Source organism: Caballeronia sp. LZ029, from assembly GCF_031451275.1.
In the GTDB taxonomy this organism is placed as follows: domain Bacteria; phylum Pseudomonadota; class Gammaproteobacteria; order Burkholderiales; family Burkholderiaceae; genus Caballeronia; species Caballeronia jiangsuensis.
The window spans coordinates 2505637-2562318 of sequence record NZ_JARUXO010000001.1 but is presented as its reverse complement, the minus strand read 5'-3'; the positions used below and the strand labels follow the sequence as shown (position 1 = coordinate 2562318).

Annotated in this window: 51 protein-coding genes, 1 tRNA gene, 2 pseudogenes and 1 riboswitch (2 of these 55 cut by a window edge); of the genes and pseudogenes, 33 read left to right on the top strand and 21 right to left on the bottom strand. The window is 62.9% G+C overall.

What is annotated here, in order from left to right:
- Both tkt and gap read left to right on the top strand, forming a co-directional pair.
- A protein-coding gene (gene tkt / locus QCE73_RS12105; protein ID WP_309881381.1) for a transketolase crosses the window boundary here: on the top strand, nt 1–629 show its end. The gene continues 1417 nt to the left of window position 1, outside the view; 629 of the gene's 2046 nt are visible here — the last part of the coding sequence; its start codon lies off the left edge, out of view; it ends in the stop codon at nt 627–629.
- A 49-nt stretch (nt 630–678) separates the two neighbouring features.
- Complete coding sequence (gap, locus tag QCE73_RS12100; protein WP_035507658.1) at nt 679–1689, top strand: type I glyceraldehyde-3-phosphate dehydrogenase; 1011 nt, start codon at nt 679–681, stop codon at nt 1687–1689.
- An 85-nt stretch (nt 1690–1774) separates the two neighbouring features.
- Here the strand turns inward: gap and QCE73_RS12095 are convergent, their stop codons facing one another.
- Together QCE73_RS12095 and QCE73_RS12090 are read right to left on the bottom strand one after the other, a co-directional pair.
- On the bottom strand, nt 1775–2164 hold the full coding sequence (locus tag QCE73_RS12095) for a hypothetical protein (RefSeq protein ID WP_035507656.1): 390 nt from the start codon (nt 2162–2164) through the stop codon (nt 1775–1777).
- Between the two features lie 111 nt (nt 2165–2275).
- Entirely contained in the window at nt 2276–2968 is a 693-nt protein-coding gene (locus QCE73_RS12090) for a FadR/GntR family transcriptional regulator (RefSeq protein ID WP_035507653.1), read from the bottom strand.
- A gap of 228 nt (nt 2969–3196) precedes the next feature.
- Between QCE73_RS12090 and QCE73_RS12085 the strand changes: the two genes are divergently transcribed.
- The 3 genes from QCE73_RS12085 to QCE73_RS12075 are packed head-to-tail and all read left to right on the top strand — an operon-like array spanning nt 3197 to nt 6064.
- A complete protein-coding gene (locus tag QCE73_RS12085; RefSeq protein WP_309881376.1) occupies nt 3197–4522 on the top strand; it encodes a C4-dicarboxylate transporter DctA in 1326 nt (441 codons plus the stop codon).
- Between the two features lie 25 nt (nt 4523–4547).
- Nucleotides 4548–5558, top strand: a complete 1011-nt coding sequence (gene alc / locus QCE73_RS12080) for an allantoicase (protein ID WP_238288306.1) — start codon at nt 4548–4550, stop codon at nt 5556–5558.
- On the top strand, nt 5555–6064 hold the full coding sequence (locus QCE73_RS12075; RefSeq protein WP_309881375.1) for an ureidoglycolate lyase: 510 nt from the start codon (nt 5555–5557) through the stop codon (nt 6062–6064). The genes alc and QCE73_RS12075 overlap by 4 nt, the downstream gene beginning before the upstream one ends.
- Before the next feature lie 143 nt (nt 6065–6207).
- Here the strand turns inward: QCE73_RS12075 and fur are convergent, their stop codons facing one another.
- Nucleotides 6208–6636 carry a ferric iron uptake transcriptional regulator gene (gene fur / locus QCE73_RS12070; RefSeq protein ID WP_035507641.1) on the bottom strand — a complete coding sequence of 143 codons (429 nt, stop codon included), beginning with the start codon at nt 6634–6636 and terminating at the stop codon, nt 6208–6210.
- Nucleotides 6637–6811: 175 nt separating this feature from the next.
- Here fur and QCE73_RS12065 point away from each other — a divergent pair, with 175 nt between their 5' ends.
- The 9 genes from QCE73_RS12065 to QCE73_RS12025 all read left to right on the top strand — a co-directional run bounded on the left by QCE73_RS12065 (nt 6812) and on the right by QCE73_RS12025 (nt 15981).
- Complete coding sequence (locus QCE73_RS12065; RefSeq protein WP_035507639.1) at nt 6812–7612, top strand: outer membrane protein assembly factor BamE; 801 nt, start codon at nt 6812–6814, stop codon at nt 7610–7612.
- Nucleotides 7613–7732: 120 nt separating this feature from the next.
- Complete coding sequence (gene dapB, locus QCE73_RS12060; protein WP_309881374.1) at nt 7733–8530, top strand: 4-hydroxy-tetrahydrodipicolinate reductase; 798 nt, start codon at nt 7733–7735, stop codon at nt 8528–8530.
- Between the two features lie 15 nt (nt 8531–8545).
- Nucleotides 8546–9211: a MotA/TolQ/ExbB proton channel family protein gene (locus QCE73_RS12055; protein ID WP_035507633.1), complete on the top strand. Its 666-nt coding sequence runs from the start codon at nt 8546–8548 to the stop codon at nt 9209–9211.
- Nucleotides 9212–9221: 10 nt separating this feature from the next.
- Complete coding sequence (locus tag QCE73_RS12050) at nt 9222–9662, top strand: biopolymer transporter ExbD (protein WP_035507629.1); 441 nt, start codon at nt 9222–9224, stop codon at nt 9660–9662.
- 191 nt (nt 9663–9853) lie between these two features.
- Nucleotides 9854–12448 carry a leucine--tRNA ligase gene (gene leuS / locus QCE73_RS12045; RefSeq protein WP_309881372.1) on the top strand — a complete coding sequence of 865 codons (2595 nt, stop codon included), beginning with the start codon at nt 9854–9856 and terminating at the stop codon, nt 12446–12448.
- Nucleotides 12448–13050: an LPS assembly lipoprotein LptE gene (gene lptE, locus QCE73_RS12040; protein WP_309881371.1), complete on the top strand. Its 603-nt coding sequence runs from the start codon at nt 12448–12450 to the stop codon at nt 13048–13050. The genes leuS and lptE overlap by 1 nt, the downstream gene beginning before the upstream one ends.
- 19 nt (nt 13051–13069) lie before the next feature.
- Nucleotides 13070–14161, top strand: a complete 1092-nt coding sequence (gene holA, locus QCE73_RS12035) for a DNA polymerase III subunit delta (protein WP_309881370.1) — start codon at nt 13070–13072, stop codon at nt 14159–14161.
- A 109-nt stretch (nt 14162–14270) separates the two neighbouring features.
- Entirely contained in the window at nt 14271–15542 is a 1272-nt protein-coding gene (locus QCE73_RS12030) for a glutamate-5-semialdehyde dehydrogenase (RefSeq protein WP_309881369.1), read from the top strand.
- A gap of 22 nt (nt 15543–15564) precedes the next feature.
- The gene (locus QCE73_RS12025) at nt 15565–15981 is read left to right on the top strand and encodes a CopD family protein (protein ID WP_035507618.1); all 417 of its coding nucleotides are present in this window, start codon (nt 15565–15567) and stop codon (nt 15979–15981) included.
- Here the strand turns inward: QCE73_RS12025 and QCE73_RS12020 are convergent.
- The 3 genes and pseudogenes from QCE73_RS12020 to QCE73_RS12015 all read right to left on the bottom strand — a co-directional run bounded on the left by QCE73_RS12020 (nt 15968) and on the right by QCE73_RS12015 (nt 18755).
- Nucleotides 15968–17371, bottom strand: a complete 1404-nt coding sequence (locus tag QCE73_RS12020; protein ID WP_309881367.1) for a hypothetical protein — start codon at nt 17369–17371, stop codon at nt 15968–15970. The genes QCE73_RS12025 and QCE73_RS12020 overlap by 14 nt on opposite strands.
- Before the next feature lie 45 nt (nt 17372–17416).
- Nucleotides 17417–17701, bottom strand: a pseudogene (locus QCE73_RS39415) (hypothetical protein); the annotation flags it as partial.
- Nucleotides 17702–17915: 214 nt separating this feature from the next.
- A complete protein-coding gene (locus QCE73_RS12015) occupies nt 17916–18755 on the bottom strand; it encodes a MurR/RpiR family transcriptional regulator (protein WP_035507616.1) in 840 nt (279 codons plus the stop codon).
- A gap of 298 nt (nt 18756–19053) precedes the next feature.
- Between QCE73_RS12015 and edd the strand changes: the two genes are divergently transcribed.
- The 7 genes and pseudogenes from edd to QCE73_RS39405 form a co-directional block, all read left to right on the top strand.
- Nucleotides 19054–21003 (top strand): phosphogluconate dehydratase, encoded by a 1950-nt coding sequence (edd, locus tag QCE73_RS12010; protein WP_238288318.1) that lies wholly within the window; start codon nt 19054–19056, stop codon nt 21001–21003.
- A gap of 67 nt (nt 21004–21070) precedes the next feature.
- Complete coding sequence (eda, locus tag QCE73_RS12005; protein WP_309881365.1) at nt 21071–21700, top strand: bifunctional 4-hydroxy-2-oxoglutarate aldolase/2-dehydro-3-deoxy-phosphogluconate aldolase; 630 nt, start codon at nt 21071–21073, stop codon at nt 21698–21700.
- Nucleotides 21701–22189: 489 nt separating this feature from the next.
- The gene (locus tag QCE73_RS12000) at nt 22190–23350 is read left to right on the top strand and encodes a DUF2827 domain-containing protein (protein WP_404989749.1); all 1161 of its coding nucleotides are present in this window, start codon (nt 22190–22192) and stop codon (nt 23348–23350) included.
- Nucleotides 23347–24498 (top strand): DUF2827 domain-containing protein, encoded by a 1152-nt coding sequence (locus tag QCE73_RS11995; RefSeq protein WP_035507609.1) that lies wholly within the window; start codon nt 23347–23349, stop codon nt 24496–24498. Before QCE73_RS12000 ends, QCE73_RS11995 begins: the two co-directional genes overlap by 4 nt.
- Before the next feature lie 46 nt (nt 24499–24544).
- Nucleotides 24545–25672: a DUF2827 domain-containing protein gene (locus QCE73_RS11990; protein ID WP_309881362.1), complete on the top strand. Its 1128-nt coding sequence runs from the start codon at nt 24545–24547 to the stop codon at nt 25670–25672.
- A gap of 405 nt (nt 25673–26077) precedes the next feature.
- A complete protein-coding gene (locus tag QCE73_RS39410) occupies nt 26078–26578 on the top strand; it encodes an ESPR domain-containing protein (protein WP_404989748.1) in 501 nt (166 codons plus the stop codon).
- Nucleotides 26505–27659, top strand: a pseudogene (locus QCE73_RS39405) (hemagglutinin); the annotation flags it as partial. The gene QCE73_RS39410 and the pseudogene QCE73_RS39405, both read left to right, overlap by 74 nt.
- Here QCE73_RS39405 and QCE73_RS11980 read toward each other — a convergent pair.
- Nucleotides 27650–28624 carry a hypothetical protein gene (locus QCE73_RS11980; protein WP_309881360.1) on the bottom strand — a complete coding sequence of 325 codons (975 nt, stop codon included), beginning with the start codon at nt 28622–28624 and terminating at the stop codon, nt 27650–27652. The pseudogene QCE73_RS39405 and the gene QCE73_RS11980 overlap by 10 nt on opposite strands.
- Here QCE73_RS11980 and QCE73_RS11975 point away from each other — a divergent pair.
- From QCE73_RS11975 to QCE73_RS11960, 4 genes are all read left to right on the top strand, one after another.
- Nucleotides 28584–29708 (top strand): YadA-like family protein, encoded by a 1125-nt coding sequence (locus QCE73_RS11975; RefSeq protein ID WP_309881358.1) that lies wholly within the window; start codon nt 28584–28586, stop codon nt 29706–29708. The two genes, QCE73_RS11980 and QCE73_RS11975, sit on opposite strands and share 41 nt — an antisense overlap.
- 103 nt (nt 29709–29811) lie before the next feature.
- The gene (locus QCE73_RS11970) at nt 29812–30120 is read left to right on the top strand and encodes a hypothetical protein (protein ID WP_309881357.1); all 309 of its coding nucleotides are present in this window, start codon (nt 29812–29814) and stop codon (nt 30118–30120) included.
- Between the two features lie 288 nt (nt 30121–30408).
- A complete protein-coding gene (locus QCE73_RS11965; protein WP_035500689.1) occupies nt 30409–31773 on the top strand; it encodes a GntP family permease in 1365 nt (454 codons plus the stop codon).
- 10 nt (nt 31774–31783) lie between these two features.
- The gene (locus QCE73_RS11960) at nt 31784–32278 is read left to right on the top strand and encodes a gluconokinase (protein ID WP_309881356.1); all 495 of its coding nucleotides are present in this window, start codon (nt 31784–31786) and stop codon (nt 32276–32278) included.
- 76 nt (nt 32279–32354) lie between these two features.
- On the opposite strand, the gene purB is transcribed toward QCE73_RS11960, so the two are convergent.
- The 3 genes from purB to QCE73_RS11945 all read right to left on the bottom strand — a co-directional run bounded on the left by purB (nt 32355) and on the right by QCE73_RS11945 (nt 35564).
- Nucleotides 32355–33743 (bottom strand): adenylosuccinate lyase, encoded by a 1389-nt coding sequence (gene purB, locus QCE73_RS11955; RefSeq protein ID WP_309881355.1) that lies wholly within the window; start codon nt 33741–33743, stop codon nt 32355–32357.
- An 86-nt stretch (nt 33744–33829) separates the two neighbouring features.
- Nucleotides 33830–34531: an N-acetylmuramate alpha-1-phosphate uridylyltransferase MurU gene (murU, locus tag QCE73_RS11950; protein WP_309881354.1), complete on the bottom strand. Its 702-nt coding sequence runs from the start codon at nt 34529–34531 to the stop codon at nt 33830–33832.
- Nucleotides 34532–34538: 7 nt separating this feature from the next.
- Nucleotides 34539–35564, bottom strand: coding sequence for a phosphotransferase (locus QCE73_RS11945; RefSeq protein ID WP_309881353.1), 1026 nt, complete (start codon nt 35562–35564; stop codon nt 34539–34541).
- A gap of 227 nt (nt 35565–35791) precedes the next feature.
- On the opposite strand from QCE73_RS11945, the gene QCE73_RS11940 reads away from it, so the two are divergent.
- The 4 genes from QCE73_RS11940 to rsmA all read left to right on the top strand — a co-directional run bounded on the left by QCE73_RS11940 (nt 35792) and on the right by rsmA (nt 41511).
- The gene (locus tag QCE73_RS11940) at nt 35792–38182 is read left to right on the top strand and encodes an LPS-assembly protein LptD (protein WP_309881352.1); all 2391 of its coding nucleotides are present in this window, start codon (nt 35792–35794) and stop codon (nt 38180–38182) included.
- A gap of 138 nt (nt 38183–38320) precedes the next feature.
- Nucleotides 38321–39664 (top strand): peptidylprolyl isomerase, encoded by a 1344-nt coding sequence (locus QCE73_RS11935; protein ID WP_035500699.1) that lies wholly within the window; start codon nt 38321–38323, stop codon nt 39662–39664.
- A gap of 4 nt (nt 39665–39668) precedes the next feature.
- Entirely contained in the window at nt 39669–40652 is a 984-nt protein-coding gene (gene pdxA / locus QCE73_RS11930) for a 4-hydroxythreonine-4-phosphate dehydrogenase PdxA (RefSeq protein ID WP_309881351.1), read from the top strand.
- 34 nt (nt 40653–40686) lie between these two features.
- Nucleotides 40687–41511 carry a 16S rRNA (adenine(1518)-N(6)/adenine(1519)-N(6))-dimethyltransferase RsmA gene (rsmA, locus tag QCE73_RS11925; RefSeq protein WP_309881350.1) on the top strand — a complete coding sequence of 275 codons (825 nt, stop codon included), beginning with the start codon at nt 40687–40689 and terminating at the stop codon, nt 41509–41511.
- Here rsmA and QCE73_RS11920 read toward each other — a convergent pair.
- The gene (locus QCE73_RS11920) at nt 41474–41746 is read right to left on the bottom strand and encodes a hypothetical protein (protein WP_309881348.1); all 273 of its coding nucleotides are present in this window, start codon (nt 41744–41746) and stop codon (nt 41474–41476) included. The genes rsmA and QCE73_RS11920 overlap by 38 nt on opposite strands.
- Nucleotides 41747–41912: 166 nt before the next feature.
- On the opposite strand from QCE73_RS11920, the gene QCE73_RS11915 reads away from it, so the two are divergent.
- A complete protein-coding gene (locus QCE73_RS11915) occupies nt 41913–43169 on the top strand; it encodes a DNA repair exonuclease (RefSeq protein WP_309881345.1) in 1257 nt (418 codons plus the stop codon).
- Between the two features lie 3 nt (nt 43170–43172).
- A complete protein-coding gene (locus QCE73_RS11910; protein WP_309881344.1) occupies nt 43173–46631 on the top strand; it encodes an AAA family ATPase in 3459 nt (1152 codons plus the stop codon).
- Nucleotides 46632–46776: 145 nt separating this feature from the next.
- Here QCE73_RS11910 and QCE73_RS11905 read toward each other — a convergent pair whose 3' ends face one another.
- From QCE73_RS11905 to QCE73_RS11860, 10 genes are all read right to left on the bottom strand, one after another.
- Nucleotides 46777–47859, bottom strand: a complete 1083-nt coding sequence (locus QCE73_RS11905) for a WYL domain-containing protein (protein ID WP_309881342.1) — start codon at nt 47857–47859, stop codon at nt 46777–46779.
- Between the two features lie 147 nt (nt 47860–48006).
- Nucleotides 48007–48082 (bottom strand) — tRNA-Lys (locus QCE73_RS11900).
- 144 nt (nt 48083–48226) lie between these two features.
- The gene (gene ybgF, locus QCE73_RS11895; RefSeq protein WP_035500710.1) at nt 48227–48976 is read right to left on the bottom strand and encodes a tol-pal system protein YbgF; all 750 of its coding nucleotides are present in this window, start codon (nt 48974–48976) and stop codon (nt 48227–48229) included.
- 36 nt (nt 48977–49012) lie between these two features.
- The gene (gene pal, locus QCE73_RS11890; RefSeq protein ID WP_035500712.1) at nt 49013–49519 is read right to left on the bottom strand and encodes a peptidoglycan-associated lipoprotein Pal; all 507 of its coding nucleotides are present in this window, start codon (nt 49517–49519) and stop codon (nt 49013–49015) included.
- A 55-nt stretch (nt 49520–49574) separates the two neighbouring features.
- The gene (gene tolB, locus QCE73_RS11885; protein WP_061121287.1) at nt 49575–50867 is read right to left on the bottom strand and encodes a Tol-Pal system beta propeller repeat protein TolB; all 1293 of its coding nucleotides are present in this window, start codon (nt 50865–50867) and stop codon (nt 49575–49577) included.
- A gap of 120 nt (nt 50868–50987) precedes the next feature.
- The gene (gene tolA / locus QCE73_RS11880; RefSeq protein WP_309881341.1) at nt 50988–52082 is read right to left on the bottom strand and encodes a cell envelope integrity protein TolA; all 1095 of its coding nucleotides are present in this window, start codon (nt 52080–52082) and stop codon (nt 50988–50990) included.
- On the bottom strand, nt 52079–52522 hold the full coding sequence (tolR, locus tag QCE73_RS11875; protein ID WP_035500719.1) for a protein TolR: 444 nt from the start codon (nt 52520–52522) through the stop codon (nt 52079–52081). Before tolR ends, tolA begins: the two co-directional genes overlap by 4 nt.
- 14 nt (nt 52523–52536) lie before the next feature.
- Nucleotides 52537–53214, bottom strand: coding sequence for a protein TolQ (tolQ, locus tag QCE73_RS11870; protein WP_008342801.1), 678 nt, complete (start codon nt 53212–53214; stop codon nt 52537–52539).
- A 165-nt stretch (nt 53215–53379) separates the two neighbouring features.
- Nucleotides 53380–53841 (bottom strand): tol-pal system-associated acyl-CoA thioesterase, encoded by a 462-nt coding sequence (gene ybgC / locus QCE73_RS11865; RefSeq protein ID WP_309881339.1) that lies wholly within the window; start codon nt 53839–53841, stop codon nt 53380–53382.
- Between the two features lie 127 nt (nt 53842–53968).
- Complete coding sequence (locus QCE73_RS11860) at nt 53969–54715, bottom strand: SDR family NAD(P)-dependent oxidoreductase (RefSeq protein WP_035500724.1); 747 nt, start codon at nt 54713–54715, stop codon at nt 53969–53971.
- 194 nt (nt 54716–54909) lie between these two features.
- Nucleotides 54910–55008: riboswitch (ZMP/ZTP riboswitch) on the top strand.
- Between the two features lie 166 nt (nt 55009–55174).
- Here QCE73_RS11860 and glyA point away from each other — a divergent pair.
- Together glyA and nrdR are read left to right on the top strand one after the other, a co-directional pair.
- Nucleotides 55175–56422: a serine hydroxymethyltransferase gene (gene glyA / locus QCE73_RS11855; RefSeq protein ID WP_238212744.1), complete on the top strand. Its 1248-nt coding sequence runs from the start codon at nt 55175–55177 to the stop codon at nt 56420–56422.
- An 18-nt stretch (nt 56423–56440) separates the two neighbouring features.
- A protein-coding gene (gene nrdR, locus QCE73_RS11850; RefSeq protein WP_035500727.1) for a transcriptional regulator NrdR crosses the window boundary here: on the top strand, nt 56441–56682 show its 5' portion. The gene runs 241 nt beyond the window's last position; 242 of the gene's 483 nt are visible here — the first part of the coding sequence; its start codon is at nt 56441–56443; the stop codon falls past the right edge of the window.

Below are 56682 nucleotides of genomic sequence, written 5' to 3'. Positions count from 1 at the left end.
TGTACACGCACGATTCCATCGGCCTCGGTGAAGACGGTCCGACGCATCAGTCGATTGAGCACGTGTCCAGCCTGCGCCTGATCCCGAATCTGCAGACGTGGCGCCCGGCGGATACCGTCGAAACGGCTGTCGCGTGGACGCATGCAATCGCGCATCACGGTCCGTCGACGCTGATCTTCAGCCGCCAGAACCTGCAATTCTCGCCGCGCAACGACATTCAGATCGCCAACATCGCGAAGGGCGGCTACGTGCTGCGCGACTGGAACGACGACATCCCCGCGCGCAAGATCATCCTCATCGCGACCGGCTCGGAAGTGCAGCTCGCGATGGAAGCGGTCGAGGCGCTGGCGAAGGACGGCATCGGCGCGCGTATCGTGTCGATGCCCTGCACGAACGTCTTCGACAAGCAGGACGCCGAATACCGCGAGCGCGTGCTGCCGAAGGGCGTGGCGCGCGTGGCGATCGAGGCGGGCGTGACGGATTTCTGGCGCAAGTACGTGGGCCTCGAGGGCGGCGTGGTCGGCATCGACACGTTCGGCGAGTCGGCCCCGGCGGGTGCGCTGTTCAAGCATTTCGGCTTCACGGTGGAGAACGTGGTCAAGACGGCAAAGGCCGTTCTCGCCGCGTAAGCATTGATCTCAGCGAAGCAAGGTTTTTTTTAAGCCAAGGAGATAGACCATGACGATTCGCGTTGCAATCAACGGCTACGGCCGGATCGGCCGCAACACGCTGCGCGCCCTCTATGAGAACGGCAAGAAGCATGACATCGAGATCGTCGCCATCAATGACTTGGGCGATGCCAAGACCAACGCGCACCTGACGCAATACGACACGGCGCACGGCAAGTTCCCGGGCGAAGTGTCGGTGGACGGCGATTACCTCGTCGTCAACGGCGACAAGATTCGCGTGCTGGCGAACCGCAACCCGGCGGAACTGCCGTGGGGCGAGCTGAAGGTCGACGTGGTGATGGAGTGCACGGGCTTCTTCACGACGAAGGAAAAGGCGAGCGCGCACATCAAGGGCGGCGCGAAGAAGGTCATCATCTCGGCGCCGGGCGGCAAGGATGTGGACGCGACCATCGTGTACGGCGTGAACCACAACGTGCTGAAGGCTTCCGACACGGTCATCTCGAACGCATCGTGCACGACGAACTGCCTGGCTCCCTTGGTCAAGCCGCTGAACGACAAGATCGGTCTGGTGAACGGTCTGATGACCACGATCCACGCCTACACGAACGATCAGGTTCTGACCGACGTGTATCACGAAGACCTGCGCCGCGCGCGCTCGGCCACGCACAGCCAGATTCCGACGAAGACGGGCGCGGCTTCGGCTGTCGGCCTCGTGCTGCCGGAACTGAACGGCAAGCTGGATGGCTACGCGATCCGTGTTCCGACGATCAACGTGTCGGTGGTCGATCTGTCGTTCATCGCCGCGCGCGACACGACGGTCGAGGAAGTCAACAAGATCATGAAGGAAGCGTCGGAAGGCGCGCTGAAGGGCGTGCTCGGCTACAACGATGCGCCGCTCGTATCGATCGACTACAACCACAACCCGGCTTCGTCGACGTTCGATTCCACGCTCACGAAGGTGTCGGGTCGTCTCGTGAAGGTGTCGAGCTGGTACGACAACGAGTGGGGCTTCTCGAACCGCATGCTGGATACGGCTGTCGCGCTTGCCAACGCCAAGTAAGGCGACGCAGGTTTCAGCCCGCTGAAACGACAAAGCCGCTCTTCGGAGCGGCTTTGTTTTTGGTGCTTCGGTCTGCGTTACTGCTTTACGCCAGCTTCTCCCGCAGGAACGACACGACGTACGGCGTCGCCGCTGCCGCAACCGTGGCTGCCGTGCCAGGATCGATTCCCATGCGCGCCGCGATCGATTCGGCGATGCGCCCCGTGAGTACGCCTTCGCCACCTTCTTCCATCGATTTCAGAAAGCCGTCGCCCCGCACGAGCCCTGCGGCGAACGCGGCGAAAAAGCTTTTGCCGGGATGATCGCCGAGCAAGCCCTGACTCTGCTCTTCGGCGTGCGCGTGCGCGGTTTCCGCTGCGGTGCCGAGCATTTGCTGGCTGTCTTCGGGGCTGAAGCCCTGGTCGGTCAGCGCTTGTGTGGCCTGCGCGCCGTGCTCCGAGGATAGAAATTCCGAAACGAGTTGTTGCATGTCCATCGACGCTGCTCCTCTTGATGTTCGCCAATTGCAGGGCAGCGCAAGCGGATAGAAACCTCCATCACGCACGGCCCTTGCTGAGACCGCGAACCCATCGGGAAGTGCCGTGCTTTATCTGTTCGGCACAGGAAAATGCACGCCCGCGCGCTGCGCCGCATTGACGATGTGCCCTTCGATTGCGCGGCCGGCTTTCTCTCCGTCGCGCGCCTTCAACGCTTCGATGATGATCGCGTGCTCGTGATACGTCGACAGCACCAGTTCGCGCCGATAAAACGGCAGACGCTGGCTCTCCTTCATGATGTCGGCGCTGCCGCGCAGGATCGATTCGATCGCCGCGTTTCCCGCGAGACTCACGATGCGCATGTGGAACGCGAAGTCCAGCTGCGCGGCTTCCTCGAGCGCCGATTCCGTTAGCGCCCCGTGCAGCGAATCGAGATTGTCGTCGAGCCAGTCGATGTCCGAATCGCCGATCGAATGCGCCGCGAGCCGCGCGACGAATCCTTCCAGCGCGAAGCGCATCTGATACGTGTCGGGCAGCGATGCCTGATCCGCGAAGCGCCACGGATGCGCGGTGCTCGCCTGCGCATTGTTGACGTAGACACCCTTGCCCGGACGGATATGCAGCATGCCGAGCGCTTCGAGCGTCGAGAGCGCCTCGCGCAGCGATGCCCTGCTGATCGACAGTTCCTCGGATAGTTGCCTTTGCGCCGGCAGCAAGCTCCCGACCGGGTACATGCTCGATTCGATGCGCTCGCGGATGGTCGCGATCGCGGCGTCGGTCACGGTATGCGGGACGTTTTTCATAGGAAGAAAACAGTATTGGCCGGTCTGACCGCCATTGTATGCGCGTGCCGCGCGCACGTGTGAACGACCGTTTCGCGTGCATTTTCGTGCCCGGTCCGAACAGGGTATACCGCTACGAATGCTTCCTTGACGGGGTTATATCGGCTTTCTAATATTCCACATCACAGCACTGGTCCGACCAGTCGGAACAGTTGCTCGGGTCCTGAGACATTACACGAGGAGACGGTCGTGTCGAGATTTCTAAATTCGCTGTTCGGCAGGGTAATGATTGCGTTGGTTATCGGCATCGTGGTGGGCGCGCTGTTTCCGCAGTTCGGCCAATCGTTGCGGCCCTTGGGCGACGGCTTTCTGAAGCTCATCAAGATGGTGATCGGGCCGATCGTGTTCTGCGTCGTCGTGAGCGGCATGGCGAGCGCGGGCGATCTGAAGAAGGTCGGGCGCGTCGGGCTGAAGGCGGTCGTCTACTTCGAGATCATGACGACGCTCGCGCTCATCATCGGCGCGATACTCGCGTGGATCACGCGCCCCGGCGTCGGCATGAACATCGATTTGCATACGCTCAATGCCGCGTCGCTCGCCACGTACACCGAGCATGCGAAGAGCCTGAAGGACACCGCGGGCTTCCTGCTCAAGATCATCCCCGACACCGCCGTCGATGCCTTCGCCAAGGGCGACATCCTGCAAGTGCTCGTGTTCGCGATCCTCTTCGGCTCGGCGCTCTCGATGCTCGGCGACAAGGCGCAACGCGTGACGGTTTTCATCGACGAACTGTCGAACGTGTTCTTCCGCATCATGGCGTTCATCATCAAGCTGGCGCCGCTCGGCGTGCTGGGCGCGATCGCGTTCACGACCGGCCAGTACGGCGTCGCGTCGCTCAAGCAACTGGGTCTGCTCGTGATCGTGTTCTACGCGAGCTGCTTCCTGTTCGTCTTCGTCGTGCTGGGTGTGGTGATGCGCCTCGCGGGCTTCTCGATCTTCAAGCTCATTCGCTATCTGCGTGAAGAACTGTCGATCGTGCTCGGCACGGCTTCATCGGATGCCGTGCTCCCGCAGATCATGCGCAAGCTCGAATGGATGGGCGTGAAGGATTCGACCGTCGGTCTCGTGATCCCGACCGGCTACTCGTTCAACCTCGACGGCTTCTCGATCTATCTCACGCTCGCGGTGATCTTCATCGCGCAGGCGACCAACACGCCGCTGTCGCTGCATGACCTGATCGTCGTCGTGCTCGTGTCGCTGGTGACGTCGAAGGGCGCGCACGGCATTCCCGGCTCGGCCATCGTGATTCTCGCCGCGACGCTCTCCGCGATTCCCGCGATTCCCGTGCTCGGCCTCGTGCTGATTCTGCCGGTCGACTGGTTCGTCGGAATCGCGCGTGCCGTGACCAACCTGATCGGCAACTGCGTGGCGACCGTGGTCGTCGCCGTGTGGGAGAAAGACATCGACCGGGCGCGCGCCAAGCGCGTGCTCGACCAGGACGCCGAATACCGCTTCGTGCCCGCCGCGCCGGAACCCGCGCACGGTCACGGTCATGAAAACGCACACGCAGTCTGATTCACCGCAACCGAAGGAAACTGAAATGGCCAACCCGATTCTCGACGCAGACGCTCCCGCTTTCGCCCGCCGCTACATGAACCTCGCGGACCCGCGGCTCGGCGCGCAGGCGCTCTTCGCCACCGACGAATTCTTCGCGCCGAAGGAGCGCATGCTGGAGCCGCAGCCCGCGGTGTTCATTCCCGGCAAGTACGACGAGCACGGCAAGTGGATGGACGGCTGGGAGACGCGCCGCAAGCGCACGACGGGCTACGACTACTGCATCGTCAAGCTCGCGCGCGCGGGCGTGATTCACGGCATCGATATCGACACGAGCCACTTCACCGGCAATTTCCCGCCGGCTGCGTCGATCGAAGCGTGCTACAGCGAACGCGGCAATCCGCAGGAAGACGGCGACTGGCGCGAGATCGTGCCGGCGACGACGCTGCAGGGCAATCATCATCACTATGTCGAGATCGGCGATACGCGCGCCTACACGCATCTGCGCGTGAACATCTATCCCGATGGCGGCATCGCGCGGCTGCGCGTCTACGGACAGCCGAAGACGGATTTCTCGCGCGTCGAACGCGGCACGCTGCTCGATCTCGCGGCGATCGAGAACGGCGCGTATCTCGTTGCGGCGAACAATCAGCACTTCGGTCCCGCGTCGCAAATGCTGATGCCGGGACGCGGCGTGAACATGGGCGACGGCTGGGAAACGCGCCGGCGTCGCGAGCCGGGCAATGACTGGGCGATCGTCGCACTGGCGAATCCCGGCGTGATCCGCGCGATCGAAGTCGATACGGCGCACTTCAAGGGCAACTATCCGGATCGCTGTTCGCTGCAGGCGGCGCGCGTGGAAGGCGGCACGGATGAGTCGCTCGTCACGCAGGCGATGTTCTGGCCCGTGCTGCTCGGCGAACAAAAGCTCTCGATGGACAACGTGCATCGCTTCGAGAACGAGATCGCCGCGCTCGGGCCGGTGACGCACGTGCGCTTCAATATCTATCCTGATGGCGGGGTGTCGCGGCTGCGCATCTTCGGAGAGATCGAATGAGAACGCTGACGCTGGAACCGCTGACGCGCGAAGCCTTCGCCCCGTTCGGCGATGTCATCGAACTCGAAGGCGCGCGCCATTTTCCGATCAACGCGGGCACGACGGAGCGCTTTCACGATCTTGCCAACGTGGAGGTCGGTTTCGAGAGCGGTGGGCGGCCGCTCATCAACGTGTTTCGCGGCCAACCGCGCCCGCAGCCCGTCGTGATCTCGATGATGGAGCGGCATCCGCTCGGCAGTCAGGCGTTCGTGCCGCTCGCGGACGTGCGCTATCTCGTGGTCGTCGCGCCCGCTGGCGAATTCGATCCCGCCGCGATGCGCGCGTTTTACGCATGCGGCTGGCAAGGCGTGAACTATGCGCGCGGCGTGTGGCATCACCCGCTGATCGTGCTCGACAAGGCGGCGGATTTCATCGTCGTGGATCGCGGCGGCGATCTTCCGAATTGCGACGAGATCGATCTGCCCGAGCGATACACGTTGATCGAACACGAAGTGCACGCCGCCTGAGGCACATCGCGCGAATCGTAATGCAACTGCGAATCGATCGCAGACGCAAGACTCGAAACGTATAGACGAAACGAAACCGCCGTCCATCGAACCGATGGACGGCGGTTTTCACATTCACGTGCCTTAAGCGCGGCGCGCGAAGCTCAATGCTTGCGGTGCGGGCAGTTTTCCTTCGTGCATGCGCCGTACAGCGCGAGCGCATGCTCGTGGAGCTTGAAGCCGCGATCCTTCGCGATCGATTGCTGACGGCGTTCGATCTCGGCATCGAAGAACTCTTCCACGCGGCCGCAGTCGATGCACACGAGGTGATCGTGGTGCGATCCCTCGTTGAGCTCGAACACGGCCTTGCCCGATTCGAAATTGCTTCGCGACAACAAGCCGGCTTGCTCGAACTGCGTGAGCACGCGATAAACCGTCGCGAGACCGATATCGAGCTCTTCGTTGAGCAGACTTCGGTACACGTCTTCGGCGGTCAGATGGCGCACCGGGCTATGCTGAAAAATTTCGAGAATCTTGAGGCGGGGCAGGGTCGCCTTGAGCCCGATATTTTTGAGATCGGCGGGATTGGTCATGGCTAGGCATCCCTAGAGTACAATTCAAGGTTCTCATAGTAATGCGTTTTTCCAATTCCCGACATCCCGTGAGGACGCAAGGCGAATTGGACGAAAAGAGCGCGACCTCGGAGCGCCTCGCGTGAAAGGTGAAATGTTTTCCAAATCTTTATCGAATTGCAGGGAGAGCCGTCGCATGCGGGGAACCGTGATCGCAGCAACCTTGGCCGCATTGCTCGCCGGCTGCTCGGCGTACGACAGCGCCACGCAGAAGATCGCGCAAAGCATCACACCGTATCGGATCACGGTTGTGCAAGGCAATTTCGTTTCGCAGGAAGCGGCAAGCCAGATGCAGGTCGGCATGTCGCGTGATCAGGTGAAGCAGCTCCTGGGCACGCCGCTTCTGACCGACATGTTCCACGCCGATCGCTGGGACTATGTGTTCTATTTCAAACGCGGATCGACGTCCATCGTCCAGCAGCGTGATTTCGTCGTGAACTTCGCGAGCGATCGCGTCGTGAGCTGGTCGGGCGGCGAGAATCTGCCGTCCAACCTCGAACTGCTCGCGGAGATCGACGGCGACAAGGGCGTCAAGGTCGCGAAGGCGGCCGCGCCCGCGGCGGCATCGGCGGCGGTGGCGTCGACGGCGGCTGTGACCGCGCCGTCCGGCGAGCCGTCCACGCAGCCGAACGCCGCAGCCGCATTCTCGGGCGACGCCAATCAGCAAGCCGCGCAGGCAGCCAATCGCGCAACGGCGCAGGTGGACATGCCGACGGGCCGCACGCAGTCGTCGGTGCGGCCGAACGTGCCGCAGACCGCGGGTGGCGCGCCCGGATCGAGCGGCCAGAGCGGCAGCAACTCGCAGATCCAATTGCAGCGCCGGCCGCAGACGATCAACATTCCGGACAGCAGCGCGGTCGGTCCGGCGGCCACATCGCCGGCGCCGGCCAACGCGGGCGGCCAGGCGCAGTTCTATCTGCCGCAGCAAAGCCAGTAAGCAGTTCAGCCGTTTGAAGCTGAAGCCGCGCTGCGCGTTTTCACGCAGCGCCGCTTCAGTCGCATCGCCAATCCGCATCATCCATCGCGCCTGTTGCGCGCGGTTCAACACGAGACTGCCATGAAGATCGCCATCGCCGGGGCATCGGGCCGCATGGGCCGGATGCTGATCGAAACCGTTCTCAACGATTCCGAAGCGCAACTCGCCGGCGCGCTCGACCGGCCCGGCGTGCCGCAACTCGGGCAGGACGCGGGCGCATTCCTCGGCAAAACCACCGGCGTTCTGCTGACCGACGACATCGAGCGCGTGTTCGCCGACGCCGATTGTCTGATCGACTTCACGCGCCCCGAAGGCACGATGGCGCATCTCGAAGCCGCGCTGCGTCACAACGTGAAGATGATCATCGGCACGACGGGTTTCTCGGACGAGCAGAAGGCGCAGTTGAAGCAGGCGGGCGAGAAGATCGGCGTCGTGTTCGCGCCGAACATGAGCGTCGGCGTGAACGTCACGCTGAAGCTGCTCGAATTCGCCGCGAAACATTTCGCGCAGGGCTACGACATCGAAGTCATCGAGGCGCATCACCGGCACAAGGTGGACGCGCCGTCCGGCACCGCGCTCGCGATGGGCGAGGTGATCGCTCATGCGCTCGGCCGCGATCTGAAGGACTGCGCCGTGTACGCGCGCGAAGGCGTGACGGGCGAGCGTGATCCGTCGACTATCGGCTTCTCGGCGATTCGCGGCGGCGATATCGTCGGCGATCACACGGTGCTCTTCGCGGGCATCGGCGAGCGTATCGAGATCACGCACAAGTCGGCGAGCCGTCTGTCCTACGCGCAAGGCGCGCTGCGCGCCGCGCGCTTCCTGCAAGGGCACGACAAGGGCTTCTTCGACATGCAGGACGTCCTCGGCCTGCGCTGATTCATCTTCGCGACGATGGCCGCAACGGGCGTTATCCACTATCTGCAATCCGGCGATGCCGTGACGCACGCGGTCGCGGGCTTGCTGCTCGCGATGTCGCTCGCGAGCTGGTGCTTCCTGCTCGTGAAGGCGTGGATTCTCGCGCGTGCGAAATGGCAAGGCCCGCGTGCGCTGCAGCGTTTCTGGCAGGCGCCCAGTCTGAAAGACGGGATCGGCGCATTGCAGCGCGCCGATCGCGAGCGTGTGTTTCTGCCGCTCGCCGAAGCCGCGTGGCGCGCATCGGAAGCTGAAATGCCGGGCGCGCTGCTCGCTCGCGTGGAGCGCAGCGAACGCGTCCTGCGCGCGCTGCGTCATGCGTTGCTCCGCTCGCAACGCAGACTCGAATTCGGCCAGGTTCTGCTCGCATCGGTGGGCAGCACGGCGCCGTTCGTCGGCCTGCTCGGCACCGTGTGGGGCATTTATCACGCGCTGGTCAGCATCGCGTCGAGCGGACAGGCGATGATCGAAAACGTCGCCGGGCCGGTCGGCGAGGCGCTCATCATGACGGCGTTCGGGCTGGTCGTCGCGATTCCCGCCGTGCTCGCGTACAACGTGCTCGGCCGCTACGTGCGGCAGATTTCCGAGGAGCTCGACGGCTTCGCGCACGATCTGCACGCGTTCGTCTGCGGTCCGGCCGAATAGGCGCGCGGCGATGGCCTTCGGCGGACTCGACAAGAAATCCAACGGCCAGCCGATGGCCGACATCAACATGACGCCGCTCATCGACGTCATGCTCGTTCTGCTCGTCATCTTCATCATCACGGCGCCGCTTTTCACGCACGCGATCCGGCTGGATCTGCCGAAAGTCGCGTCGCAGCCCGCGCGCGAGACGCCGCAAACCATCACGCTTTCCATCGACGACGCCGGCAAGCTCTTCTGGAACGACACGCCGGTCAGCTTCGATCAGATGCGCGCGCGTTTCGCCGATGCGGGCAAGACGGCGCAAAAGCCCGAGCTGCATTTGCGGGCGTCGAGCGCGACGCGCTACGAAATCATCGCGCAGGTAATGGGCGCGGCGCAGCAGGCGGGGCTGGAGCGCATCGGCTTCGTCACGCAGCCCGCGCGGTCGCAGGCACAGGCGCCCGCGCGATAAGCGCGCGAGTTGCCGCGCATCGAACGGTATAATCGCGATTTCCCCGTTCGGCGGGCCTTGCAGAAGCCAGCAGACCCGAATTCCGACGCCGCGCCGTGTCAGCAATGCCGCAGCGCCTGGACTCGTCGCTCATATCGATGCGGCTGGTTCCAATGTCCGTTCCCAGCATTTGCCGAAAGCCAAACCACACCATGCACGATAAATACGTACCCGCCGACGTCGAATCCGCCGCGCAGAGCAACTGGCGCGCGAACGATGTCTACCGGACGACCGAGACGTCGGCCAAGCCCAAGTTCTATTGCGTCTCGATGCTGCCGTATCCGTCGGGCAAGCTGCACATGGGTCACGTGCGCAACTACACCATCAACGACGTGATGTACCGTTATCTGCGCATGAACGGTCACAACACGCTGATGCCGATGGGCTGGGACGCGTTCGGCATGCCCGCCGAGAACGCGGCGATGGCGAACAACGTGCCGCCGGCGAAGTGGACGTACGAGAACATCGCGTACATGAAGAAGCAGATGCAGTCGATGGGCCTCGCCATCGACTGGTCGCGCGAAGTCGCCACGTGCTCGCCGGATTACTACAAGTGGAACCAGTGGCTGTTCCTGAAGATGCTGGAAAAGGGCATCGCGTACAAGAAGACCGGCACGGTGAACTGGGACCCGGTCGATCAGACCGTGCTCGCGAACGAGCAGGTCATCGATGGGCGCGGCTGGCGCTCGGGCGCGCTCGTCGAAAAGCGCGAAATCCCGATGTACTACCTGCGCATCACCGATTACGCGGACCAGTTGCTCGACGATCTCGAAGGCCTTGGCTGGCCCGAGCGCGTCAAGATCATGCAGCAGAACTGGATCGGCAAGAGCTTCGGCGTGAACTTCGGTTTTCCGTATGAAATCGACGGCGAAGCGAAACTGCTGCGCGTCTTCACCACGCGCGCCGACACCATCATGGGCGTCACGTTCGCGGCAGTCGCGGCGGAACATCCGCTCGCCACGCGCCTCGCGCGCGACAATGCGGAGTTGCAGGCGTTCATCGACGAATGCAAGCGCGGCGGCGTGGCGGAAGCCGATGTCGCCACGATGGAAAAGAAGGGCGTGCCCACGGGCTTTTTCGTCACGCATCCGCTGACGGGCGCGCAGGTCGAAGTCTGGATCGGCAATTACGTGCTGATGTCCTACGGCGAAGGCGCGGTGATGGGCGTGCCGTCGCACGACGAGCGCGATTTCGCCTTCGCGAAGAAGTACGGCCTGGCCATCAATCAGGTGATCGACATCGAAGGCAAGCCCTATTCGACCGATGCCTGGGAAGAGTGGTACGGCGACAAGACCGCGGGCCGTCTCATCAACAGCGGCAAGTACGACGGCATGACCACCGAGGAAGCGATCGACGCGATCGCCGCCGACCTCAAGGCGAAGGACTTCGGCGACAAGCAGATCACCTGGCGTCTGCGCGACTGGGGCATCTCGCGCCAGCGTTACTGGGGCACGCCGATTCCGATCATCCATTGCCCGAGCTGCGGCGACGTGCCGGTGCCGGAAAAGGATCTGCCCGTTGTGCTGCCGGAAGACCTCGTGCCGGACGGATCGGGCAATCCGCTCGCGAAGTCCGAAGCGTTCCTGAATTGCGCGTGCCCGAAATGCGGCGCGGCGGCGAAGCGCGAAACCGACACGATGGACACTTTCGTCGATTCGTCCTGGTACTTCTCGCGCTACAGCGCGCCGGACGCGCAGACGATGGTCGACGAGCGCACCGATTACTGGATGCCGATGGATCAGTACATCGGCGGCATCGAGCACGCGATTCTTCACCTGTTGTATTCGCGTTTCTGGACGAAGGTCATGCGCGACATGGGCCTCATCAAGTTCGGCGAGCCCGCGAAGAATCTGCTCACGCAGGGCATGGTGCTGAACGAAACGTTCTATCGCGAAGACGCGGCTGGCAAGAAGACCTGGTACAACCCGCTCGACGTCACCGTCGCGCACGATGACAAGGGCCGTCCGACCGGCGCGACGCTCAACGCCGACGGTCAGCCGGTCGTGCTCGGCGGCGTCGAGAAGATGTCGAAGTCGAAGAACAACGGCGTCGATCCGCAAACGCTGATCGATCAGTACGGTGCGGATACCGCGCGCCTCTTCGTGATGTTCGCAGCGCCGCCGGAGCAGTCGCTCGAATGGTCGGGCGCGGGCGTGGAAGGCGCGAGCCGCTTCCTGCGCCGCGTGTGGCATTTCGCGCACGACAACGCCGATGCGCTGCGCCAGCACGCGAAGCTCGATGTATCGGCCCTCAGCGATACGGACAAAACGCTGCGCCGCGAAATCTACACCGTGCTCAAGCAGGCCGATTTCGACTACGGCCGCCTGCAGTACAACACGGTGGTGTCCGCGGCGATGAAGATGCTCAACGCGGTCGATGGCGCGAAGAACGCGGGCGTCGGCGTGTTGAATGAAACCTTCGGCGTGCTGCTGCGCGTGCTGTATCCGGTCGTGCCTCACGTGACGTTCCAGTTGTGGTCGGAGCTCGGCTACGAGAAGGAATTCGGCCCGCTGCTCGACGCGCCCTGGCCGAAGGTCGACGAGGCCGCGCTCGAGCAATCGGAGATCGAGCTCGTGTTGCAGGTGAACGGCAAGGTACGCGGCGCGCTGACGGTTGCGAAGGATGCATCGCGGGAAACCATCGAAAAGGCCGCGATCGCGCACGAAATGTTTGCAAAGTTTTCGGAGGGCCGCGCGCCGAAGAAGGTGATCGTGGTGCCGGGGCGTCTCGTCAACGTGGTCGTCTGATGCGCAAAACCAGGGGAGTCGATGTGACCGGGAAAGCCGTCGAGAAAGGCGTAAGCAGGCGCTCGTTCCTTGCGCTCGTGGGCGGCGCGGCCGCGCTGTCGGCATGCGGCTTCCAACTGCGTGGGCAGCAGGACTATGCGTTCAAGCGGCTCGCGATCACAGGCGGCGCGCCGCAGATGGTCGCGCGCCTCGAACGCATGGTTCAGGGCGGCAGCGACACGGTTATCGTCAAGCCTTTCGAGAAGCCGGACGCGACGCTCAATTTGTCCGAAGGGACGGGCCTGCGCACGCTGAGCCTGAACGCGCAGGGCGTCGTGCAGGAATACGAGCTCGTGTACAGCGTGAATTACTCGCTGATGGGCGCGGACGGCACGCTGCTGATTCCGCCGAGCGCCATCGTATTGAATCGTTCGATGACCTACAGCGATCAATACACGCTTGCAAAGGGCCAGGAATCCGTGCTGCTTTACAACGACATGCGCATCGACGCCGTCGACCAGTTGACCCGCCGTCTCGCGACAGTGCGTTCGCTGCATCCGGCGCCGGGCGAGCAGACGCCGGGCGTCGCGCCGCGCGCGCCGCTGCCGGTGCCGCCGCTCTGATCGCGCGCTCGCCAGCATCATGCAACTGAAGCTCGACGCGCTCGAAGCGCACCTCGCGAAAGGCCTGAAGGGGCTGTACGTCGTCTACGGCGACGAGCATCTGCTCGCGCAGGAAGCGTGCGATCGCATCCGGGCTACCGCGCGCGCGGGCGGCTTCACGGATCGCACGGTGTTCACTGTCGAGCGCGGTTTCGACTGGAGCGCGCTCATCGGCGCGACGCAGTCGATGTCGCTGTTCGGCGACCGTCAGCTGATCGAACTGCGCATTCCGACCGGCAAGCCCGGCAAGGAAGGCGCGGAAGCGCTCAAGACGCTCGCCGGCGCCGATAATCCGGACGCCGTGACGCTCGTCACGCTGCCGCGTCTCGACGGCGCGACGCAGAAATCGGCGTGGTTCACGGCGCTGCTCGGCGCGGGCGTCGCACTGAAGATCGATCCGGTCGAACGCGCGCAATTGCCGATGTGGGTCGGCCAGCGGCTCGCGCAGCAAGGGCAGCGCGTCGCGCCCGGCGAGGAAGGGCGGCGCGCGCTGTCGTTCATCGCGGAACGGGTGGAAGGCAATCTGCTCGCCGCGCATCAGGAAATCCAGAAGCTCGGTCTGCTGTATCCCGAGGGCGTGCTCACGTTCGAGCAGATCCACGACGCCGTGCTGAACGTCGCGCGCTACGACGTGTTCAAGCTCAACGAAGCGATGCTGACAGGCGATGTCGGTCGCCTCGCGCGCATGCTCGACGGCCTGAAGGGCGAGGGCGAAGCCGCCGTGCTCGTGCTGTGGGCGCTCGTCGAGGAAGTGCGCACGCTATTGCGCATCAAGCGCGGCGTCGCGGCGGGCAAGCCGCTCGCCACGCTCATGCGCGAGAACCGCGTGTGGGGCCCGCGCGAACGGCTGATCGGCCCGGCGCTCTCGCGCGTGACGGACGAAGCGCTGGAAAAGGCGCTGTCGCTCGCGGCGCGGCTGGATCGTCAGGTGAAAGGGCTCTCCGGAAGCAGCGGAAAGCGCGGCAGCGAGCCACCGCCGGACCCGTGGGCTGGCATGTTCGAACTCGCGATGGCGGTCGCGCACGGCGGCAAGCCGGGGCAGGCCGCGCCAGCACCACGACCGCGTCGCTAGAACGCTTCTGTCACAGGCTGTTGCAATCCACGCAACAGCTTAGAATGAATGCACTGACGCTTCGGCCCTGAAAGCGGCTCAAGAAAGCGGATCACGGAAGAGACTCACGATGAACATCGATCAATACATGACCGACCTCGGCCGACGCGCGCGCACGGCGTCGCGCGCGATGGCGCGGGCGTCGACGGCGGCGAAAAATGCGGCGCTCAACGCGGTGGCGGACGCCATCGAACGCGAGCGTGAAGCGCTCAAGGAAGCGAACGGCCGCGACCTCGCACGCGCGCGCGAGAAGGGCCACGATGCTGCGTTCATCGACCGCCTGACGCTCTCGGATAAAGCAATCGATACGATGGTCGAAGGCTTGCGACAAGTGGCTGCGCTGGCCGATCCGATCGGCGAAATCAGCGGGCTCAAATTCCGTCCGAGCGGCATTCAGGTCGGTCAGATGCGCGTGCCGCTCGGCGTGATCGGCATCATCTACGAATCGCGGCCGAACGTGACCATCGACGCAGCCGCGCTGTGCCTCAAATCCGGCAACGCGACCATTCTGCGCGGCGGCTCCGAGGCGCTCGAATGCAACACGGCGCTCGCGAAGCTGATCGGCGTCGGGCTGGAAGCCGCGGGCTTGCCGCAGGACGCGGTGCAGGTCGTCGGGACGGCGGATCGCGCGGCGGTCGGCAAGCTCATCACGATGACCGAATTCGTCGACGTGATCGTGCCGCGCGGCGGCAAGAGCCTGATCGCGCGACTGATGGAAGAATCGCGCGTGCCGATGATCAAGCACCTCGACGGCATCTGTCACGTGTACGTGGACGATCGCGCGGATCTCGACAAGGCAGCGGTCATCTGCGACAACGCGAAGACGCATCGTTATGGCACCTGCAACACGATGGAAACGCTGCTCGTCGCGCGCGGCATCGCGCAACAGGCGCTGCCGCAACTCGCCCGCGCGTATCAGGCGAAAGAAGTCGAACTGCGCGTGGACGGGCAAGCGCGCGCCGTGCTCGAAGCGGCGAAGATCGGCGGGCTCGTCGATGCGACCGAAGAAGACTGGAGCACGGAATATCTCGCGCCGGTGCTGGCGATCAAGATCGTCGGCGGCCTCGATGAAGCCATCGACCATATCAACGCCTACGGCTCGCATCACACCGACGCGATCGTCACCGAAGATCACGACCGCGCCATGCGCTTCCTGCGCGAAGTGGATTCGGCGAGCGTGATGGTGAACGCATCGACGCGCTTCGCCGACGGCTTCGAATTCGGTCTCGGCGCGGAGATCGGCATTTCGAACGACAAGCTGCACGCGCGCGGCCCGGTCGGTCTGGAAGGGCTGACATCGCTCAAGTACGTGGTGCTGGGGCGCGGCGAAGTCCGTCAATAAGCAGGCTCGAACAAGAAGAACGATGCTCTGGATCAAATCGCTGCATATCGTGCTGGTGGCCTCGTGGTTCGCGGGGCTTTTCTATCTGCCGCGCATTTTCGTGAATCTCGCGATGGAAACCGATTCCGCCGCCACCGCGCGCCTGTTACTAATGGCGCGCAAGCTGTTTCGGTTCATGACGTTCATCGCGGTGCCCGCGCTCGCGTGCGGGCTGTGGCTGTGGCTCGTCGTCGGAATCGGCGCGGGGCAGGGCTGGTTGCACGCGAAGCTGACGATCGTCGTTCTGCTGATCGTCTATCACGCGTATTGCGGGCGCTTGCTGCACACGTTTCAACGTGGCGAAAACAAGCGCTCGGACAAGTGGTATCGGATGTTCAATGAACTCCCGGTGCTCGGGCTGCTCGGCGCGACCTTGCTCGTGGTGATCAAGCCGTTTTGAGGCGCTGCTGTTCGACGAGATCGAGCACCATTTCGCCGAAGACTTCCGGACGGCCTTCGAAGAATCGCTGCACTATGTTCTTTTCGAGCATGTATCGGCGCAGCGATTCGCGCTCTTCGTGATTGTTCGCGAGTCGCACTGCGGCTTCGATATACTCCTCGACGGTTTCCGCGACCATCCAGCCGGGCATATAGGCGCGCATGAACATCGCGCCGTCGATGCGCTCGAACACTTCACGGCCGGTCTTGCAGACGCCCGGCAACCCGACCGTGAACGCGTCCACGATGCCGTTCGTGTTGCCGAAGGGGAACGGGCTCAGGAACATGTCCATGTCGTTGAGATAGCTCACGTAGCTCATATAGGGCTGCGAGGGCATGACCGTTCCATGGGCTTTGGTTATCGTCTGCGTGGCCACTCTCGACAGATACAGGAGCGCGACGGCGTTTCCGCCGGTCGTCAAAAAATGAAAGTGGACCGGAACCTTGCTGCGCACGGAAATCTGCCGGCACGCATCCAGAAAGCTTGGCGAGAGTTTCATCAGGCTTGCAGCGACGCCGATATTGACGGTTTCCGCCGTATTCTTCCTCCGGGGCGGGAGTGCTTCCATGAGCCCCGAAGGCCGGTAGGGTTGGCCGTCTTTGGGAAGCCTCAAAAGCGCTTCGCTAAAGCACGCCGGGTCGCCGACGTAGTCGTCCTCCACGCTGACATAGTCGATGCACCCGGAGTGCGTGGTGGCGGGATGGCCCAGTCCTGCAATCTGTAGCGGCGCGAGGCGCATGTTCGACACACTGATCGTCAACACGGACATGCCAACGCTGGGCATGTAGAGGACGTCGGGGCATTCCGCCTCCGCAAAGTTGCGAATCGCGGCGAGTTTGTTGACGAAGCCCTGGTCGTCGGGCAAGTCGATTACTCGCGTAAAGACCTCGCGTCCGAGATCGCCGATTGCGCTGGCTTCACACATCGCCACGATGTCGAAGCGGGCCCGCGCGGCCTGCAATGTGCGGGAATGCGTGCGCATGATCGAATGACCGTCCGTGAAAGCTTCCAGCACGACGAGCATCAGCGGTTTCGCTCGCGCGGCGCGTCGGACAGCGGTGAGGTCCGGATTCAGATCGGTCAGTCCGGTGCTCGCGAGCGCGTGGCGAATGAGCTTGTTGATGCTTCGTTTGATCGCGTGCCTGTGCTCGATTTCGGTGTACGTGCACAACATGTAGAGCGCTGACAATCTGTTTATCTCGATGTTCCAGAGATCGCTCTGATCGGCGAGAGCCTTGTCGAGCCATTCGAGCAGCGCTTCGCGATTGCGGCGCGCATCGGCGCTGCCGGGAAGCAATTCGCTGGCTGTCGCGAGGGCCAGATTGAGCGTGGCGATCGGATCCGCGCGCATGCACGCGGCATAGTCGAGTGACAGGCGCGATTCGGAATTGCAGAGAATGTTGAGTCGTTTTATCGCATCCGGAAACGGCAGGTGAACCGTGCCATCTTCAGCGAGAGAAGGAAGGAACCGGCGTGCGACATGATCCGCATTCTTGAGTGGAGCAGCGCTGAGCAAGTTCTGGATGAGGGCGCGAGAGCCCGAGAGGTTCTCGAATTGCGCCTCTGTAAGCGTAAATTCGGTATTCCCGAGCAGGACGGTGATGGCAGCCGCCATGCGAGCCGCGAAACGTTCGAGCGAGGACCATCTGCTGGGACGTGGCCATAGCTCAGACGGCGCCATCAGAGTCAGCAGATCAGTGGACGATTGCTCGCGAAGCAGTGCAGTGAGTTCGGAAAGCAGCGCGATCGCTTCATCCGGCTTCCCGCCATAAACGCAGGATTCGAAACGTTCAACGGAGAAGATGCTGCTCATGGTGATCCTGGTGCGCGAGTGGGTGATAAACAGCATAGGCGAACGCTCGCCTCTCACTTGAAGGCGCTGCGGCCTTCGCTGCCTACGCTCCCACCCGCCGTCCTTCCAGCACGTCCTTCGCTTCGGCGAGCTTGTCCGCCAGCGCGGGGCCGCGAGCCAGCGCCAGCCCGACCGCCAGAATGTCGCCGATCGCGAGATGCGACACGCGCGATGTCATCGGCGAAAAAATGTCGGTGTCTTCATCGACGTTTGCGAACAATCCGACCGTGGCCATGCGCGCGAGCGGCGAGTGGCCGTGCGTGATCGCGATGACCCTTGCGCCGCCGTTCAACGCCGATCTGCATGCATCGAGAATGTCGCGCGTGCGCCCGGTATTGGAAATCGCGACGACGACATCGCCCGCGCCGAGCAGTGCGGCGGAAGTGGTGTACGTATGCGGATCGGAGTATGCGACAGACGGTACGCCCAATCGGAAAAATTTGTGCTGCATATCCAGCGCGGCAATGCCCGATCCGCCCGCGCCGTAGAACTCGATGCGGCGCGCATCGGCCAGGATCGCGATGGCCGCCGCGACGCTATCCGACGACAGTGAATTGCGCACGGCGATCAGCGCGCCGATGGTCCGGTCGAGCACTTTCGCGGCGACGCCCGCGGGCGGCTCGTCCGTGCGCACATCGCGATAAACAGTGGGAACGTCCGCTGCTATGTTCTGAGCAAGGCGAATCTTGAATTCCCGGAAGCCCGAAAAGCCGAGCGCCTGGCAGAACCGCGCGATGGTCGGCTGACTGACGCCGGCACGCGCGGCGAAATCGGTCATCGACAGGTCGAGTACCTCGCGCGGTGCTTCGAGCACGTAGTCGGCCAGCTTGCGCTCCGACGGCCGCATTTGCTCGCGCTTCGCTTCGACTTGAGACAGCAACATCGGAAATCTCGCCTATGCTGAAAATTGCTTGGGACTATATCTGAAGATCGATCATGTACAAATACTACAGAACGTGTCGGCACAAACTAAGGGAATTCCCGTAGATCGTTTCTCCATAAGTGATTCGATCCATGCAGATGCTTAATATGTAGGTGCGAAACTTCGTTGTCACGATGTAGTTTTTCTACTAATATCGTGAAACACGGCGGTATCGCACGACGACGATTCGAACGCCGGTCCCCAACATCCCACCCAACCTCGACGGAAGGCGCGCCGGGCGTTAGACGAAGGAGCTTCGATGGTTTCCCCGCATTCGCAACTCAAGAAAGTCACCGACCGCATCATCGAACGCAGCAAGCCGACGCGTTCCGCATATCTGGCGCGCATCGATGCCGCGCACGGCAAGTTTCCGGCGCGCGGTGCGCTTTCGTGCGCGAATCTGGCGCACGGCTTCGCCGGGCTCGAAGGCGAGGAAAAGATAGCGATCAAGACGATTCGCGAGCCGAACATCGGCATCGTGTCGTCCTATAACGAGATGCTGTCCGCGCACGCGCCGTACAAGAGCTTCCCCGACATCATCAAGCAGGCGGCGCGCGAGCACGGCGGCGTCGCGCAATTCGCGGGTGGCGTGCCCGCCATGTGCGACGGCATCACGCAGGGCAACGCCGGCATGGAACTGTCGCTTTTTTCGCGCGAAGTCATCGCGATGAGCACGGCGGTCGCGCTCACGCACAACATGTTCGATGCGGCGCTGTGCCTCGGCATCTGCGACAAGATCGTGCCGGGACTTGCCATCGGCGCGCTGCAGTTCGGTCATCTGCCGACCATTTTCGTGCCCGCCGGCCCGATGACGAGCGGCCTCACCAATGACGACAAGGCCAAGGTGCGTCAGGAATTCGCGACCGGAAAATGCGATCGCGCTGCGTTGCTCGAAGCCGAATCGGCGGCGTATCACGGCCACGGCACGTGCACGTTCTACGGCACGGCCAACAGCAATCAGATGCTCATGGAAGTGATGGGGCTGCATCTGCCGAGCGCGGCGTTCGTGCATCCGCACACGCCTCTGCGCGACGCACTCACGGCCGAGGCCGCGCGGCGCGTGCTCGATATCACGCTGGAACGCGGCAACTACACGCCGATCGGCCATGTCGTCGATGAAAAGGCGATCGTGAACGGCATCGTCGCGCTGCTGGCGACGGGCGGCTCGACCAACCACACGCTGCATCTCGTGGCGATCGCACGGGCGGCGGGCATCATGATCGACTGGAACGATTTCGACGAGCTTTCGCAAGTGGTGCCGCTGCTCGCGAAGATCTACCCGAACGGCAAGGCCGACGTGAATCATTTCCACGCGGCGGGCGGCGTCGCATTCCTCGTGCGCAATCTGCTCGAGGGCGGTTTGCTGCACGAAGACGTGCAGACGGTCGCGGGCAAGGGACTTTCGCACTATACGAAGGAGCCGAAGCTCATCGACGGCAAGCTGCAATGGGTCGACGGCGCGCCTGAAAGCCACGACACCAAGGTGCTGCGCGGCATCGGCGAGCCGTTCCAGCCGGACGGCGGACTGCGTCTGATGCAGGGCAAGCTCGGGCGCGGCGTCATCAAGATTTCGGCGGTCGCGCCGGAGCATCGCGTGGTGAAGGCGCCGGCCATCGTGTTCAATTCGCAAGAGGAAGTGCAGGAAGCGTTCGACAAGGGCGAGCTGAAGCGCGATTTCGTCGCCGTGGTGCGCTTCCAGGGCGCGCGGGCGAACGGAATGCCTGAGCTGCATCGTTTGACGCCGTTGCTCGGCGTGCTGCAGGATCAGGGCTTCCATGTCGCGCTGGTCACGGACGGGCGCATGTCGGGCGCGTCGGGCAAGGTGCCGGCGGTCATTCACGTGTCGCCCGAGGCGCTTCTGCAAGGGCCGCTCGGCAAGGTCCGCACCGGCGACATGCTCGTGATCGACGCACCCGCCGGCGTGTTGGACATCGAGATCGATGCGAACGAGTGGGCATCGCGCGAAGTGCAGGCGCCGCTCCATCAGGCGGACAACGAAGCAGGATTCGGACGCGAGCTGTTCGGCGTGTTCCGTAGCGCAGCGCTGCCGGCGGAAGAGGGCGCATCGGTGTTCGGCGCGCTGATCGGCGCAACGTCCGCGCACGACGGGGCGAACGGCGCGGCGGCCCCGCAGGAGAGGAATCCGCTTCGCGATAACGCGCGCGCGGCGGCATCGGCGCTGAACAAGGCGCACGCCACGCATCATTGAACATCGCAATGTCGAGAACCCGCGGATAGACCGCAAGGCGCCGCACCAAAAACAGGAGTCGCATCAAATGAAATCGGTAAGCGAAATCGTGCGTCTGGGCCCGGTGATTCCGGTGCTGGCGTTCGAAACGGTCGAGCAAGGTGAACATGTATCGCGCGCGCTGCACGCGGGCGGTGTGAAAGTGCTGGAAATCACGCTGCGCACGCCAGCGGGCATCGGCGCGATCGAGCGCGCGAGCCAGTTGGCGGACGATATCGTCGTCGGCGTCGGCACCATCACGAAGCCCGAGCATTGCGCACAGGCGAAGAAGGCGGGCGCGCAGTTCGGGGTGTCGCCCGGTCTCACGAAGGACATGCACAAGGCCGCGCAGGATGCAGGCTTGCCGCTGCTGCCGGGCGTGATGACGCCGAGCGATATCATCGCCGCGATGGAGCTGGGCTACGAGATCGTCAAGTTCTTCCCGGCGCAACAGGCGGGTGGCATTCCGATGCTACAGGCGTTCTACGGACCGTTCCCGAATCTGAAATTCTGTCCGACCGGCGGCATCACGGCTGAAACCGCGTCCAACTTTCTTGCGCAGCCGAATGTGGTGTGTGTGGGCGGTTCCTGGCTGACGCCGAAGGCCGCGCTCGCCGCGCAGAACTGGGAGGAAGTCACGCGTCTTGCACGCGCAGCCAGCGAGTTGGCGCCGCACTAGTAAGCTCTTTGCATCAGAAGGCGCGTCGCGACCGTGTAAGCGGTCCGACGCGTTTTTTTTCGCCTTGGGTTCGTATTCCGACTCTATTCCGTTGCTCGTTCTGACTGTAGCTTCGGAGTTCATTCACCATTTTTTCGCTTTGTGAATCAGATTAATTCGAAATGCAAAAGTCACAGCGATTAAGACGGTTTGAGTTTCTTTAAGACTCGGATAAGAGGGTTCTCAATTATCCCGGATGTGCTGGGAATTTCAACGCTTCTTCTATATATTTAGGTTTCAGAAGTTCCCCGATATATCAAGACGCGGAAGCGTTTCAATTAGGAAATTTCAGCGCACGTTGCGCGAAAATCCTTACTTCCGCCGCTGCTGCATGTGTCCAGCAACGCCACGCCGCCCGCTGCCTTTGTCCTTGCGGGTCGCCGCGATCAAGTTACCGCGGAACCTCTTTTTCTAAAGCGTAGTCTCGTCTTTTTTCAGGATGCCAATCCGATGACCATTCGAGTCGGAATTTCAGTCGTCACGCATCAAGGCCAAAACATCTGGCAGAACGGCCTGGGCCAGAACGTGATCTTTTTGTCGGAAGCGCTTCAAAAGCTTCCATTCGTCGAGAGCGTTTCGCTGATCGATGTGGGCGATCAGAACGCATTGCCGCCGCAAGTCGACGCCGCGTCGAAAGGTCTGCGCATCATGCGCACCCCGGATGCGACCGATGCCGTCGACGTCATCTTCGAAATGGGCGGCGCGCTCGACACGCAATGGCTCGATCTGATGCGGGCGCGTGGCAAGAAAGTCGCGTATTACTGCTGCGGCCAGCCGTACGTCGGACTTGTCGAGGCACCGGTGTTCGACAAGCCCGTCCATGTGATGCGTCCCGACCGTTACGACCAGGTCTGGCTGATGTCGAAGGACCGGCTGTCCGTCCCGATGATGCGCACGCTGCATCGTTGCCCTGTGCATCTCATTCCGTTCATCTGGCATCCGCAGTTCCTCGAAAAGCGCATCGCGGAAGTGGAAGAGCACGGTCTGCGCTATGGCTATGAGCGCCGCGCAGACGAGTCGGCGCAGCCGGCCATTCAGCCGCAGGGTTTCCGCGTTGCAATGTTCGAACCGAATATTTCGGTGGTGAAAACGTCGAGCATTCCGATGCTCGTCTGCGAGGAAGCCTATCGCGCGGATCGTTCGAGCGTGTCCGCCATGCATGTGCTCAATTCGATGCACATGAAGGATCACCCGACGCTTATGTACATGGCCAACTCGCTGGATCTGGTGAAGGATTCCAAGGCGACGTTCCATGGCCGCAACGACATCGCCGGCTTCATGGCGCAATACGCCGATGCAGTGGTGTCGCATCAGTGGGGCAACGATCAGAACTATCTGTATCTCGACGTGCTCTACGGCGGCTATCCGCTGATCCACAACTCGCCGTGGCTCAAGGACGCGGGTTATTACTTCCCGGGATTCGACGCGCAAGAGGGCGGCCGCCAACTTCAGCGCGCCTTCCGCGAACACGACAGCAATCTGGATGCATATCGCGTGAACGCGCAGCGCGTCATCGATGCGGTGAATCCGTTCAATCAGGCAAACCTGGATGCGTTCGCAGACCGGTTGATCAATCTTTGCCAGGGAAGCAAGCTCGAGGTAGGTGTATGAACGTGAAAAGCAAATCTCGCATGCCGGAGCGGATCAATGTCGGCGTTTCCATTTACATCCGCAAGGGCGAGCAATCGCTGTGGGAAAACGGCATCTTTCAAAATTGTCTTTATCTCGTGATGTTGTTGATGCGCTCGCCGCGCGTGAAGTCGACCTACCTGGTGACGGGCGGCGGTGACGGCGGCCCTGAAGACGCCAAGCGCTTTCTTTCGGATTCGCCGGTGCCGCTCATCGACATGGAAACGGCCCAGACGAAGCTCGACGTCATGATCGAAATGAGCGCGCAACTCAACAAGGAATGGTCGGTGAAGTTCCGCGAGCGCGGCGGCAAGATCATCACGATGCGCGTGGGCAACGACTACGTCATCGATATCGAGCGCATGGTGTTCAACCTTCAGCACGCGCTGCTCGTTTCGGGCGCGCCTTACGATGAAGTCTGGACGCTGCCGGAATACGAAGTCAGTTGCAAGCCGTACTTCGAAACGCTGTTCCGTGCGCCCGTCAAGCTCATGCCGCATCTGTGGAGTCCGGTCGTCCTCGAACGCGAAGCCGCGAAGCTGCAGAATGGTCTGAAATTCGGCTATCAGCCGGGCCGCCGCCGCTGGCGCGTGGGCATTTTCGAGCCGAACGTCTGCATGGTGAAAACGAGCTACATCCCGATGCTCGCTTGCGATGCCGCGCATCGCGAGAATCCCGACATGCTCGAACGCGTGTGGGCGTACAACACGTTCAAGCTGAAAGATCACGCGGCGTTCGCAGGCTTCGCGCAGAGTCTCGATTACGTGAAGCACGGCCTCGGCAACTTCGAAGGGCGCTTCCCGTTCGCGCAGATCGTGCCGGCTGCCGTCGATGCGGTGGTCAGTCATCAGTGGGAAAACCCGCAGAACTACGTGTATTACGAGGCGCTCCACGGGGGCTATCCGCTGATCCATAACTCGCATTTGATCGGCGATTGCGGCTACCGCTATCACGACTTCGATTGCGAAGAAGGTGGACGCGCGTTGCTTCGTGCCTTCGCCGAGCATGACGCCAATCTCGAGAGCTATCGCGCGACCGCAAAAAAGTTTCTGCACACGCTCGATCCGGAAAACGAAGAGAACGTGCGGACGTATACAGAGGCGATCGAGGCGGTCTACGCGAAGGCGTGAGCACGGGATTCAGGCATTCTGCCGTAGGGCAGTGGAGTCAATTGGAATGAAGAAGTTGCGAATTGGTATCACGATCGGTCTGTTTCACGAGGCCGAAACGCTGTGGAACAACGGTATCAAGCAGAACGCGGTGTTTCTCGCTGAAGCACTTAAGAACTGTCCGAATGTCGAAAGCGTCGTGCTCGTCAATACGACGCATGTGGCGATCACGAAACAACTGCCTTGGGATCTGGAGCGCTGGCCCACAGTGACTTTCGATGGCGCGAAAGACAACATCGACGTGCTGATCGAGCTCGGCGGGCAGATCGACCCGAACGCGACGGAATATCTTAAGCAGCGCGGCGCGCGCCTCGTTTCGTATTGTTGCGGTTTCGAATACGTCCACGCGATGGAGTCGATTCTGTTCAACAAGCCGAGCTTCGGCGACAACCTGTTCGTGAACCAGCGCTACGACGACATCTGGATGATTCCGCAGGTAGCGAACATCAGCGCGCCGTACTTTGAGGTGATGCGTCGTCAGACGGCGCAGGTCGTGCCGTTCATCTGGAGCCCGATGTTCCTCAACGCGCGTACCGCGTCGTTGCCGCATTCGGGTGAGTATCAGCCGAAGGCGGGACCGCGTCGCCTGAGCGTGATGGAGCCGAATATCAATGTCGTGAAATTCTGTCTTTATCCGGCGATGATCGCGGAGATGGCGTACCGTGAGCGCCCGAACGATATCCAGTTGCTCCAGGTCACGAACGCACAGCAATTGGCCACGCAGTGTAAAGAGTTCATCGCGCTGATGAACCAACTCGACATCGTGCGGAATCAAAAGGCGGTCTTTCTTGGCCGCTTCGACACGCCGACGTTTCTGGCTGAGAACACGGACATCATCGTGTCGCACCAGTGGGAAAATCCGCTGAACTATTTCTATCTGGAAGTGTGCTGGCAGGGATATCCGTTGGTTCACAATGCCACGCTTTGCACGGATCTCGGCTACTACTATCGGGACAATAACGTGAACGAAGGTGCGCGACGGGTCGTCGAAGCCATCGATCAGCACGATTCGCAGCTTTCGCAATATCGCGACAAGCAGCGTTCGCTGATTGCGCGTTACCTGCCGGATAACGCGGGACTGGTCAACGACTACACCGGGTTACTCGACGCGCTCATCAAGAAGCCTCTGCGTTAAGCAGAACTCGGTCGACAGATCGAATCAAAATTGTCAACGCGCTCCGTCTGATCCGATGATCAGACGGAGCGCGTTGTCGTTCGAGCGACTACGTCTAGTCGAAGCCATCCTTCCGCTGTGAAAGTAAGTTGTTTGAGTAGGTCAATGCTGTCGGCATACAGGTATGTCGTGATCTATCAATATTTTCCACAAAATCATAAGCATAACTAATTAAATATTATCAATGAGATTTATCCGAAAAATATAGATTTGCGTGTATTTATGCGCACGTTCTGCAGTTTGGTTGAATTTAGGACATGTCCGCTTCATGCAAGCGGTGCTCCTCAATATTCTGTGCCGTGGTCAAAAGGTGTTTCCTTTTTTATTTTGTAAAAGACGCTCGTTATTTGTGGGTCAATTCGGTTTATGAATAAGTCATACCGCAGTATCTGGAATGAGAAAGTAGGGACGTTCGTCGCGGTCGCCGAGACTGCGATGTCCCGTGGCAAGAAGAGCTCTGGTGGCGCGGTATGCGACCCGGAAGGTGATCAGGAGGCTCTTGACTCGCGCGATCGTGAGCATATAGACGCCTCCCCGAAGGTTGCCCGGCGCGCGGCAGGCGTTGGCGCTTCGGTTGCGTTGCTTTTCAGCGGCGCGAATGCTTTGGCGGCCACCCCCGTCAACCCCGCCGTTACGGTGTGTAACAGCTCTACGCAAGGGTATAGCTATACATCGGCATCGAATACCCCAATACAAGCCGGTTGCGACACGACAGTTACTGGCGCGAATTTTACGGGCGTCGTAATGCAGGCGGGCTCGTCCAATCCCAACACGTACCTGACTGTTGGAGCGGATGAGCTCGCTGTCGAGCTCGACCTCGACGAGCTTCAACTCGATGTCGACGGCCATCTCGAGCTCGAGCGGTAACTTCGAGTCGCTGTCCTCCAGCTTCACCTCGATGTCCACGGGCATCAACTCGCTGTCCACGGGCATGAGCTCGCTGTCGGCTTCGACTTCGACGGTCATGAGCTCGCTGTCGAGCGGCGTGAGCTCGCTCTCCGCAGGCGTGAGCTCGCTGTCCACGGGCATGAGCTCGCTGTCGGCTTCGACCTCCACGGGCATCAGCTCGCTGTCGAGCGGTGTGAGTTCGCTCTCCGCAGGCGTGAGCTCGCTGTCCACGGGCATGAGCTCGCTGTCGGCTTCGACCTCGACGAGCATCAGCTCGCTGTCCACGGGCATGAGCTCGCTGTCGGCCTCGACTTCGACGGGCATCAGCTCGCTGTCGAGCGGCGTGAGTTCGCTGTCGGCGGGCGTGAGTTCGCTCTCCGCTGGTGTGAGCTCGCTGTCCACGGGCATGAGCTCGCTGTCGGCTTCGACCTCCACGGGTATCAGCTCGCTGTCGAGCGGTGTGAGTTCGCTGTCGGCAGGCGTGAGTTCGTTGTCCACGGGCATGAGCTCGCTGTCGGCGTCGACCTCCACGGGTATCAGCTCGCTGTCGAGCGGTGTGAGTTCGCTGTCGGCTGGCGTGAGCTCGCTCTCGACGGGCATGAGCTCGCTGTCGGCGTCGACCTCGACGGGCATCAGCTCGCTGTCCACGGGCATGAGCTCGTTGTCGGCCTCGGCCTCGACGGGCATCAGCTCGCTGTCCACGGGTATGAACTCGCTGTCGGCGTCGGCCTCCACGGGCATCAGCTCGCTGTCGGCGTCGACCTCGACCGGCATCAGCTCGCTGTCCACGGGCGTGAACTCGCTGTCCACGGGCATGAGCTCGCTGTCGGCGTCGACCTCCACGGGCATCGGCTCGCTGTCCACGGGCATCAGCTCGCTGTCGAGCTCGGCCTCCACGGCGGTGAATTCGCTGTCCACGGGCCTGGCCAACGCGGTGATGTACGACGACGTCTCGCACTCGAAGATCACGCTGGGTGGTTCGGGCGCAGCGCCGGTGAAGCTCACGAACGTGGCCGACGGCACGAGCCAGAACGACGCAGTGAACTTCGGTCAGCTGAGTTCGCTGTCGGCTTCGACCTCGATGGGGCTCAACTCGCTGTCCACGGGCCTCAGCTCGCTGTCTAGCTCGACCTCCACGGCAGTGAATTCGCTGTCCACGGGCGTGAGTTCGCTGTCGAGCTCGGCCTCCACGGCGGTCAACTCGCTGTCCACGAGTGTGAGCTCGCTGTCGACCACGACCTCCACGGCGATCAGCTCGCTGTCCACGGGTGTCGACTCGCTGTCCACGGGCGTGAGCTCGCTGTCGAGTTCGGCCTCCACGGGCATCAGCTCGCTGTCGACCAATGTGAGCTCGCTGTCCACGGGCATCAGTTCGCTGTCGAGCTCGGCCTCCACGGCGGTCAGCTCGCTGTCGACCAATGTGAGTTCGTTGTCCACGGGCATCAGCTCGCTGTCCACAGGCATTAGCTCGCTGTCGAGCTCGGCTTCCACGGCGGTCAGCTCGCTGTCCACGGGTGTGAATTCGCTGTCGGCAGGCATCAGCTCGCTGTCGACTTCGAGCTCGACGACGATCAGCTCGCTGTCCACGGGTATCGACTCGGTGTCGACGGGTATCGCCTCGCTGTCCACGTCGAATTCGACCGCGATCAGCTCGCTGTCCACGAGCGTCAGCTCGCTGTCCACGTCGAGTTCGACGGCGGTTAGCTCGCTGTCCACGGGTGTCGACTCGCTGTCCGCAGGTGTCAGCTCGCTGTCCACGACTGGTTCGACGAGTGCCAGCTCGCTGTCGACGGGTATCGACGCAGTGTCGACGGGCTTTAGCTCGTTGTCGACGGGTATCGACTCGCTGTCGACGGGCTTCAGCTCGCTGTCGACTTCGATGTCGACGAGCATCAATTCGCTGTCGACGGGCGCGAGCTCGATGTCGACGATCGTGAGCTCGATGTCAACGAGCATCAGCACGATAGTCAGCGGGGTCACGAGCATGTCGACGTCGCTGAGCAGCGTATTCGCCGGTGGCGGCATGAAGTACTTCCACGCCAACTCGGTCCTGATCGACTCCTCGGCGACCGGCAAGAACTCGATCGCGATCGGCGGTAACGCTAGTGCGACGGCTGAGAACTCGGTAGCGCTCGCGACCAATGCTGTGGCGGACCAGGCGAACACCGTGTCCTTCGGTAACAACCTCGGCGATAAACTGCGCATCACGAACATCGCCGACGGTATTGCCGATAGCGATGTGGCGACGGTGGGTCAGTTGAAGGCCGTGACCCCCAAGGGCACGAATGGCATGCCGAAGACGGTCGCGACGTTCGACACGAATGAGGACGGAAGCACCGACTACAGCAACATCACGCTCGGCGGCAAGGACGGCACGGTCATCCATGACGTTGCAAATGGTGTTGCGCCGACGGACTTGGCGAACAAGGGTCAGCTCGACGCATTGGCCGGTAAGGTCGCCAACACGACGGTCGGAGACGACCCGATGTTTGCCGGGGACGGTAATCGTGCTTCCGAAGCCGCAGTAGCAAGCGGCACGCATGCAACTGCGAGCGGCGCGAGCGCTCAGGCAACGGGTGCGAACTCGGTTGCACAAGGCGCAAGCGCGGTCGCCAGCGGCGTTGGCGCGGTAGCCATCGGTGCCGGCAGCCATGCAACCGCGGATGATTCGGTTGCGCTGGGTGCGAGTTCGGTGGCGGATCGTGCGAACACGGTGTCGGTCGGCTCGGCGGGTGGCGAGCGTCAGATCACCAACGTGGCTGCGGGTACGCAAGGCACGGATCTGGTCAACGTCAACCAGTTGAACGACGCCGTGACGCAATCCAATAGCTACACGGATAGCGTGGTGAACGGTATGCAAGGTGCCATCGCGGATGTGGGCCGCAGCGCTTACTCCGGTATCGCGGCGGCCACCGCCCTCGCGATGATCCCGAACATCGATCAGGACAAGACGATGTCGGTCGGTGTGGGCGGTGCAACGTATCAGGGCTATGCGGCTGCAGCTGTCGCACTGAACCTGCGCGTCACCCAGAACCTGGTGCTGAAGGCCGGCGCGGGTTCGAGCCGCAGCGGCACGGTCTACGGTGCCAACGCGTCGTATCGGTGGTAAGGCGAACGTCCCGGGCTAACGCTCGGGACGACCCGGGCGACCGCTAAGTCATGCGCTCGCTCGGGAGCCCAGCTCTTTGAACCGATTTAGGTAGCTAATCAAGATGTCCAAACTTCTTCTCTCCGTTTTTACCGCCATCGGCGTGCTTTCTGCTTGCACGACGGATACGGGTATCACTTACACGGCGCGCAAACTGAATGTCGCCCAGCAGGCGCAGGCGTATCGCGTCACTTGCTCGGGCATATTCGAGTCGCAGAAATCATGCATGTCCGAAGCTTCGCGCATCTGCAAGGATCAACAAGTCGTGGTCGTTGAGGCGCTCGATAATCCGAAACTCAGGCCGGGTGGCAGCAGCGCGCGCGAGCTTAGCTTTACGTGCGCTAGCGGGTCGCCATCGAAGCCGGCGGCTTGATGCGTATCGAATGATCGAGCCACTGCGGCTCGCATCGTCCTTGTGAAAACCGACGTTCGCTTGAACGTCGGTTTTTTTTCTTACCGTGTCCCGCGCTTCGAACGAACAACCGTGCGAGTCGCGCATAATTTCGCAAAGGCCATTTCCCCGGCCAATCGCCTCGCTTACAAGTAGAATTCCGTTGCCCAGCGCCGTGTTCGCGCTTGCCGGACATTGCTCGTATGTGCAGTGCAGCGACGGCAAACGCATACATAGCGCAAAAAACCTCAACAAAATCAAGGAGGCGTTATGCCAGCCGTCCACGGGAGCATGCTGCTGCTCTACGCGGTGATCGCGATCGCGGTTCTGATCCTGATGATCGCCCGCTATAAGGTTTACCCGTTCCTCGTCCTCATGATCGTGTCCGTGTTGCTGGCCTTGGCGGTCGGCATGCCGATGGACAAAATCGTCAAGTCGTTCGAAACCGGAAACGGTAATACGCTTGGCCACATTGCAGTCGTGGTTGGTCTTGGCACGATGCTCGGCAAGATGATGGCCGAATCGGGCGGCGCCGAGCGCATCGCCAATACACTGATCAATCTGTTCGGCGAAAAGAACATCCACTGGGCGATGATGGTCGTCGCGATCATCGTCGGCTTGCCGGTGTTCTTCGAAGTGGGCTTCGTGCTGCTGATTCCGATCGCGTTCAACGTCGCGCGGCGCACCGGCAAATCGCTGCTGCTGATCGGCCTGCCGATGGTCGCGGGCCTCTCGGTCGTGCACGGTCTGATTCCCCCGCACCCGGCCGCATTGCTCGCCGTGCAGGCGTATCACGCGGATATCGGCAAGACGATCGCTTACGGTCTGATCGTCGGCGTGCCGACGGCAATCGTCGCGGGCCCGCTGTTCGCGCTGATGATCCACAAATACATCAAACTGCCGGACGCCAACGCGCTCGCCGACCAGTTCACCCAAAAACACGGTGACACCGAGAAAAAGCACGATCTGCCGAGTTTCGGCATCACGCTGTTCACGATTCTGCTGCCGGTCATTCTGATGTTGATCGGAAGCTGGGCGGATCTGGTCTTCACGCCGAAAACATTGCCGAACGATTTGCTGCGCTTTATCGGCCAATCGGATATGGCGCTTCTGATCGCCGTGCTGGTCAGCTTCTGGACCTTCGGCGCAAAGCAGGGCTTCAATCGCGAGCAGATTCAGAAGTTCTGCGGCGAGTGTCTCGCGCCGATCGCGGGCATCACGCTGATCGTCGGTGCGGGTGGCGGTTTCGGCCAGGTTCTGCGCGATAGCGGCATCTCGCAGCAGATCGTCGCGACGGCTTCGTCGGCAAGCCTGTCGCCGCTCTTACTCGGCTGGTTCGTCGCCGCGCTGATCCGTCTCGCGACGGGCTCGGCGACGGTCGCGATGACGACCGCATGCGGCATCGTCGCGCCGATCGCCGCCGCGGCGGGCGGCCACACGAGCCCGGAACTGCTGGTGCTCGCCACCGGCTCCGGCTCGCTGATCTTCTCGCATGTGAACGATGGTGGCTTCTGGCTGATCAAAGAGTATTTCGGGATGACGGTCGGTCAGACGTTCAAGACCTGGTCGCTGCTCGAAACCATCATTTCTTTGATGGGACTCGGTTTGACCTTCGCGCTTGCGGCGGTCGTCTAAGGAGATTTCGATGATTCTGATCGCGATGGGCGTGTCGGGCGCCGGCAAGTCTCTCATCGGCGAATTGCTGGCGGAGCGCTTGCACTGCTCGTTCACCGATGGCGACGCGTTTCACAGCGCCGCCAACAAGGAGAAGATGCACAAGGGCATACCGTTGACCGACGAAGACCGCTGGCCGTGGCTCAAGACGATTCGTGCCGCGATCGAGGAGAAGCAGGGCGCGGGCGAAACGGCGGTGTTTACGTGCTCGTCGTTGAAACGCTCGTATCGCGACGTCCTGCGTGAGAACGACAAGGATGTGTGCTTCGTCTATCTGGAAGGCTCGTTCGAGGTCCTGCACGAGCGGCTCGGGTCGCGCACGGGCCACTTCTTCGATCCGTCGCTGCTCAAGAGCCAACTCGAAACGCTCGAACCGCCGGGCGAGGACGAGGCGATCATCGTGAGCATCGAGCACACGCCCGAGGAAATCGTCGAGATCGTGATTGAGGAACTGAAGACGCGCTGAACGCGCGCTTCAGCAAGAGAAAAGGCCCCACGTCGCAAAACGTGGGGCCTTTCTCATTGCCGGGACGTGGCGCGCGTCAGGCGATCCGCTTCGCCAACTCGACCGCCTTGCCGATATACGAACCCGGCGTCATTTCCAGCAGCAGCTTCTTCGCGTCGGCGGGAATCGCGAGACCCGCGATGAACGTCTGCAGCGCCTCGCGCGTGATGCCCTTGCCGCGCGTCAGCTCCTTCAGTTGCTCGTACGGATTCTCGATGCCGAAACGACGCATTACCGTCTGCACCGGCTCGGCGAGCACTTCCCACGTGTTGTCGAGATCTTCGTTCAGGCGCGCGGCGTTCACTTCGAGCTTGTCGAGGCCGCGGATCAGCGCATCGTATGCAAGCAGCGAATAGCCGAACGCGACGCCGATATTGCGCAGCACGGTCGAATCCGTCAGATCGCGTTGCCAGCGCGAGACCGGCAGCTTCTCGGAGAGATGGCGCAGCGTCGCGTTTGCGAGTCCCAGATTGCCTTCCGAATTCTCGAAGTCGATCGGGTTGACCTTGTGCGGCATCGTCGACGAGCCGATTTCGCCAGCCTTTAGCTTCTGCTTGAAATAGCCGAGCGAGATATAACCCCACACGTCGCGATCGAGATCGAGCAGGATCGTGTTCGCGCGTGCGACCGCGTCGAACAGTTCGGCCATGTAGTCGTGCGGCTCGATCTGGATCGTGTACGGATTGAACGTGAGCTTCAGCCTATTCTCGACGACATCCTTCGAGAACGCTTCCCAGTCGAATTCGGGATACGCCGACAAATGCGCGTTGAAGTTGCCGACCGCGCCGTTCATCTTGCCGAGCAGTTCGACCTTCTCGATGCGCTGGATCGCGCGCGAAAGACGCGCCGCAACATTGGCGATTTCCTTGCCGAGCGTCGTCGGGCTCGCGGGCTGGCCGTGCGTGCGGGAGAGCATCGGCTGTTCGGCTTGCGCGTGCGCGAGCTTCACGAGGCGCTCGTACACCGAGCGCAGCGCCGGCAGGATCACGTGTTCGCGCGCGCCGGCGAGCATCAGGCCGTGCGACGTGTTGTTGATATCTTCAGACGTGCACGCGAAGTGGATGAACTCGCTCGCGCGTTCCAGTTCCGGCTGGCCCTTGACCGACTCCTTGAGCCAATATTCGACGGCCTTCACATCATGATTCGTGACGCGTTCGATGTCCTTGATGCGCGCGGCGTCGTGCGCGGTGAAACGCTCGGCGAGGCTCAGCAGGAATTGCTCGGATGTGTCGGAAAAGCGCGGCACTTCGGCGAAACCGGCGCGCGACAGCGCGATCAGCCAGTGAATCTCGACCGTCACGCGATGCCGCATGAACGCGGCTTCGGAGAGCCATTCGCGCAGGGCTTCTGTCTTGGCGGCATAGCGGCCGTCGAGCGGCGAGAGCGCGGTGAGCGCGAAGAGGGAATCGGGACGGGTATCGGACATGATTGCGGGCGCGGCCGGAAGGAAAAGACGGGAGAACCGCGCATTTTACCATCGGATGCGTCCCAATCCCCGACGCGCGCCGCCGTTCAGCGGGTCCGCAGTTCGTCGTCGAGTGCGTGAAGTTGCGCGGGCGTGCCGACGTTCTCCCAGCGGCCTTCGTAGCGTTCGCCGCTCGCGCGCCCGGCCGCGATCGTTTCGCGGTAGTAGGGCGTAAGCGCGCGGCGCGTACCGGGCGCGAGATCGCGGAACATGCGCGTGTCATACAGGCCGATGTTGCCGAAGGTGTAACGCGGCTCGCCATCGAGTGCGAGCACGCCGTCGCGCAAGGCGAAATCGCCTTTGGGATGAAACGGCGGATTCGGCACCATCACGAGATGCATGCCGGGTTCCACGCGCGCCTTCAGCGCTTCGGCGTGGTCGCGCAAGGTCGAATAATCGAAATCGCAGAATACGTCGCCGCTGACCGCGATAAACACGCCGTCCCCGATCAGATGCCGCGCCTGAGCGATGCCGCCCGCCGTCTCCAGCGCCTCGGTCTCGGGCGAATATCGCAGTTCGACGCCCCAGCGAGAACCGCTCCCGAGCGCGGCTTCGACCTGCTCGCCGAGCCATGCGTGATTGATGACGATCGTCTCGACGCCCGCCGCCGCGAGACGCTCGATCTGCCACACGATAAGCGGTTTGCCGGCAACTTCGAGCAACGGTTTCGGACACGTATCGGTGAGCGGGCGCATGCGTTCGCCACGGCCGGCGGCGAAGATCATCGCCGTTTTCAAAGCGTGCGTCATCGTGAACTCAGAAGGTGTAACCGACTTCGATCGCGCGGCCTTCCAGCGAATCGAGCAGACGCGCGAACGGCCACAGCGGCGCGTAGCGCTCGGCGACCTTGCGCGCATAGCCGATGAAGCGCGGCAGATCGGCGAGATATTGCGGCTTGCCGTCGCGATAATGAATGCGCGCGAACAGGCCGAGCACCTTGATGTGCCGCTGCAGGCCCATCCATTCGAGCTGACGGTAGAACTCGCCGAAATCCGCATCGACGGGAAGTCCGGCCTTCTTCGCGCGCTCCCAGTAATAGGCGACGCAATCGAGCTGAAAGGCTTCTTCCCAGCTGATGAAGGCGTCGCGCATCAACGACGCCATGTCGTACGTGATCGGCCCGTACACCGCGTCCTGAAAGTCCAGCACGCCCGGATTCGGCTCGCACACCATCAGATTGCGCGGCATGAAATCGCGCAGCATGAAGGTCTGCGGCTGGGCGAGCGCGCTCTGTACGAGCAGCGTGAAAGTTTGGTCGAGGGTCTTGCGTTCGTCGGCTGTGACTTCGCGGCCCAGATGGCGGCCGATGAACCACTCGGGCATCAACTCCATCTCGCGGCGCAGGAACGCCTCGTCGAAAGGCGGCAGCACGCCTTCGCGCGCGGTTTGCTGGAAACGGATCAGCGCGTCGATCGCGGCGCGCATCATCGGACGCGCGTTTTTTTCGTCGAGAACGGAAATGTAAGTCGTGGTGCCGAGATCCGTCACGAGCATGAAGCCGGCGTCGAAATCGGCTTCGAGGATTTTCGGCACGTGCACGTTCGCCGCTTCGAGCAGCCCGGCGACCTGCACGAACTCGCGGCATTTCTCGGGCGGCGGCGCATCGACGGCGATGAGCGTCTTGCCATGCTCCGAATCGCTCTCCAGCCGGAAATAGCGGCGGAAGCTTGCATCGGCGGAAGCGGGAGCGAGACTGGCGACATTCAGCCGGTAGCGTCCGGCGAAATTTTCAAGCCACGAGCGGAGCTGATTCAGGCGAGCGTCGGAAGGAATATGCGTCATAAATTCGAGGGGCCAAACATCTTGCCATATAATACCCCACGACTTTTTTAAGCGATCCGTTTCACGCCTGGCGCCAGGCCCCCGACGACTGTGAGCGTCACCGTTCGATCGAGTGTCGTCCCTGCTTAGCAACGGACCGTCAAGTTCGTGACTGCGGAAAGGGCGCGGCCGCCTGCCCGGCGGCATCGGCGCGTGGGACGCGAACGGGATCGAACCGCCACCCATACATGCCGCCACGACAGTTTCCCGTATCGAAAATCCAAGGCGACGCTCAGCCACGCAGGCGGCGGCTCGTCGTCGCGCTGCTATCCGTTCCGGGCCTGATGCCGGCTCTCGCGCATGCCCAGCTCTCGGGCGACGCCGCGTATCCTCAGCCGCTCGACGGCCCCGGCAGTCTGCGCCTCGCGCCGCAACTCGAAGAGCGGCCGTTGCAAAACGGTCAGCAGCCTTCGACGTTCCTCCTGAGCGACAAGGCGACGGGCACCACCGACGAAGACATGGCGGCGAAGGGATCGGCGGAGATCCGGCGCACGGTGACGGTCATCAAGGGCGACGCGCTGCATTACGACCAGGACACGGACATGGCCGATGCTTTCGGCAATGTCAGGCTGATCAACAATGGCGTGTCGTTCATCGGTCCGGAAGCGCATCTGAAGGTCGAGGCCAACGAAGGGTTCATGACGAACCCGAAGTACCATTTCAACGTGACGGGCGGCTCGGGCAGCGCCGAGCGCGCCGACATGATCGACGACGAGCGCGCGCGCATCGATCATGGCACCTACACCGCCTGTCAGTGCGAATCCGATCCGGCGTGGTACATCAAGGGCACCTCGTTCGATTTCGACACCGGCGCCGAAGAGGGCGTCGCGCATAACGGCGTGCTGTTCTTCCAGGGCGTGCCGGTTTTCGGCAGCCCGTGGCTGTCGTTTCCGCTCACGGGCGATCGTCGCAGCGGCCTGTTGCCGCCGACCTTCTCGCTCAGCTCGACGACCGGCTTCGAAGCGACGATCCCGTACTATTTCAATATCGCGCCGAATCGCGATCTGACCGTCACGCCGCGCATCATGACGCGGCGCGGCGTACTCGGAGAGGCGACGTACCGGTATCTGTCGCCCACGTATTCCGGGTCGTTCACCGGCGACTATCTGCCGGACGATCGTCAGACGCACACGAATCGCTATGCGATCTTCTGGCAGCATCGCCAGAACTTCGGCAATGGCTTCGGCGGCTACGTCAATTACAACAAGGTTTCGGACGATCAATATCCGGAAGACCTGGGCAACGCGTCGAATCAGTTCCTGAACGGCACGCAGTTGCTGTATCAGCAGGAAGCAGGGCTCACGTACAACAACGGCCCGTGGTCGGTGCTCGCGCGCGAACAGCGCTGGCAGACGCTGCAGCCGTCGGTTCCGCCCTACGCGCGCGAGCCGCAGGTGAACGTTCAGTACAACAAGTACAACGTCGGCGGCTTCGACTACGGCGCGGAGCTGGACGCGACGCGCTTCACGATCACGACCGACGGCGCCACCGACGGCAACCGCCTGTACTTCAACCCGTACCTGAGCTACGGGATCAACGCGCCGGGTTACTTCGTCACGCCGAAGGTGCAATGGCACTTCGCGTCGTACGACCTGAGCCATATCGCGACGACCCAGGTGGCGGGCTCGTCGCCGCCGGTGACGGGGCAGCCGAAGAATTTCACCGAGTCGATTCCGACCGTCAGCTTCGACACCGGCCTCGTGTTCGACCGCTCGGTGCGGCTCTTCGGACAGGATTACATCCAGACGCTGGAGCCGCGGCTCTACTACGTCTACACGCCGTATCACAATCAGGACTTCGCGCCGATTTTCGATACCGCCGAAGCCGACTTCGGCCTCGCCGAGCTCTACACGCCGAACACATTCGTCGGCAACGACCGCATCGCGGACGCGAACCGCATCACGGCAGGCCTGACGACGCGCTTTATCAACCCGGCGACGGGCGATGAGCGCGCGCGTTTCGTCATCGCGCAGCAGTATTATTTCCAGAGCCAGCGCGTCACGATCACGCCGGGCCAACTGCCCGACCAGGCGAAGCACTCGGACCTGATCGCGGGCGCGGCCATCAAGCTGGGCGCTGGTTTCGCTTCGGAAACCGCGTTCCAATATAATGTGGACAACAACCAGCTCGTGCGATCGAGCATCGGTTTTGCGTTCAGTCCGGCGGAACGCAAGGTGATCAACATCGGCTACCGTTACACGCGTTCGAACCAGACCACGCTGGTGAACGAGCCGATCAACCAGGTCCTGCTGTCGGCCGAGTGGCCGCTCACGAATCGCCTCTATGCCGTCGGCCGCGTGAATTACGATCTCGCGAGCCATCGTCTCGTCGACGGACTCCTGGGCTTCCAGTACGATGCCGACTGCTGGGCGTTCGGCTTCGGCATGCAGCGTTACGCCAACGGCGTGGACACGCAGGGCCTGCCATCGTCCGGTACGCGCGTGCTCGCGCAATTGACGTTCAAGGGCTTGTCGAACGTCGACAACGGTCTCGTCAGCGCGTTCCGCGCGAGCGTCCAGGGTTATCAGCCGCCGCCGCCAGCGGCGCCGCCGCTCTCCCGGTACAGCGATTACGAGTAAGGCCGGAACGGGCGGCCGCGTGCGGCATCCAACGTCAGGCAGTGAAGAGCGGCCGGGAGCCGCGCAGTGCAGCACATTCAAGCAGGACACGAACGGGTGAAGCCCGTATTTGATGGAGTATCTGTGGCAAACGTGAATATGTTTCGATCGACGGCAATCGCAGCGGGCGTGCTCGCTGGCGCGCTGATCCTGAGTTCGCCGGCCGGTGCGCAGGCGTTGTCGAATCGCAATGCGCAGGTCGCCGATTCAGTCGTCGCGGTGGTGAACGACGGTGTCATCACGCAGCGCGAGCTGCAAGAGCGCACGGCGCTCATCGCCAAGCGTCTCCAGCAGCAGAACGCGCCGGTGCCGCCCGCGGACCAGATGCAGCGGCAAGTGCTCGATCAGATGGTGCTCGAGCGCATTCAGCTCCAGAAGGCGAAGGAAGACGGCATCACCATCGACGATGCCACCGTCAACCGTACGCTCGCGCGTCTCGCGCAGCAAAACCAGATGACGCTCGACGTGTACCGCTCGCGCATCGAGGCGCAGGGCGTGCCCTGGTCCACCTTCACGCGCGATGCACGCACGGAACTCACGCTTTCGAAGCTGCGCGAGAAGGAAGTCGACAGCAAGATCACCGTGTCCGACGGCGAAGTGGCGAACTACATTGCCAGCCAGCGCGGTCCGGGCGCGCGCAATACGAGCGATCTGCGCCTTCAGCACATCATGTTCAAGCTCCCGGCGGACGCGCCTCAGGGCGAAGTCGCGAAGGTGCAGGCCCAGGCCGACGCCGTGCTCAAGCAGGCGCAAGGCGGCGAGGATTTCGAGAAGCTCGCGAAGCAGAACTCGCAGGACACCGACGCCAGCAAGGGCGGCGACCTCGGTTTCCGCACGCCTGGCACGTTGCCGGCGGGCATCGTGAATGCCGTGTCGACGTTGCGTCCGGGTCAGGTCGTCCCCACGCTTTTGCGCACCGACGGCGGTTTCGAGATCATTAAGCTGGTGGATCGCCGCGCGAGTCAGGGCACGGCCGCCGACGCGCCCAAGCTCGTGCAGACGCACGTGCGCCACATCCTGCTGCGCGTGTCGGACGGCATGTCCGAACAGGCCGCGCGCCAGAAGCTGCTCGACATCAAGCAGCAAGTCGCGTCGGGCGGCGATTTCGCCAACTTCGCGCGCACCTATTCGCAGGACGGCTCGGCGTCGCAGGGCGGCGATCTCGGCTGGATCAGCCCGGGCGAAACCGTGCCCGAGTTCGAGCGCGCGATGAACAATCTCCAGGACGGCGCCGTCAGCGATCCGGTGCGAAGCGAGTACGGCTATCACCTGATTCAGGTGCTCGGCCGTCGCGAAGCGGAAGGATCGGCGTCGCAGCAGCTCGACATCGCGCGTCAGGCGATCGGCCAGCGCAAGGCCGAGCAGGCGTATTCCGACTGGCTGCGCGAACTGCGCGACACCGCCTACGTGCAGTACAAGGGCATCGCTGCCCTGCCGCAGTAACAGCATGAGCACCGCCGACGCCCGACCGCTCGCCATCGCCATCACGACCGGCGATCCGGCCGGCGTCGGCCCGGAACTGACGGCGGCGGCGCTCAGGCAGGCGCGCGAGCGCTGGCCGTCGGCGCATTTCATGGTGCTGGGCGATCGCGCGCTGCTCGAAGCGCGCGCCGGAGCGGGCTGGCCCGAGGCGCACGGCACGGTCGAGATCGAGCATCACGGGCTCGCCGTGCCCGCCGAACCCGGCAAGCTGAATGCGGCGAACGGGCGCTACGTGCTGGGTCTGCTCGATGCCGCGATCGACGGCGCTGTCGCTGGCCGTTTCGACGCCATCGTCACCGCGCCGCTGCAAAAGAGCACGATCAACGATGCCGGCGTTCCCTTCACCGGCCATACCGAATACCTCGCCGAGCGCACGAACACACCGCGCGTCGTGATGATGCTGGCGGGATCGAGCGAGCGTCCGTTGCGCGTCGCGCTCGCGACCACGCATTTGCCGCTGAAGGACGTATCCGCCGCGCTCAGCATCGACGGCCTCGTCGAAACGCTCGTCATCATCGATCACGATCTGCGCGCGCATTTCGGCTTGCCCGCGCCGCGGATTCTCGTCACCGGTCTCAATCCGCATGCGGGCGAGAACGGTTATCTGGGCCGCGAGGAAATCGACGTCATCACGCCCGCGCTCGAACGCGCGCGCGCGCTCGGCATCGACGCGCCCGGGCCGTATCCCGCCGACACGCTGTTCCAGCCGCGCTATCTGAAAGACGCCGATTGCGTGCTCGCGATGTTCCACGATCAGGGCTTGCCGGTGCTGAAATACGCGACGTTCGGCGAGGGCATCAACGTAACGCTCGGCTTGCCGATCATCCGCACGTCGGTGGATCACGGTACCGCGCTCGATCTCGCCGGCACGGGCCGCGCCGATCCGGGCAGCATGATCGCCGCGATCGACGCCGCCGTCACCATGGCGCGTCACAAACGCGCGGCCTGATTCAGCGCCGCGCGGCCGCTTCTTTCAAACGAGTATGTCGACCAAACATCAAGGCCATTTCGCGCGCAAGCGCTTCGGGCAAAACTTCCTCGTCGATCAGGGCGTGATCGATTCCATCGTCGACGTGATCGCGCCGAAGCGGGGCGAGCGCATGGTGGAGATCGGGCCGGGACTCGCGGCGCTCACGGAACCGCTGATCGAGCGGCTGGCCACGCCCGAATCGCCGCTGCACGCGGTCGAGCTGGACCGCGATCTGATCGGCCGTCTGGAGAAGCGTTTCGGCGACAGGCTCGTCGTGCATTCCGCCGATGCGCTCGATTTCGATTTCGCGTCGCTTGCACTCGAAGGCGAGGGCAACGACAAGCCGACGCTGCGCATCGTCGGCAATCTGCCGTACAACATTTCCAGTCCGCTGCTGTTTCACCTGACGTCGTTCGCGCACAAGGTGATCGACCAGCACTTCATGCTGCAGGACGAAGTGGTCGATCGCATGATCGCCGAGCCCGCGAGCAAGGATTACGGACGTCTCTCGGTGATGCTGCAATACCGCTATGTGATGGACAAGCTCATCGACGTGCCGCCCGAGTCGTTCAATCCGCCGCCGAAGGTGAATTCCGCGATCGTGCGCATGATTCCGTTCGCGCCGCACGAGTTGCCCGAAGTCGATGAAGCCGTGCTGTCCGATGTCGTGAAGGCCGCGTTCGCGCAGCGTCGCAAGGTGTTGCGCAACAACCTGGGCGCGTATCGCGACACGGTCGATTTCGACGCCCTCGGTTTCGATCTCACACGCCGCGCCGAAGAAGTGCCGGTGGCGGAATTCGTCACGCTGGCGCAGACGGTTCAGCGCTCGAAGGCCTGACGCAGCCCACATCCGACAGCAATTTCAGCAACCGTTCCAGCCGCGCGCGCTGCCCGTGTTGCAGACCGCGCGTTGCGCTCACCTGCTGAACGCGCGTGCGCCAGTAGGTCTGGCCGAACAGCGAATTCGCCCCTTCCGCCGACAGCACGCGCTCCAGATGCACGATCGCGGCATCGACATTCCTCGGCGTGTAAGGGCTCATGATCGTGGCGTGCCGCTCGAGTGTTTCGTTCATCGTTATCCTCGTGTCGCGTTGAATCCGAATGGCCGATTCTGCGAGCGACGCGGGACATTCGGCGTCCCGGATGCGCAACTTCGATCGGGACGCGATGTATCCGGACCGGCTGCTATGATCGTCGTCCCATCGTCCGGGCAGAAAGACATCCTTTGACGGAGACAGCATGCGCTTCATTCACGCCGCGGATATTCACCTCGATAGCCCGCTGCACGGCCTTTCCGCCTACGCGGACGCACCCGCCGACATGTTGCGCAGCGCCACGCGCGAGGCCTTTTCGAAGCTCGTGTCGGCGGCGGTCGACGAACAGGTCGATTTCATGGTGATCGCCGGCGATCTGTACGACGGCACCTGGCGCGATCACAACACGGGCATCTTTTTCTGCCGCGAAATGGGACGCCTGCGACGCGCGGGCATTCCTGTCTACGTGCTGTTCGGCAATCACGACGCCGAAAGTGAAATGACGAGCCAGCTTCAATTGCCCGACAACGTCCACACGTTCTCGACGAGAAAGCCGCAGACCTTTCGCATCGACGCACTGAAGGTCGCGCTGCACGGCCATAGCTTCAAGGAAAAGGCGGTCACGACGAATCTCGTCACCGCGTATCCGGCGCCTGTCGCGGGGTACTTCAACATCGGCGTGCTGCATACGGCGCTCGAAGGCGGCTCGATGCACGCGAGTTACGCGCCGTGCTCCGTCGCTGAACTGCACGCGAAGGAATATCACTACTGGGCGCTCGGCCATGTCCACGATTACGCGATCTGGCAGGACGCATCGACCATCGTGTTTCCGGGCAATCTGCAAGGACGCAACATCCGCGAGACGGGCCGGCGCGGCGCGGTGCTCGTCACGGTGTCGGACACGGAAGAGGTGAGCGTCGAGCGGCTTTTCATCGACGTGTTGCGCTGGGAAGCGGTCACGGTGGATGCATCGTCGGCGAGCACGCTCGATGAAGTCGCGCTCGCGGTCGGACGCGCGCTGGAGTCGCTGGTCGAAGCGGCGGCGTCGTCCGTGCCGCACGCGGTGCGCGTGACGATCACCGGCGCGACCGGCGCGCATGGCGAACTGTTCGGATTGGAGACGCAACTGCGCGCCGAAGTGCTCGCGCAGATCGCAGCGATCAGCCACGACCGTCTGTGGCTCGAAAAAGTGAAGATCGCAACCGAGCCGCTCGCGCACAGCGAACCGTCAACGGGCCGCACCGATGCGCTCGCCGATCTTCACGGTCTGCTGATCGAAGCCGAGTCCGACCCGGAGTTTTTGAGCATGCTGAAAGAAAGACTCATCGCGCTGGCATCGCAGGCGCCGAGCGAATTGCAGAAGTCGGTGCCCGAGCTCGAGTACGTGCGTAACGGCGAACTCGCGAAGCTCGTCGGCGAAGTGCGCTCCGGCCTGATCGCGCAACTGGCGGACGCGGAGTAAGCGATGCGCATCGGCAAGCTCGAACTCATTCGCTACGGCAAGTTCACCGATCACGCCGTCGAGTTTCCGTCGGCGGAACATGACTTTCACTTCGTCGTCGGTCCGAACGAGGCCGGCAAATCGACCATCAAGAACGCGATTTCCGAGCTGCTCTTCGGCATGCCGCACAGTTCGCCGCTCGCGTTCGTGCATCCGCAGAGCGACTTGCGGCTCGGCGCGTCGATCGAAGCGGGCGATGACGTTTTCGCATTTAATCGCACGAAGAGCCGTAAATCGTCGCTCAGTGCGCCGAATGGCGACGCGCTTCCCGCCGATGCGCTCGCGACGTTTCTCGGCTCGGCCGACAAGAGCTTCTTCGAGCAGATGTACTGCCTCGATCACACGGCGCTGATTCGCGGCGGTCAGAGCATTCTCGATGCATCGAGCGATGTCGGGCAGGTGCTGTTTCAATCGGCGGCAGGCATCGCGAGCCTGGGCGACGTGCGCCAGCGTCTCGCGGACGAAGCCGACAGCCTGTGGGCGAAGCGCAAGTCAGGCTGCGCGTACAACCTCAGCCGGAAGCAATACGACGAAGCCACCGACGAACTGAAGCTCGCCAGCGTGCGAACCGCGAAGTGGACGCGCGCGCATGTCGCCGTCGAAGAGGCGGAGGAGAAGCGGCGCGAGCAGGACGCACATCGCGCCGAACTCGAAGCGCAGCGCGGCAAGCTGGAACGTGTGCGGCGTGTCGCGCCGTTTCTGAATGTGTGGCGCGAGAAGGCGGCGGAGTTGCGCGAACTGGGCGAAGTCGTCGATTTGCCCGCGAACGCCGAGGCGACGCTGCAAAACGCACTCACGCGGCTCGCGACGGCGCAAGGCGCGCTCGACGTGCACGCGAAAGCGGCCGGGCAATTGCATGCCGAACTGAGCGCGATTCACATCGATCACGCGCTGCTCGCCGCACAGGCGCGCATTCGTGCGCTCGACGCCACGCAGCAGCGCTGCACGCATCACGCGACCGAAATTGCCCGGCTCGAACAGGAAGTCGCGATGCGTCTGCGCCAGATCGCGCAGGACGGCGCGCAACTCGGCTGGCCGGACGATGAAGCGGGCGTGCGCCGCACGATGCCCGGCGCGCTCGCGCTCCAGACCGTCACGAGCCTGATGCTCGAACGCGGCGAACTCGAACTCGCCGCGCGCAACGCGGATCAGTCCGCCGACGAATGCGCCGCGCAGATCGACACGCTGAAAGCGAAGCTCGCGGCGATCGCGGGCGGCGATGTGCCGCCGGGTCTGCGCGCCGCGTTGCGTGCCGCGCAAAAGTATCGCGATACGGGCGCGGCGAAAGAGCGTCTCGAAGACGCGAGGCGCGACGCGCAGCAGACGCTCGACGCGGGCATCGCCTCGCTTGGCCGATGGTCGCGGCCGATCGCCGAATTGAAGCCGATGACGCTGCCGGCGGCCGAGCGCATCGCCGCGTTGCGCACGCAGCGTCAGGAACTCGCGTCGCGGCTGACTCTCGCCACGGATCGCGCGAAGGAAACGCAGGACACGCTTCACGCGACGCGCAGCGAATTCGATGCGCTCGTCGAAGCGCACGATGTCGTGACGGGCGATCAGGTTCATGCCGCGCGCGCGTCGCGCGATGCGGCGTGGACCGCGATCCGGTCCGGCGATGTCGCGCTCGATGAAGGCGCGCCCGGCTTCGAAAGCACGATGCACGCGGCCGACGACCTCGCCGATCGTCAGCTCGGATCGGTCGGTCACGCGACGCAGCTTGCGGCGCTGAAACGGCGTGTCGCGAGCGAGGCATCGACGCTCGCGCGGCGCGAGGAAAGCGTGCGCGAAGCCGAAGCGGCGCTGACGACATTCGACGACGCGTGGCGCGCGCTGGCCGCGCAATCGCAGATCGCGGACATGCCGCTCGACGATGCGCCGTCGTGGATCGCAGCGCGCGACAAGGCGCTGCTCGCGGCGCAGACGCTCGACGCGCGCACCGAGGAACTCGCGCGCGAATCCGCCGATGCCGATACGCGCCGCGACTTGCTCGCGCGGCATCTTTCCGAGGCGGGCGCGCGCATCGACGCACACGCCGGTCTCGACATGCTGTGCGACCTGGCCGAGGCGCATATCGCGGCCATCGACGAAGCCACGGTGACGCGCCGCAATGTCGCCGCGCAACTCGACGAAGCCCAGGCCGAGCGTATCGCGCGGCAGGGCGTCGCGAAAGCGGCCCGCGAATCGTATGCGCGCTGGCAGCGCGAGTGGTCGGCGGCCATCGCGAAGGCGGGCCTCGCGAACGCGGCGGATTCGCTGGCCGCAGCCGAAGCGGCCATCGATATCGTGAAGAAGATCGGCGAGCAATTGACGCAGATCGAAACCACGCGCACCGGCCAGATCGACGCGATGCGCGCGGCGCTCGCCGCACTCGACGCCGACGCGTCGCAGCTCGCGCGCGAACTCGATGAATCGCTCGCGACGCGAGGCGCGAAGACAATCGCGACGGAACTATCGGCGCGCCTCGATCGCGCATGCGCGGCGCATGCCGAGCGGGAGCGGTTGACGAAGGCGCACGCGTCGGCGAGCGAGCAGATGAACCAGACGCGTGCCGACGTCGAACAGGCGAAGGAGACGCTGCGTCCGCTCTATGATCTGGCCGGCGTCGATACGCCGGACGTGCTTCAGGCGCTGATCGCGCAATCGCAGAAGAAGCGCGCGCTGATCGCGGCGGTGGACGACGCGCGCGCCGCGCTCATCAAGGGCGGCGATGGTCTGTCGCTCGACGAGCTCGTCGCGGAAGTGGAGGGCGCCGACATGCCGAACGTGCCGGCCGAGCTTTCGCGCATCGGGGCGGCGCTGTCCGAGTCGGTGCGAATCGCGAACGAAACCACCACCGCGTTCGATGCCGCACGTCGCGAGCTCGACGCCATTTCGGGCGAAGCGAATGCCGCGCGCGCCGAAGCGAAGCGCCAGGAAGCGCTTGCCGCAATGGCCGATGCCGCCGAGCGCTTCGTCAAAGTCGAGACCGCGTCGACGCTGCTCAAGTGGGCGATCGATCGCTATCGCGAGCGTCGGCAGGGCCCGATGCTCTCACGCGCGAGCGCGATCTTTTCGGCGCTCACGCTCGACACCTTCTCGCGGCTCGTCGTCGATTACGACCGGCAGCCGATGGCGCTGTCGGCGGTTCGTGCGAGCGGCGAACATGTCGATATCGCCGGAATGAGCGAGGGCACGCGCGATCAGTTGTATCTCGCGCTGCGGCTGGCGGCGCTGGAGGAGCATGGTGAGAAGGCGTCGGCGTTGCCGTTCGTCGCCGACGATCTCTTCATCAATTTCGACGATGGCCGTGCACGCGCCGGCCTGCGCGTGCTCGCGCAGATCGCGAAACGCACGCAGGTGATCTTTCTGAGCCACCACGATCATCTCGTCGATATCGTGCGCGACGTGTTCGGGCCGCAGGTCAACGTGCGTTACATGGGCTGAAGCGTGCGGTCGAGGCGCATCAGCGTCTCGCGCGGATTGATACGGATGACGCGCGGCCCAGCGCTTCAGCACATGAAAGGTGATCAGCAGGCCGTCGACATGACGAATCCATTCGGCCGCCTGATCGAAAGCGCGGCGTCGTTCATTACGCGTCTACCTGACCATAGCGGCTCGCGAGCTTGCGATAGTCGTCCGCGAATTCATCGCGCAGACCTTGCGGCGCGAGAATCTCGACGCCCGCGCCCAGCGCGCGCAGCCACCAGCGCAGCTTGAGACTCGGCGTGACCGTGCCCGTGACTTTCATGCGGCCATCGGGAAGGGCGTCGATTTGCTGATCCTTCGACATCGGCGATTCGCGCAACTGATTGCCCGCATTGCCTTCGAAGGCGAGTTCGAGCAGCACCGGCGGCTCGGGCAGGAAGTCGAACACCTGCTGCGTCTCGATGTACTTGCGCAGCTTGAAATCTTCGGGGTACGTGAAGGATTCGCCGGACTCCGTCACCGAGCGAATGCGATCGAGACGGTAGAGCGTGCGCATCCATTCCGTTTCGCCTTTCTCCGGACGCGGCGCGCGATTCGGATTCTGCGCGACCATGTACATCACGCCGGCCGATTCGACGAGCGCGAGCGGCCACAGTGTTTTCGTCTTCGGATCGTTGCCTTGTTCGGGCTTTCGCTCCGCCTTGTACGCCGGGCGATATTGCACGAGCAATTCGCGTTCGAAGAAAGTGGCGGTCGCGACAGTCTGAAAGATCTCCGGACGCAGCTTCGGACGGATCAGCGTGAACGAGCCGTCGACGGAATCGATCTTGTCCGCCCACGCGCGATAGATGCGGCTATCCGCTTTCTCCTGCGAGAGCCGCGATTCGGCTGCCTTGAAGAGCGGATCGATGTCGCGCGTCACGGCGTTGGGCAGCTTGTTGCCCGCGAAGCGCTGAAGGATGTGGAACGCCACCGCTTCCGACGCGCTCATCAAGCCGCTGACGCCTTCCTGCAGACCGTGCAGCCACGGCTTGCGCTGCCAGAGCAACTCGCGGCCGTTGAGCATCGACACGACGCGCGCATCGGCTTCCAGCGCGGTCAGATGGCGTTGCACCTTCTTCGTATAGCCAACGCGATGGCCGCGCTCTTCGAGACGCCTGCGGATTTCGGGCGTCGAGAGCCAGGCGGTTGCGTCCCGTTCGGTGGGCAGCACGCGGAGGATGGCTTCGTCGAGGCTGGAGGTCATGGCGCGCGGGAATAGGCGGGAATGAATCCGATTATAGGAAGGGTCGAGACATTTCGTGTCTCGATGCGCGGGACATCGACCGGCTTGAAGCGGAGGTACAAAACAAAAAGCCCGGTCGCAATGACCGGGCTATCTGCTTGATTTCTTTGGTAGGCCGTACGGGATTCGAACCTGTGACCAACGGATTAAAAGTCCGCTGCTCTACCAGCTGAGCTAACGACCCGAAAGAGGCAAAATTATAATCTCAAATTCCAAGAACCGTCAACCCGGTTCGTCGAAGATCAGCCTGATTCTCGAAAGAAAAACGCCCGCGGCTTCATTGCCCGCGGGCATTCTCCTCGAGAGGCGCGAAACGATGATGCTCCGCTTACTTCACCTGCGACATCTTGCTCTGCGCGGTCTGCGCGACTTCCGTACCGGCGTACTGCGAGATGATCTGTTGAAGCGTCTGCTTGGCAGCCGCCTTCTGGCCTTGCTCGATCTGGTTGTTCGCGATTGCGAGCAACGCCTCGGGCGCCCGCGGATGCGTCGGATAACTCTTCACCAGGTCTTGCCAGATCGCCGTCGATGCCTTGTAGTCGCGCTGCGCGTAGAGCGCATTGCCGAGCCAGTACCGCGCCGTCGGCTGATACGGGCTCTGCGGATACTTCGCCACGAACGCCTTGAACGACGCCGCGGCATTTTTGTAGTCACCGTTACGGAATTGAGTCGACGCTGCGTTGAACGCTTCCGTCTCGCCGGGCTGCACGGAACCCGTCACGCCGTCGACAGTCTCTTGCTGCGGCTCGAACTTTTTCAAGCGCGCGTCGAGATCGGCGTAATAGTCCTTCTGCTGCTTTTGCAGCGTTCCGACCTGATTGGCCAGATCCTCGTTCTGGCCGCGAAGCGTGGCGACCTGCTGATTGAGCTGGTCGATACGGTTCGATTGATCGAGGATCGTGCGCTGTGCCGCCTGCAACTGACTGGACAGGCTGTCAGTTTTCGTGCGCAGGTCGAGCACGGCTTTACGCGCTTCGTTGTCGTCGAAGACGCCGGCGTGCGCAGGCACGCTCAGCATCGTCGAACCGAGTACGCACGCGGCTGCGGCCAGGCGCAGCAAGGGAAAGCGATACAACATAGGGCGACTCACCCGTGACTGGTTACGTTAAGTTGATTACTGCTGGTACACGAGGTCCGCACGGCGGTTCTGTGCCCACGACGATTCGTCGTGACCCGTCGCCGTCGGCTTTTCCTTGCCGAGGCTCACGGCTTCCATCTGCGTATCGGCGACGCCCATCAGCGACATCGCGCGACGCACGGCTTCCGCACGCTTCTGGCCGAGCGCCAGGTTGTACTCGCTCGTGCCGCGCTCGTCGGTGTTGCCCTGGATCAGGACGTGACGCTCCGGATGGCTCTTCAGGTACGACGAGTGTTGTTGCAGCAGCGGCTGATAGTCGTCCTTCACGGCGTAGCTGTCGAAGTCGAAGAAAATGCTGCGCTTGGCGAGCGGGCTGTTCGGGTCGTTCAGCGGGTCGATATTGACCTGCTTCACGTCCGTCGGGTTCGGCTGCGTGCCGACTGCACCCTTGTTCTGGCCTTCGTCGAGCTTAACGCCCGAGTGACACGCCGCCAATGCGCCGACCATCGCAACTGCCAGGCCGATACGAAGTTTCGACATCATGGTACCTCTCCTTGTGTTGTAGCTGAACGTTGTTTGTGAAACGTTATTGCTGGACTTATTGCATGAACGGACCCCAGGACGGCTCGCGCACCACACCGCCCTGTACGGACAAGACTTGCCGCGTACGACCGTCGGTCGAAACGGCTGCCAACACGCCACGTCCGTTCACTTGGGTGGCGTAGAGGATGTACTGACCATTCGCCGCGAAGCTCGGCGATTCGTCATGCGTCGTGTCGGTCAGCCCCGTCGCCGTGCCGGACGCGAGGTCCTGCAGATACAGCTTGAAGCCGCCGCCAGTGCGCGAAATGTACGCGAGTTGCTTGCCGTCCGGACTCACGCGCGGGCTCGTGTTGTACGCGCCTGCAAACGTGACCCGCTGGGCCGCGCCGGCGCTTTCACCCGCCGCCGGCATCTTGTAGATCTGCGGTTGGCCGCCGCGATCGCTCGTGAAATAAATCGAGTTGCCATCAGGAGAGTAGTACGGCTCGGTGTCGATGGAACTGCCTTGCGTCAGACGGCGCAGGCCGGAGCCGTCTGCGTTGACTTCGAAAATCTGCGTGTTGCCGGTGCGCGAGAGCGCGACCGCGAGCTTGCGGCCATCAGGCGACCACGCCGGGGCACTGTTGTTGCCCTTCTGATTCGACACGACCACGCGACGTCCCGTCGGCAGATCGTGGATGTACACCACCGGCTTCTTCTTTTCGAACGACACGTATGCGACCTTCGTGCCGTCCGGCGACCACGCCGGCGAAATGATCGGCTCCGGGCTGGACAGGGCGATCTTCGCGTCCTGTCCGTCCGAATCCGAAATCTGCAATTGGTAGCGGCCGCCCGTCTGGATCACATACGACAGACGCGTGGCGAACACGCCGCGGCCGCCGAGCAGCTTCGCGTAGATGTAGTCGGCGATCTTGTGCGCGCTCATGCGCAGGCCGCTTTCGGCGCTCACGAGCGACAGGCCGCCGAGATTCTGCTGCTTGACGGTGTCGTAGAGGCGGAAGCGCACTTCGTACTGGCCATTCGGCAGCTTGTTCACGCTGCCCGACACGAACGCGTCCGCGCCTTTTGCCTTCCAGGCGCCGAGATCGACCGAATCGGTCTCCGACACCGGCGTGCCGCCCGCGTCGATATTCGTGAACTTGCCGCTTCTCTGCAGATCCTGCCGAATGATCGCGCTGACCTGCTGCGGAGAACTCGCTTCATTGGCGAAATTGGCTGTCGCGATCGGAAACTGGGTCGAACCGACGCCGGTCACGAGTACGTTCAACTGGGCGTGTGCGGCGGTGCCAGCTGCGATCAGGCAGGACGCGACCAGCGTTTTCAGGCCAAGCTTCGTCATCAAACTCATGCTGTATAGGTTCCAGATAAAAGCGTTTTCAAGTGTCCGCGGACTGCAGAACAGACCCGCGCTCGCACAATTCGTTCCCGCTGCTGAATGCCGGCTTACGGTGCGGCTTTTCAAGCACGATCAGCCTCCCGCGGGACGCAGCGTAATCGTGAAACGGTCGGGCGCCTTGCCGTCGATATCCACCGGCATCGGATCCGAGCGCTGCACTGCGCGCAGGGCCGCCTGATCCCACTGCTCGTTGCCGCTAGAGCGAGTGATGGTCGCCGACAGCAGCGTGCCCGTCGGCGAGCAACGCACCGACACGACGGTTTCGAGCCCGGCTGTCTCGCCCGCCCACACGATATTCGGCCGCACGCGGCGCTGCACCTTCTCGGCGTATCCCGGCGAGGTCGCATTGCCGCCCGCGCCCTTGCCCGTACCGCTCTTCGCGAGGCCTTCGCCGCTGCCCGCCGTGCCCCCGCCCAACTGACCTTGCAGTTGCGCAAGACGCGCCTTGCGTTCGGCATCGACCTTGGCCTTCGCTTCCGCATCGGCCTTGGCTTTCGCCTGCGCAGCCGCCTTCGCCTTCGCGTCGGCTTCAGCCTTGGCCTTGGCTTGAGCATCGGCCTTCGCCTTGGCTTCCTGCTGTTCCTTCTGGTCCTTGAGCTGTTCCTGCTTCTGCGCTTCCGCCTGCTGTTGCTGACGCTGCTTGTCCTGCTGCGCCTTCTGTTGCTGCTGCTTCTGCAGTTCGGCCTGACGCTGCTGCTCGATCTGCTTCTGCTTGTCCTGCATCGCCTTCTGGGTAGCGGCCGCGGCGGCGAGTTGCTGCTGGCGCTTCTCTTCCGCTTCCTGACGCGCCTGCTCCTGCTGACGGCGCTGCTCCGCGAGCTGCGCTTCACGCGCGGCCGCTTCCTGCTGCTTGCGCTTTTTCTCCTGCAACGCGATATCCGCGTCCTCGTCCTTCGCGGGCGGCGGCGCGGGCTGCACTTTCACCGGCGCGGGCGGCGGCGGAGCGGGGCGGGGCGTCGGTGTGGACGTGTCCGGAATCTCGGTCCAGATTTCCGCTTCCGAGCCCGCGGGCGTGTTGTTCTGCCAGTTGATGCCGTGGTACAGCAGCCAGCCGAGCAGCAGGTGCATCAACGCCGCGAGCGCGAACGCCTTGCCCGTGCCGCGCTCACGCGGCGGGCGAATCGGTCGCGCGGACGATGCGCTTGTCTGCCTGTGCAAAAGGGTCATTGCGATTTGACGAGCAATCCGACGCGCTTCACGCCGCGCGCCTTCATATCGGACATCACGTTCATCACGACTTCATACTTCACGGTCTTGTCCGCCGCGATCACGACGGGCTGATCCGGATGCGATTCCTGACGATTGAGCACGAAGGTATTCAGCTCTTCCTTCGACATCTTCTGCTCCTGCGTCGCGCCGCCTTCTTCCTTGTAGCGGACGTTCATGCTGCCGTCCGCCTTGATGTTGATGACGAGCGGCGGCTGCTGCTCCTGCGGCTGCGCATTGCCGACGGTCGGCAAATTGATGATGGACGGCGAAACGAGCGGCGCCGTCACCATGAAGATGACGAGCAGCACGAGCATCACGTCGATGTACGGCACGACGTTGATATCGGACATCGCGCGGCGCGAGCTGCCGCGCATGCTGGAACGAATGGGGCCTGCCATCGCGGACTCCTTGCTTAGTGCGCCTGACGCTGCAGAATGTTCGAGAACTCTTCGATGAAGGTTTCGAAGCGGATCGCCAGACGGTCGATATCGTGCGCGTAACGGTTGTATGCGACCACCGCCGGAATCGCGGCGAAGAGGCCGATTGCGGTCGCCACGAGCGCCTCGGCGATGCCCGGCGCCACGTTCGCGAGCGTCGCCTGCTGCACGTTGGCGAGTCCGCGGAACGAGTTCATGATGCCCCAGACGGTGCCGAACAGACCGATATACGGACTCACCGAGCCAACCGACGCGAGAAACGCGAGATTCGCCTCGAGCACGTCCATTTCGCGCTGAAACGCGGCGCGCATCGCGCGGCGGGAGCCGTCGAGGATCGCGCCCGGATCGGTGATGCGGCGCTCCTTGCCCTTCAGAAATTCGCGCATGCCCGATTCGAAGATACGCTCCAGCGCACCGATGGTGTGGCGATTATTCGCCGCGCTCTGATAAAGCGCCTGCAGATCGCCGCCCGACCAGAAATCGCGCTCGAAACGCTCGGTTTGCGCCCGCGCCCGGCGAATCGCGAACCACTTGCGAAAGATGAAGGTCCACGACAGCAGCGACAGCAACAGCAGCAGCGCCATCACCGCCTGCGCGAGCAGGCTCGCGTGAACGACGAGAGAAATGATCGACAGGTCTTGTGTATTGTTCATAAAGGTCCGCTGTTACGTCCCGCGAGGGGCGTCCGCTCAAAGCATCATGCTTTCGTGAAAGGGATGTGAATCAAACGAAAGCCGTGCCTTGACCGGCTCATGCTCGTTAGTGCTTCCTCTGTTACCGATGCCCTGGTTCGCTTCGGGGTGCGATGCGTTCATCGTTCAGGCCCGATCCGGATTCGCGCCGCATGACGCGGTGAAGGGCGCGGCGTGCGGGCCGCGCTTCAACCCGTCGAGCACGCCGTCGGGAATGGCGGCCGGACGAATCGACACGCGATCCACCGAAGCGACGCGAATGTCGCCGCTCGCGAGCAGCACGCCGTCGCGCCACGCTTCCTGATGGAAATCCACCGATGCGCGCCCGAGTCGCTCGATGCGGCTCACGACGCGAATGACGTCATCCAGACGCGCCGGCGACGCGTATTCGACGGACGTGCGTCGCACGACGAACACGATGCCGTTCGACTCTGCGAGACGCTGCTGGTCGATGCCGCACGCGCGCAGCCATTCGGTGCGCGCCCGTTCGAAGAACTTCAGGTAGTTCGCGTAGAAGACGATGCCGCCGGCGTCGGTGTCCTCGTAGTACACCCGAACCGGCCAATCGAAAGTCAACGAATCACTCACCTTTGCGCCGCTCCGCTCGCGCGGAGGCTGATCGGCCCGCTCCGGCTCGCTTTTTGACAAATATTCATCGGCGGCATTTTACCGGAACCGGAAGCACGACTGCCAAAACCTTGGGCATAAACCCGAATCAGCCGCGGTGAATTTGCAACGGTGCGAACGTCTGCGCGATCGGCATCATCTCGATTGCGTTGATATTCACGTGCGCCGGACGCGTGGCGATCCAATAGATGGCATCGGCGATATCTTCGGGCGTCAGCGCCTGCACGTCCTTGTATACGGTCGCCGCCTTGGTGTCGTCGCCCTTGAAGCGCACGTTCGAAAATTCGGTGCCGCCGACGAGCCCCGGTTCGATGTCGGTCACGCGCAGTGCGGTGCCGGCGACGTCGGAACGCAGGTTCAGGCTGAACTGCCGCACGAACGCCTTGGTCGCGCCGTACACGTTCCCGCCGATATACGGATACGTGCCGGCCACCGATCCCATATTGAACACATGTCCGCGATTGCGCTCGATCATGCCGGGGAGGATCGCGTGCGTGACGGTCACGAGTCCCGTGCAGTTCGTCTCGATCATGCCTTTCCAGTCGTCGAGGTTCGCGCGCTGCGCGGGTTCGAGACCGAGCGCGAGGCCGGCGTTGTTCACGAGCACGTCGATCTGGGCGAACGCCTCGGGCAGCGACGCGATGGCGTTGCGGACCCCATCTTCATCGCGCACGTCGAGCTCGACCGGCAGGAGCGCGTCGCCGAGTTCGTTCGACAGCGCGACCAGGCGCTCTTTGCGACGCGCGGCAGCGATCACGCGATGGCCGCCCTTCACGAAAGTGCGGGCGATGGCGGCGCCGAATCCGGCCGACGCACCGGTGACGAAAACGATCATGAGCGGACTCCGAACGGGGTGAAATGAGTAAAGCCGGAGCGCATCCGGCGACGGCGCAAAGGGTACTTCCATTGATGCGACGCGGCAAGCAATCGCGAGCGCGAACGATCGTGCTTTAAGAGCGATTCCAGGCGTGCCCGATCGCGCCGGAAGCCGGTTGCCTAAAGCCTGTCCGCCCATTAAACTACAACGCTCAAACCCCGCGTGACTGGCGATAGAATCTTCGGATTCAAGGTGGAGCGACCCACCAGGAAGCGCGGAGCGTCGTTTTGCCGTTCGCCTGGGCAGCTGAGATCCGCACGCCGTCGTTGCGTTGCCGGTGGCTGTCCGTTCCGCGAAACCGGATTCATCCTCTATCCGTCGCGCCTGGACTCCATCGGTTTCCAGCGTCTTTTGCGTCTGCATCAAACGTGGCGCACGCGCGATCCGGTCAACCTGTTTTGAACTCACGGAAAACGTATGTTTGACAGAGCCGAAAGTACCCTCGCCAATGTCGATCCCGAATTGCTCAAGGCGATCGAGCAGGAAAACCGCCGCCAAGAAGATCACATCGAGCTGATCGCGTCGGAAAACTACACGAGCCCGGCCGTGATGGCCGCGCAGGGCTCGCAACTCACGAACAAATACGCCGAAGGTTACCCGGGCAAGCGCTATTACGGCGGCTGCGAATATGTGGACATCGTCGAGCAACTCGCGATCGATCGCGTGAAGCAGCTCTTCGGCGCCGAAGCCGCGAACGTGCAGCCGAACTCGGGTTCGCAGGCCAATCAGGGCGTGTTCTTCGCCGTGCTCAAGCCGGGCGACACGATCATGGGCATGAGCCTCGCCGAAGGCGGTCACCTGACGCACGGCTCGCCGGTCAACATGTCGGGCAAGTGGTTCAACGTGGTGAGCTACGGCCTGAACGAAGCCGAAGACATCGACTACGAAAAGACCGAAGCGCTCGCCAAGGAACACAAGCCGAAGCTGATCGTGGCGGGCGCGTCGGCGTTTGCGTTGAAGATCGACTTCGAGCGTCTGTCGAAGATCGCGAAGAGCGTCGGCGCTTACTTCATGGTCGACATGGCGCACTACGCGGGTCTCGTCGCAGCGGGCGTGTATCCGAACCCGGTGCCGCACGCGGATTTCGTCACCACGACCACGCACAAGAGCCTGCGCGGCCCGCGCGGCGGCGTGATCCTGATGAAGGCCGAGTTCGAGAAGCAGATCAACTCGGCAATCTTCCCCGGCATTCAGGGCGGCCCGCTGATGCACGTGATCGCCGCGAAGGCCGTCGCGTTCAAGGAAGCGCTGTCGCCGGAGTTCAAGACGTATCAGCAAGCCGTGATCGACAACGCGCGCGTGCTCGCGGAAACGCTGGTGAAGCGCGGCCTGCGCATCGTGTCGGGCCGCACGGAAAGCCACGTGATGCTCGTCGATTTGCGCGCGAAGAAGATCACCGGCAAGGCTGCTGAAGCCGCGCTCGGCGCCGCGCACATCACGGTCAACAAGAACGCCATTCCGAACGATCCGGAAAAGCCGTTCGTCACGAGCGGCGTGCGCCTCGGCTCGCCCGCGATGACCACGCGCGGCTTCGGCGTGAAGGAAGCGGAGATCGTCGGCAACCTGATCGCCGACGTGCTCGACAATCCGGAAGACCAGGCGACCATCGAGCGCGTGCGCGCGCAAGTGGCCGATCTGACCAAGCGTTTCCCGGTCTACCGTTAATTCGCGAGCCCAACGCCGATGCGCTGCCCCTTCTGCCGACACGAAGATACCCAGGTCGTGGATTCTCGCGTGTCGGAGGATGGCGCGGCCATTCGGCGGCGCAGGCGCTGTCCCTCGTGCGACAAGCGTTTCACAACGTATGAGCGTGTCGAGCTGGCGCTGCCGTCCGTCGTCAAGAAGGACGGCAGCCGCACCGAGTTCGACCGTCGCAAGATCGTCGCGAGCATGCAGTTGGCGCTGAGAAAGCGCCCGGTCGCAGC

What these genes read in the sequence shown, in the direction of transcription:
- QCE73_RS12090 (WP_035507653.1), bottom strand. Translation starts at nt 2,968, where the DNA reads ATGAAAAACGTCCCGCATACCGTGACCGACGCCGCGATCGCGACCATC.
- pdxA (WP_309881351.1), top strand. Translation starts at nt 39,669, where the DNA reads ATGAGCACCGCCGACGCCCGACCGCTCGCCATCGCCATCACGACCGGC.
- edd (WP_238288318.1), top strand. Translation starts at nt 19,054, where the DNA reads ATGGTTTCCCCGCATTCGCAACTCAAGAAAGTCACCGACCGCATCATC.
- QCE73_RS12025 (WP_035507618.1), top strand. Translation starts at nt 15,565, where the DNA reads ATGCTCTGGATCAAATCGCTGCATATCGTGCTGGTGGCCTCGTGGTTC.
- QCE73_RS12095 (WP_035507656.1), bottom strand. Translation starts at nt 2,164, where the DNA reads ATGGACATGCAACAACTCGTTTCGGAATTTCTATCCTCGGAGCACGGC.
- QCE73_RS11975 (WP_309881358.1), top strand. Translation starts at nt 28,584, where the DNA reads ATGTCGACGTCGCTGAGCAGCGTATTCGCCGGTGGCGGCATGAAGTAC.
- dapB (WP_309881374.1), top strand. Translation starts at nt 7,733, where the DNA reads ATGAAGATCGCCATCGCCGGGGCATCGGGCCGCATGGGCCGGATGCTG.
- QCE73_RS11970 (WP_309881357.1), top strand. Translation starts at nt 29,812, where the DNA reads ATGTCCAAACTTCTTCTCTCCGTTTTTACCGCCATCGGCGTGCTTTCT.
- tolQ (WP_008342801.1), bottom strand. Translation starts at nt 53,214, where the DNA reads ATGAACAATACACAAGACCTGTCGATCATTTCTCTCGTCGTTCACGCG.
- holA (WP_309881370.1), top strand. Translation starts at nt 13,070, where the DNA reads ATGCAACTGAAGCTCGACGCGCTCGAAGCGCACCTCGCGAAAGGCCTG.
- purB (WP_309881355.1), bottom strand. Translation starts at nt 33,743, where the DNA reads ATGTCCGATACCCGTCCCGATTCCCTCTTCGCGCTCACCGCGCTCTCG.
- QCE73_RS11860 (WP_035500724.1), bottom strand. Translation starts at nt 54,715, where the DNA reads ATGATCGTTTTCGTCACCGGTGCGTCGGCCGGATTCGGCGCCGCCATC.
- tolB (WP_061121287.1), bottom strand. Translation starts at nt 50,867, where the DNA reads ATGAGTTTGATGACGAAGCTTGGCCTGAAAACGCTGGTCGCGTCCTGC.
- fur (WP_035507641.1), bottom strand. Translation starts at nt 6,636, where the DNA reads ATGACCAATCCCGCCGATCTCAAAAATATCGGGCTCAAGGCGACCCTG.
- leuS (WP_309881372.1), top strand. Translation starts at nt 9,854, where the DNA reads ATGCACGATAAATACGTACCCGCCGACGTCGAATCCGCCGCGCAGAGC.
- lptE (WP_309881371.1), top strand. Translation starts at nt 12,448, where the DNA reads ATGCGCAAAACCAGGGGAGTCGATGTGACCGGGAAAGCCGTCGAGAAA.
- QCE73_RS12015 (WP_035507616.1), bottom strand. Translation starts at nt 18,755, where the DNA reads ATGTTGCTGTCTCAAGTCGAAGCGAAGCGCGAGCAAATGCGGCCGTCG.
- QCE73_RS12065 (WP_035507639.1), top strand. Translation starts at nt 6,812, where the DNA reads ATGCGGGGAACCGTGATCGCAGCAACCTTGGCCGCATTGCTCGCCGGC.
- glyA (WP_238212744.1), top strand. Translation starts at nt 55,175, where the DNA reads ATGTTTGACAGAGCCGAAAGTACCCTCGCCAATGTCGATCCCGAATTG.
- QCE73_RS11995 (WP_035507609.1), top strand. Translation starts at nt 23,347, where the DNA reads ATGAACGTGAAAAGCAAATCTCGCATGCCGGAGCGGATCAATGTCGGC.
- QCE73_RS11945 (WP_309881353.1), bottom strand. Translation starts at nt 35,564, where the DNA reads ATGACGCATATTCCTTCCGACGCTCGCCTGAATCAGCTCCGCTCGTGG.
- ybgF (WP_035500710.1), bottom strand. Translation starts at nt 48,976, where the DNA reads ATGTTGTATCGCTTTCCCTTGCTGCGCCTGGCCGCAGCCGCGTGCGTA.
- gap (WP_035507658.1), top strand. Translation starts at nt 679, where the DNA reads ATGACGATTCGCGTTGCAATCAACGGCTACGGCCGGATCGGCCGCAAC.
- QCE73_RS11965 (WP_035500689.1), top strand. Translation starts at nt 30,409, where the DNA reads ATGCCAGCCGTCCACGGGAGCATGCTGCTGCTCTACGCGGTGATCGCG.
- QCE73_RS12055 (WP_035507633.1), top strand. Translation starts at nt 8,546, where the DNA reads ATGGCCGCAACGGGCGTTATCCACTATCTGCAATCCGGCGATGCCGTG.
- rsmA (WP_309881350.1), top strand. Translation starts at nt 40,687, where the DNA reads ATGTCGACCAAACATCAAGGCCATTTCGCGCGCAAGCGCTTCGGGCAA.
- QCE73_RS12020 (WP_309881367.1), bottom strand. Translation starts at nt 17,371, where the DNA reads ATGCGCGCGGATCCGATCGCCACGCTCAATCTGGCCCTCGCGACAGCC.
- QCE73_RS11960 (WP_309881356.1), top strand. Translation starts at nt 31,784, where the DNA reads ATGATTCTGATCGCGATGGGCGTGTCGGGCGCCGGCAAGTCTCTCATC.
- pal (WP_035500712.1), bottom strand. Translation starts at nt 49,519, where the DNA reads ATGATGTCGAAACTTCGTATCGGCCTGGCAGTTGCGATGGTCGGCGCA.
- murU (WP_309881354.1), bottom strand. Translation starts at nt 34,531, where the DNA reads ATGACGCACGCTTTGAAAACGGCGATGATCTTCGCCGCCGGCCGTGGC.
- QCE73_RS12030 (WP_309881369.1), top strand. Translation starts at nt 14,271, where the DNA reads ATGAACATCGATCAATACATGACCGACCTCGGCCGACGCGCGCGCACG.
- alc (WP_238288306.1), top strand. Translation starts at nt 4,548, where the DNA reads ATGGCCAACCCGATTCTCGACGCAGACGCTCCCGCTTTCGCCCGCCGC.
- tolA (WP_309881341.1), bottom strand. Translation starts at nt 52,082, where the DNA reads ATGACCCTTTTGCACAGGCAGACAAGCGCATCGTCCGCGCGACCGATT.
- QCE73_RS11920 (WP_309881348.1), bottom strand. Translation starts at nt 41,746, where the DNA reads ATGAACGAAACACTCGAGCGGCACGCCACGATCATGAGCCCTTACACG.
- QCE73_RS12050 (WP_035507629.1), top strand. Translation starts at nt 9,222, where the DNA reads ATGGCCTTCGGCGGACTCGACAAGAAATCCAACGGCCAGCCGATGGCC.
- tolR (WP_035500719.1), bottom strand. Translation starts at nt 52,522, where the DNA reads ATGGCAGGCCCCATTCGTTCCAGCATGCGCGGCAGCTCGCGCCGCGCG.
- eda (WP_309881365.1), top strand. Translation starts at nt 21,071, where the DNA reads ATGAAATCGGTAAGCGAAATCGTGCGTCTGGGCCCGGTGATTCCGGTG.
- QCE73_RS11910 (WP_309881344.1), top strand. Translation starts at nt 43,173, where the DNA reads ATGCGCATCGGCAAGCTCGAACTCATTCGCTACGGCAAGTTCACCGAT.
- QCE73_RS12000 (WP_404989749.1), top strand. Translation starts at nt 22,190, where the DNA reads ATGACCATTCGAGTCGGAATTTCAGTCGTCACGCATCAAGGCCAAAAC.
- QCE73_RS11940 (WP_309881352.1), top strand. Translation starts at nt 35,792, where the DNA reads ATGCCGCCACGACAGTTTCCCGTATCGAAAATCCAAGGCGACGCTCAG.
- QCE73_RS11980 (WP_309881360.1), bottom strand. Translation starts at nt 28,624, where the DNA reads ATGCCGCCACCGGCGAATACGCTGCTCAGCGACGTCGACATGCTCGTG.
- QCE73_RS11915 (WP_309881345.1), top strand. Translation starts at nt 41,913, where the DNA reads ATGCGCTTCATTCACGCCGCGGATATTCACCTCGATAGCCCGCTGCAC.
- QCE73_RS11990 (WP_309881362.1), top strand. Translation starts at nt 24,545, where the DNA reads ATGAAGAAGTTGCGAATTGGTATCACGATCGGTCTGTTTCACGAGGCC.
- QCE73_RS11935 (WP_035500699.1), top strand. Translation starts at nt 38,321, where the DNA reads ATGTTTCGATCGACGGCAATCGCAGCGGGCGTGCTCGCTGGCGCGCTG.
- QCE73_RS39410 (WP_404989748.1), top strand. Translation starts at nt 26,078, where the DNA reads ATGAATAAGTCATACCGCAGTATCTGGAATGAGAAAGTAGGGACGTTC.
- QCE73_RS11905 (WP_309881342.1), bottom strand. Translation starts at nt 47,859, where the DNA reads ATGACCTCCAGCCTCGACGAAGCCATCCTCCGCGTGCTGCCCACCGAA.
- QCE73_RS12075 (WP_309881375.1), top strand. Translation starts at nt 5,555, where the DNA reads ATGAGAACGCTGACGCTGGAACCGCTGACGCGCGAAGCCTTCGCCCCG.